This window comes from Streptomyces sp. NPDC127084 (genome assembly GCF_042724175.1).
In the GTDB taxonomy this organism is placed as follows: Bacteria; Actinomycetota; Actinomycetes; order Streptomycetales; family Streptomycetaceae; genus Streptomyces.
The window spans coordinates 1-56,755 of record NZ_JBHXFA010000009.1 but is presented as its reverse complement, the minus strand read 5'-3'; the positions used below and the strand labels follow the sequence as shown (position 1 = coordinate 56,755).

The window sequence follows — 56,755 nt, the reverse complement described above, 5'->3', positions numbered from 1 at the left end:
CGGCCGCGGGTCGAGTCCGCGAGCGCCGTCAGCACGATGCCGGCGATGATCACAGCGGGGAACATCCCGGCGTGCAGCCATCCGCGCAGTCGCGGCTTCAGGGGCTTCAGCGCCGTTGGGAGGTCGTGCTCGGATCCGGCGGATCCGGTGGTCGCGGCGGGTACTTCGGTCGCGGCTGAGGCGGCTGCTGTCATGGGCGGCATGCTACCTACGCCTCCGTAACTTCACGGAGTGGTGTGCTCCACGTGTGCGGACATTCATATGCACGGAGTGGCCATGCTCACGTGAGAGGTCCTCTGGACATATGCGCACACGGCACGGATGATCAGATGAGTGCGGTCGGCACCGGATGAGCGGCTACGAAGCATCCGGGTCGCAGCCCCCACGGGGCACCCAACTTCAGACCCCTCACTTAGGAGCAATCGTGGCGCGCGACAACGCGGCTCCCGGCACCGTCCCCACCAACCACCAGGAACTCATCGCATGGGTCGATGAGATAGCAGCGATCACGCAGCCGGACAGGGTGGTCTGGTGCGACGGGTCCGAGGCCGAGTACGACCGCCTGTGCGAGGAGCTCGTCGCCAAGGGCACCTTCCGCAAGCTGGACCCGATCAAGCGCCCCAACTCCTACTACGCCGCATCCGACCCGTCCGATGTCGCCCGTGTCGAGGACCGCACCTTCATCTGTTCCGAGAACGAGCAGGACGCGGGCCCCACGAACCACTGGAAGGCCCCCGCCGAGATGCGGGACATCTTCACCGGTGACAAGGGGATCTTCCGCGGCTCCATGAAGGGCCGGACCATGTACGTGGTCCCCTTCTGCATGGGCCCGCTCGGCTCGCCGCTCTCCGCGCCCGGCGTCGAGATCACCGACTCCGCCTACGTCGCGGTCTCCATGCGCACCATGACCCGCATGGGACAGGACGTCCTCGACCAGCTCGGCGAGGACGGCTTCTTCGTGAAGGCCGTCCACACGCTCGGCGCCCCGCTCGCCGAGGGCGAGGCCGATGTGCCGTGGCCGTGCAACAGCACCAAGTACATCTCCCACTTCCCGGAGTCCCGCGAGATCTGGTCGTACGGCTCCGGATACGGCGGCAATGCGCTGCTCGGCAAGAAGTGCTACGCCCTGCGCATCGCCTCCGTCATGGCCCGCGACGAGGGCTGGCTCGCCGAGCACATGCTCGTGCTCAAGCTGACCCCGCCGCAGGGCGAGCCCAAGTACGTCGCCGCCGCCTTCCCGTCGGCCTGCGGCAAGACCAACCTGGCCATGCTGGAGCCCACGATCTCCGGCTGGACCGTGGAGACCATCGGCGACGACATCGCCTGGATGCGGTTCGGCGAGGACGGCCGGCTCTACGCGATCAACCCCGAGGCGGGCTTCTTCGGCGTCGCGCCCGGCACCGGTGAGCACACCAACGCCAACGCCATGAAGACCCTCTGGGGCAACGCGGTCTTCACCAACGTCGCGCTCACCGACGACAACGACATCTGGTGGGAGGGCATGACGGAGGAGACTCCCGCCCACCTCACCGACTGGAAGGGCAACGACTGGACGCCCGCGTCGGACACCCCGGCCGCGCACCCGAACGCCCGCTTCACCGTCCCCGCCTCGCAGTGCCCGATCATCGCGCCCGAGTGGGAGGACCCGAAGGGCGTGCCGATCTCGGCGATCCTCTTCGGTGGCCGCCGCGCCTCCGCCGTCCCGCTGGTGACCGAGTCCTTCGACTGGCAGCACGGCGTGTTCCTCGGCGCCAACGTCGCCTCCGAGAAGACCGCCGCCGCCGAGGGCAAGGTCGGCGAGCTGCGCCGCGACCCGTTCGCGATGCTGCCGTTCTGCGGCTACAACATGGGCGACTACATGGCCCACTGGATCAAGGTCGGCCAGTCCGCCGACCAGGCGAAGCTCCCGAAGATCTACTACGTGAACTGGTTCCGCAAGAACGACGCGGGCAAGTTCGTCTGGCCCGGCTTCGGCGAGAACAGCCGCGTGCTGAAGTGGATCGTCGAGCGCCTGGAGGGCAAGGCCGACGGCGTCGAGACCCCGATCGGCATCCTCCCGACCAAGGAGTCGCTGGACACCGAGGGCCTCGAAATGCCCGAGGCGGACCTGGACTTCCTGCTCAAGGTCGACGCCGACGTCTGGCGCGAGGAAGCCGCGCTGGTGCCCGAGCACCTCAACACGTTCGGTGACCACACCCCGAAGGAGCTGTGGGACGAGTACCGCGCACTGGTCACCCGACTGGGCTGAACCCCCACTCGGAGCTGAGGCCGGGGCCCGCACCGTACAACGGCGTACGGGGCGGGCCCCGGCCTTTCTCCGTGGAGTGGCGGTGCGGTGGCTCCGGAGGTGTGGAGGCTACGGATGCCGGCGATCCGGCGATCCGGCGGTCCGGAGGCGTGCGGAGTCAGCGGTCGTCGTCGAGGGTGCCGGGGAGACGCCCGGCAGCTTGGCGATCGACGTGATGGAGCGGCCGGGGGCGTCCCACGGATGAACTGGTCCATCGGGGTGACCTTGCCCGTCCTGTGGCGCTGGATGTGGCATCCTCCGCGTCTTCCGGGTGCCGCTGGTCGTTTGGTGTGGTGTCCGTGTTTGGGTCTCGAGCCCGGAGCCACAGTGCCCGCTCCCGTTGTGCCGTCCCCACCTCCTGAACTGCTGGCCTCACGGGTACAGGACCCGTACCCCTACTTCGCATGGCTGCGCCGGTATGCGCCCGCCCACCCGGAGCGGAGGCCCGGGCGGCCTACTGTGTGGCAGGTCTCCCGCTACGAGGATGTCCGGGGCCTGCTGACCGACCGCCGTCTGAGCAAGGACCCGGGCCGGGTGCCCGGCTACGTGCCGGGGCCGACCGGACTCAACCGGCATGTGGTCCACGCCGACCCGCCGGACCACACCCGTCTGCGGACCCTGGTGAACACGGCGTTCGTCCCCCGCCGGATCGCGCAGCTCGAACCCGTCATCACGGATATCGCGAACAGGCTGCTGAACCGGACCAAGCACCACGCCCACGTGGATGTGATCGCGGACTTCGCCGCTCCCCTGACCTTCCGGATGATCTGCACGATCCTCGGAGTCCCGAGAGCACTGGACAACCAGTCGACCCGCGACACCCTCATGGCCACCATCGCACCCGCCCCGGGACTGAACGCGGCCGGGACTGAAGGCGACCTGCACGCTCTGTTGGACGTCCTGATCGCGGGCAAGCGCCACGGGGGCGAACGCAGCGCAGTGGACCTGCTGGGCGCTCTGGTGCGGGCCAGTGACGAGACGCGGGCGATGGGCGAGGTGGAACTGCGCTCCACTGCCTACCTCCTGCTTCTGGTGGGACACGACACCACCATGAACCTCATCGGGAACGGCATGCTCGCCTTGCTCCGCAACCCCGACCAGGCAGCCCGGATCACATCAGCGGGAGACCCGGGCGCTGTCGGTACCGCGGTCGAGGAGCTGCTGCGCTATGACTCCCCGGTACGGGACGCGACCTTCCGGTGTGCAGCGGAGCCGATCCGCATCCACGGGCAGCTGATCAGCGAGGGAGACATCGTCAGCCTCCTGATCGGCTCTGCCAACCGGGACGGCAACCGCTTCCCTCACGCGGACCGACTGGATGTGACCCGTACACCCAATGCCCATCTCGCCTTCGGACACGGACCCCACTTCTGCATCGGCGCAGCCCTGGCCCGCCTCGAGGGCGCCATCGCGTTCCCCCTGCTGCTCCGGCATCTGGGCTCCGCGCGGCTGGCCAAGCCGGCTGACGAGCTCGTCTGGCGGCCGACCCGGGTCATGCGCGGTCTGGCCGCACTGCCCGTCGTACGGAGCTGACCGTTCCCACGCACCGCGCCGGAACACCCTCTCGACCACTCACACCCGCAGCCGTGCCGAGCCGTGGCAGTACCGCGCAATAGGTGGCACCCGGTCCGCGCGTCTCTGCGGCACGCGGACCGGGGCCGTCAGGGGGCGCCGACCAGCTGCGCGTCGCGCAGGGCGGCGGTGTGGGCGTCCATGCGCTCGGCCGACAGGATCGCGACCACGGTGTCCGCACGCGACGCGGCGACGACCAGGGCGCGACCGGCGAGCGCGAGTGCGCGCTCGTGGAGGGCCGGGGGCTCGGCGCCGGTCGGTCCGGCATGCCGTACCGGCGGGGCGCCGCGCAGCCGGGCGACCTCGGCGGCGATGCGGTCGGCCTCGGCCGCCAACCCCAGCTCATCGGTGACGGCGAGAAGCGCGGCAAGGTGACCCGCGAGCTGGATGTCCAGCTCGTCTTCACGGCTGCGGTGCGGGAAGTCGCCGGGGTCGGAGGCGTCCGCCGTCGTGTGGACGGACTTCGAGCGGATCGGTTCGTACATGGCGGATGGCCTCCCTCGCGATATCAGGAGACCATCCTACCTTGGATCGAGTCTAAAGTTATGTCCGATCGTGAAAACGGTCCGGTTACGGGTCCGGGGGACGCGGGTTCACGGCTCGCGGTTACGCGGGTCGGGTCACGGCTGGCTGTAGCCGTCCAGGAAGGTCCCGATCCGGGTCACCGCGTCCGCGAGGTCCGTCGCGTTCGGCAGGGTCACGATCCGGAAGTGGTCGGGCTCATGCCAGTTGAACCCGGTCCCGTGCACGACCATGATCTGCTCGGCCCGCAGCAGGTCAAGCACCATCTGCCGGTCGTCCTTGATCTTGTAGACGGCAGGGTCGAGCCGCGGGAACAGATAGAGCGCCCCCTTCGGCTTGACGCAGCTCACCCCGGGGATTCCGGTCAGCAGCTCGTACGCCACATCCCGCTGCTCGAGCAGCCGGCCGCCCGGGAGTACCAGATCCTCGATCGACTGCCGCCCCTGGAGCGCGGCGGCCACCGCGTGCTGCGCCGGCATGTTGGCGCACAGCCGCATGTTGGCCAGGATCGTCAGGCCCTCGATGTACGAGGACGCGTGTGCCTTCGGGCCGCAGACCGCCAGCCAGCCGCTGCGGTAGCCGGCCACACGGTAGTTCTTGGACATCCCGTTGAAGGTCAGCACCATCAGATCGGGCGCGATGGCGGCGGTCGGGGTGTGTGTGGTGCCGTCGTAGAGGATCTTGTCGTAGATCTCGTCGGAGCAGACAACGAGCTGGTGGCGCCGGGCGATCTCGGTGAGCCCGCGCAGCATCTCGTCGTCGTAGACGGCGCCGGTCGGGTTGTTCGGATTGATGATCACGATCGCCTTGGTGCGGTCGGTGATCTTGCGCTCGATGTCCGCGAGATCCGGCATCCAGTCGGACTGCTCGTCACAGCGGTAATGCACGGCCGTGCCGCCGGAGAGTGAGACCGAAGCGGTCCACAGCGGATAGTCGGGAGCCGGGACGAGCACCTCGTCGCCGTCGTCGAGCAGGGCCTGCATCGCCATCTGGATCAGCTCGGACACACCGTTGCCGAGGTAGATGTCCTCGACGGAGAGCGGGATGCCCTTGGTCTCGTAGTGGCTCATGATCGCGCGCCGCGCGCTGAGCAGGCCCTTGGCGTCGCCGTAACCATGGGCGTCGCCCACGTTCCGCAGGATGTCCTCGAGGATTGCCGGGGGGCACTCGAAACCGAACGCCGCCGGGTTGCCGGTGTTCAGCTTGAGGATGCGGTGGCCGGCTGCCTCCAGGCGCATCGCCTCCTCGAGTACCGGGCCCCGGATCTCGTAACAGACGTTGGCGAGCTTGGTCGACTGGATCACCTGCATGACGTGAGCTTACGGCGGCCCCGCACGGGGCGCCCCGTGTTTTGGGACACGTGGTGCGGCTTCCGGAGGTTCCGGCGCAGGCGGCGCGGGGTGTGAGCCGCTCGCACTATCGCCCGTCGGGGTGAGTGTCCGCGGCTGTCAGGGGTGGTGCTCGGCAGGCCCCGGCGGTGCGACGGCGACGATACGGGCCACCGCCGCCACGACGGCGGCGCGGTAACGCTCCCGGCGGGCGCCGTGCCACGCGGTGCCGTCCGCGTCGGTGGCCGGGCCCCCGGGAGCGGCGAACCAGGACTGGGCCAGCGAGAGCACGAGGGTCAGGATGTCGGCGGGGTCGGTGCCCGAGTCGACGTACCCCGCCTCCTGCTCGGCCGCCACCGCCGCGACCTTGTGGCGGTAGGCGTCGGCGCCGGCGGCTGAGGTTCCGGGGCGCTCCAGCTGCTTCCAGGCCACGAGCCGCATCAGCTCCGGCCGGTCCGCGAGGTGGTCGAAGATCGCTCCCGCGTATCCGGGAAGGTCCGAGGCGTCGAACGGCACCGACTCGGCGCCCTGCTCCATGGCCTGCTGGAGCACGAGGTCGAAGAGCTGCTCCTTGTTGCCGAAGTAGACGTAGATCAGGCGCTTGTTCGCGCCGGCCGTCTCGGCGATGCGGTCGACCCTGGCGCCCGCGATGCCGTACTCGGCGAACTCGGCCAGGGCCGCTTCGAGCAGGCGTGCCTTGGTTGCGCTGGAATCCCGTGCCACAGGGGCAGCCTACTAGGTAACTATCCAGTTATTGACAAGCTGCATCGTTCTGCCGCAAGCTGGAACTAACGAGTTAGTTACTTGATGGTTTCACCAGTTCGCCAGTTTCGACAGAGGAGTAGAGAGTGATGGAGCAGCACACGCTGGGATCCCAGGGCCTGGTGGTCGGAGCCGAAGGGCTCGGCTGCATGGGGATGAGCGCCTTCTACGGCGCGACCGACGACACGGAGTCGCTGGCCACGATCGACCGCGCGCTCGAACTCGGCGTCACCATGCTGGACACCGCCGAGGGGTATGGCCCGTTCATCAACGAGGCGCTCGTCGGCAAGGCCGTCGCCGGTCGCCGCGAGCGAGTCGTTATCGCCACCAAGACCGGGGTCGAGTTCACCGAGGATGGCGCCCTGGTCGGGCTCAACGGCCGGCCCGACTACATCCACCGCGCCGTGGACGGCTCCCTCCGGCGCCTCGGCACTGACTACATCGACCTCTACTACCTGCACCGCGTCGACCCGAACGTGCCCATCGAGGAGAGTGTCGGCGCCATGGCCGAGCTCGTCGCGGCCGGCAAGGTCCGCTACCTGGGTGTCAGCGAGGCGGCAGCCGCGACCATCCGGCGGGCCCATGCCGTCCACCCGCTGACCGCGGTGCAGACCGAGTACTCGCTGTTCGAGCGGGGGATCGAGAGCGACGGCGTCAGGGCGGTGCTGGCGGAGCTCGGTATCGGCCTTGTCGCGTACTCGCCGCTCGGGCGGGGATTCCTGTCCGGGGCCATCACCTCACCCGAGGACTTCGCGGACGATGACTTCCGCCGTGGCGACCCGCGCTTCCAGGGCGAGAACTTCGCCCGCAACCTCGCTGTCGTCGGGGAGGTCAAGCGGCTGGCGGACGAGAAGTCCGTCACTCCGTCGCAGCTCGCGCTGGCCTGGGTGCTGGGTCAGGGCGCGGTCCCGATCCCCGGCACCAAGCGCCGTCGCTATCTGGAGGAGAACGCCGCGGCCACGGCCATCGACCTCACCCCCGACGACATCGCTGCCATCGAGGCCGTGGCGCCGCGCGGAGTCGCCTCCGGTGACCGTTACGCGCCGCACCTCATGCAGACCCTCAACGGCTGAGTCCGCGGGGCCCCGGTGCCAAGTGTCCCGGGCGGGACCGCTGGGGCGGATCCTCCGGGATGCGAGGGGTGGCCGGATGTCGAATAGCTCATCTGTTCGGTTTCTCGTTATCCTGGGGCCATGGCCGCAGTCCCTCTGCAAGGCTCGCTCTTCGACCAGACCGACGAGATCCGCCTCGGTCCGCTGCGCCATGCGGACATCCGCCGCACGGTGCTCGGCGACGGAGCCTGGCTCGACACCCTGCCGGGCTGGCTCTCCGGAGCGGACTCCTTCTTCGAGGAACTGGTCGGCGGCGTCCCCTGGCGAGCCGAGCGCTGGCGGATGTACGACCGCGAGGTCGCCGTACCGCGCCTCCTCGCGCACTACCCGGCCGGCGAGCCGCTCCCGCACCCCCTCATCGCCGAGGCCAGGGACGCCCTGTCCGCGTACTACGCGGACGAGCTCGGCGAGCCCTTCGTGTCGGCGGGGCTCTGCTACTACCGCGACGGACGCGACAGCGTCGCCTGGCACGGCGACACCAACGGCCGCGGCTCCCGCCAGGACACCATGGTCGCCATCCTCTCCGTCGGCTCCCCGCGCGACCTCGCCCTGAGATCCCGCAGCGGTCGCCACGCCCCGGTCCGCAAGGCATTGGGGCATGGCGACCTGGTCGTCATGGGCGGTTCCTGCCAGCGGACCTGGGAGCACGCGGTGCCGAAGACCGCGCGAGCGGTCGGGCCGCGGATCAGCATCCAGTTCCGGCCGCGCGGTGTGAGCTGAGCGCCACGGGGCTCCGTGGCCTCGACTCGGCCCATGGGCCGACTCTTAAGGGACTTTGAAGAACCACTTAGGGCTCTTTTCCAAACGCCCTCACCGCGTCATCCGCTGCATACGCTCCCGGAGCAACATCCGTCGAGGAGGAGCAGGGAGCAGCGGTCATATGGGCACGGGTCACGCGAAGCACGGTCGTCATTCGGCGTCGGCGTCGGGAAAGAAGTCGCGGCTGCGGATATCGGTGGCGGCAGGGGTCGCCATCGCGGTACTCGGCGGCGGTTCCGCGCTCGCCTGTATCGACAGGGGGCAGGATTCCCGCAAGCCCGTGGCGCAGTCCGGCCAGTCGAAGAAGTCGCCTACGCCGACGCCGAATTCCACCACCACGCCGCGACCCGGCACCAAGGGGAACGCGAACGGCGACGGCAGCGGCAAGGGGAACGGTCAGGGCAGACCGAGCAGTACCACCCAGCCCCGTCCGGCGAGTTCACCGAAGGCTTCGGAGCGGGGGGCGGCCGGAGGTGCGAGCCTCTCCTCGCCCGGTCGCGCGAAGGCGGCGGCACTCGTCGCGAACGGAGGCAACCGCGGCGTCCCCGATGCCACCGAGCAGGCGATCGGATATCTCGCCGTCGATTTCGACTACAAGGGCACGGACTTCCTTCCCAGCTACACTCAGTGCAGTGCCACCGTGGTCTCGCGGAACGTCATAGCCACGGCCGCGCACTGCGTCGTGAAGGCGGGCGAGCACGCCGGGAGCCGGGAGGCGTTCTTCGCCCCGGCGCTGAATTCCGGCAAGCAGCCCGAGTTCAAGGACTATTACCGCTCCTCGCGCATCTTCGTCCATCCCGAGTACGACGCGGGCAAGAGCTCCTGGGAGCGCACCGCGTACGACGTCGCCTTCGTGGTACTGGACCCGAGGAACGGACGCAGCATCGGCGACGCGGTCGGCTGGGTCCCCAGTCGTTCGGAGAACTCCCTCACCGGCAGCCGGCTGAAGATCGCCGGCTATCCGTCGGAGTCCGTGGGCCGCTACCGCCTGGACGTGTGCCAGAAGCAGACTCGCGCGCTGCCCGCCAACCGCGGCAAGGACCCCGACAGCTCGGTGATCTGGGGTGTGAGCACCTGCCCCAACCTGGGTGACGGTGCCTCGGGCGGCCCCTGGTTCGCCGACCAGGGCGGCGGTGACTGGGTCATGGTCGGGGTGAACCACGGCACGTTCAGGCACAACGGGCAGAACGCGGCAGCCGCGGCGACGCTCGGCGACGATGCCTGGCGGACCTTCCAGACCGCGAAGCGCTTCGCCGGCGACCAGGGCTGACGCGTGGGCGAACTCGCCAGAGCCCTCAGGGCAAGGACTCCGCCGGAATAGCCGCATTCCGCAGGGCTCGCCCGGCCTTATCGTGAGACGCCGGTTCGCCCTGTCAACGGGTGAGCAGTCCCCGCGCGCGGCGGACTGCTCGCCCCTGCGCTTCGCCCTTCGGAGTGACGAGCGGCAGCGACACCTGTACGCGGGCCCCGCCCATCGGCGAGCGGGCGATGCTCAGCCTCCCCCCGGCGTCCCGGACGGCCCGGTCGGCGATATTGAGCCCGAGGCCGGTGGACCCGCCCTCGCTGACGCCACGCGCCAGCGCGCTGTGCGGGTCCACGATGCCGGGCCCGCCATCGTCCACGGTGAACAGCACCGCCTGCGCCGATCGTTCGACGCGAACGGAGAGCGCGATGCCCTGGGCGGTGTGCCGGAAGACATTGCCGAGGAGGGTGTCCACGACAGTGGCCAGATCCTCCTGCGTCATCCGCACCAGCGTTGCCTCGGAGGTCATCTCGCGCGTGCAGGAGCGCTGCTGCTGCCGTGCCAGCACACCCCAGAAGTCCAGGCGCCGCCCCACGAGTTCGGCCACCGGGCAGCACACGGTGCCAGGGTCCTCGTCGGGCAGCCGGGACCCGGAGAGCGGTGTGCGCGCGGCGGAGATCATGGTGTCGACCTCCGATTCGAGCTCGGACACGGCCGCGGTCAGACGGCGCACGTCGGTCGTCCCGCCCAGGCGTTCCGCTTCGAGCCGCAGCGCCGTGAGGGGCGTACGCAGCCGGTGCGACAGATCCGCGATCAGCTCCCGTTCGACTGCGAGCAGATGCGTCACGCGGTCCGCCATTCCGTTGAAGGCGGTCCCGGCCTCCCGCAGTTCGGTGGGCCCCTGGGGTTCGACCCGCGCCATCAGATCGCCCGCACCCAGCGCGTCCGCGGCCCGGGACAGACTCCGGGCCGAACGGCTGACCCCGGCCCCGAGCCGGTCGGCGAACCACATCGCGCCGACGACCAGGCCGAGAGCCAGCGCGGACATCACCGCCCAGGAGGTGCCCACGCCTTCGCCGAGTTCTTCCTCGCTCGCGTAGGCCTCGATCACGGCGACCCCGCCTCCGGGCAGCACGACGGGATGCAGATAGACCCAGCCTCCGCTGACGTCCAGCGACGAGGTCTCCTTCAGCCGGGCGGCTCGCAGCAGATGGGCACGGGGAGCGCGGGGCGTACCGGCGAACTGCCCGTCGGGCAGCCGTACAGCCAGCCGCCGCCCCCGCGGTTCCGTCTCCGCCAACGCCTCCCGGACCTTGCCGGGCTGCGTGGTGAGCGCGAGCAGCGGCGCGAAGGCGGTGGCTTGCTGCTCGGCAGCGGAAGTCGCCCGCTCGCGGGCCTGGGAACGGACGAGCAGCCCGAGCGGGACGAGGAACGAGACCGTGATGACAACCGTCACGGCGAGCGAGACCAGGGCGAGCGCGCGCCTCATCGCGGCGTCACCAGTTTGATACCGATACCCCGCACGGTGTGCAGGTAGCGCGGCGCTGCCGGGCTCTCGCCCAGTTTGCGGCGCAGCGCCGAGAGATGGACGTCCACGGTCTGCTCGTCCACATAGGGCCGCCGCCACACATCGGTCAGGATCCGGCGGCGGGACACCACCTGGTCCGCTCTGCTGACCAGATAGGCGAGCAGGTCGAACTCCCTCCTGGTGAGCACGAGCTCGGACCCGGCGAGAAATGCGGTACGGGCCAGCGTGTCCACGAGCAGTTCCCCGGCCCGCAGCACCGCCGATGCCGCCGGTGGCGCGTCGGCCGGCGCGGACCGCCGCAACACGGCCGCGAGCCGCGCCGCGAGCTGCCCTCCGGAGAACGGTTTGACGACATAGTCGTCCGCCCCCGCGTTGAGCACCCGGATGATCTCCGCGTCATCGTCCCGAGCCGTGGCCACGAGCACCGGCACCCGCGAGATCCCGCGCAGCATCCGCAGTACGTCGGTCCCGTCAAGATCGGGCAGCCCGAGGTCGAGCACCACGGCATCGGGCGGTTCCTGCGCCGCCACCCGCAACGCCTCGAACCCGGCGGCTGCGGTACGCACCGCGTGCCCGTGCGCGGACAGCGCTTCGATGAGCGCGGTCCTGATGACGGGGTCGTCCTCGACGAGCAGCACAGAGGCCATGGGCGTGCACGTTAGCTCCTCGCGTCGCCGTTGGTGCGGGCAGCCCGCCGCGGCTGAAGTGGAGGGTGTTCGTCCGGATTTCTTGTCGATCGCGACTGCTGGACGTTGTCCTCGGGTCCGGCTACATTCGGCCACTTAGTGGCTGGTTGTAATCCCTGCCACTGCCGACACGTGAGAACGATGGTCCGGCGAGCGGTGCCGTCGGGGGCTCTGTGCACAGGCGCGGGGGGACGGGGCCCAGGGGGGAGTCGATGGTTCGCCGTGCCCCCTTGATCGCCGGGCTGATGAGTGAACCAGGAGCAACCAGGTGGTGCAGCCCGGACAGTACGCCCGGCCCGCGGTGGGCGCGGGGACAGGGGAGGCGCGGACCACCGGATCCGCGAGCGAGGACGTCGGCAGACAAGACAAGCCCACGGAGCAGTCCGAGCCCACCGACCACGCCGACAGCGTCGAGCACGTGCACCGTGTCGGCGACACCGCTCTGGTACGGATCGTCCGCTGCCGCCCGGCATCCGCGTCCGCCGTCGGCTCCGTCGACCGGGCCGCCGCCGAACTGCACGACCGTCACGGTGCCGCGCTGCTCCGGTTCGCGGCGCTGTGTGCCGCCACCCCGCATGCTTCCGACGAACTGGCCGGGGAGGCGAGCCGCAACGCCGTTCGCGATGCCTCGGCGCTGTCCGAGCCGGCCTGGCGGCCCCATCTGCTCACCACCGTGCTGTCCGTCGCCGGCTCCTGGCTGCGTTCAGGCCGCGGCGCCGACCTCGGGCCCGATCTGCGCACAGCTCTGGAGAACCCCGGCGAGGGCGGAGGGCCGGCGCTGATCCTCGAGGCGTTCACCGCTCTTCCGGCACAGACCCAGACCCTGCTGTGGCACGACACCGTGGAGGACGAGCCACTCCCGGAGATCCTTCGCTACCTCGGTGCCACCGGGGCCGACCTGCCCCCGGGCAGTCTGGAGAACGCCCGTGCCGCCTTCCGGGCAGCCTACGTGCGTGCTTACGAGGAGCAGGCCCTGGGTGACTGCCGCCACTTCAGGCGCATCGTCGTCGCGTCCGCGCGCCTCTCCGACCACCCGGTGGACGGGCACCTGAAGTCCCATCTGACACAGTGCCCGGGAGCGTGCAGCCGCGCTTACGACGATCTGCGGCGGATGCTGGGCCGTCATGACATCCTCCTCGCCGAGGGCGTCCTGGCCTGGGGCGGCGCCCGCTACATCGCGGAACGCCTGGCCGCCGGTGACCGCCGGGGCGGTACCGACGCGCTGCGTTCCGCCGCTCCCGACCGCAAGCGGCGAGCCCGCCGACTGGCGGCCGTCGGCGCACTGGTCTGCCTTGCCGTCGCCGCACCGGCCACCATTGTCGCGTTCACCGCGAGCGAGCCGGCAGATCCGCCGGTCGCCGGCGGAGCCCTCGTGCCCGGAGCGGCCGGGGGCTCGCTGCTGCCGTCCGCACCGGCTTCGAAGCCGGCCTCGCCGTCGGCGTCCCCGTCTTCGTCAGCTTCGCCGTCGGCCACGACCGGACACCCGGCACGTCCGAGCACGTCCCCGAGCCGCAAGCCGCCCAAGCCCACGCCGCCGGTGGTTTCCGGCGCCGCCGTGTCCTGGAGCTGGCGCGGAACGACCGGTGCCACCACCGCCGACACCTCCGGCAACGGCAACACCGGTGTGCTGGTCAACGGCCCGACCCCCGACAGCGGCGGGGCACTGCGCTTCGACGGGCGCAGCCAGTACGTCGAGTCGGTACGGCCCGCCGTGGACACCAACCAGAGCTTCAGCGTCGCCGCCTGGGTGAACCTCGGTTCCAAGGGGGACTTCCACACGGCGCTGAGCCAGGACGGCGACCGGATCAGTGGCTTCTTCCTCCAGTACGACCCGCGAGTGGACCGCTGGACCATGGCCATTCGCGACGACGACTCCACTCGTGCCGACAAGGACCAGGCGGAGTCGGTCACCCGGCCCGCGGTGGGTGCCTGGACGCATCTCACCGGCGTGTACGACGACGCGGAGGACGAGATCCGCCTCTATGTCAACGGCGTACTCGAGGACACCGCGAAGCACTCGGGTGACTGGGGCGCCTCCGGCAACTTCGTCGCAGGGCGCGCCAAGTGGAACGGCGGTGACGCCGACCGGTTCTCCGGGCTGATCGGTGACGTACGCGCCTTCCCGCGCGTTCTGAGCGATGCGGAGGCCGTGACCCTGGCGAAGGTCCCGCCGCGGTAGCGGACGTAGCGCCCCGTGCGGCGGGATTCCCGGACGGCCGTACAGACGCACGGCCGTCCGGACCTCCGCGTCAGGCGTCCAGCGGGCGGATCAGGCAGCGGGCGGGGCCCGTCGCGCGCAGTGTGATCTCCGCCGTGACGGGGACCTCCGTGTCGACCGCCTCCAACTCGTAGGCACGCAGGATCATCGACAGCGCGAGCACCGACTCCAGCATCGAGAAGTGCTGACCGATACATGCCCGCGGTCCGCCCCCGAACGGGAACCAGGCGTACCGCGGTCTGTCCTTCTCCCGCCCCGGCGCGAAGCGGTCGGGGTCAAAGCGCTCCGGCTCCTCCCAGTACCGCGGATGCCGGTGCGTCACCCAGGGCGCCACGATCACATCGGCCCCGGCCGGGATCTCGTACCCACCGACCTCGATCGCGGACACCGCCTGCCGCCCGATGACCGGGGCCGCCGGAAAGAGCCGCATCGCCTCCTTCAGCACCTGCGTCAGATACGGGAGTGCGTCGACGTCGTACGCCTCGGGTGTCCGGCCCGCCAGTACGCCCACGGCCTCCGCCCGCGCCCTGGCCTGGTGTTCGGGGTGCCGGGCCAGCAGATGCAGGGCGAACGCCAGTGAGGTGGCCGTGGTCTCATGCCCCGCGAGCAGGAAGATGAGCACCTGGTCGCGGATCTCGGCGGCGTCCAGGCTGCCGTCCTCGGCGCTCCGCGCCTGCGAGAGCAGGGTCAGCAGGTCGCCGCCGGTCGCCTCGTCGCCCTGCGCGCGCCGCTGCTCGATGATCCGGTCGCAGACCTCGTAGAGATCCCGCGTCGCGGACGCGGCCTCGCGGTTGCCGGGGGTGGGCCATGAGCGGGGTGGGTTGACGGGTGAATAGCCCCGGCGAAGCGTGTAGTTGCCGATCACCGGGAAGCAGCGCTCGATGACGTGCACCGCTTCCTCGACATCCGTGCCGAACAGGATGCGGGCCACCGCGCGCAGTGCGAGCCCGGTCATCTCGTCCACCACGTCGACCGTGGCGTCCGGGGCGCCCTTCCAGCGGGTGAGCAGTGCGGCGGTCTCGTCCGTGACCGCTCCGGCGTAGCCGTCGACGCGGCGCCGGGTGAACAGCGGTTGGACGAGTCGGCGCTGCCGCAGGTAGTCCTCGTCCTGGCTGGTCAGCAGTCCGTTGCCGAACGACTCCCGGACCTCCTGGTAGAAGGCGTTGTCCTTGCGGAAGCCGGCCGCGTCGGTGGCCAGCACCTGCTGGGCGCCCTCGGCGGAGAACACCCCGTACAGCTCCATCCGCAACCCGGGCGGGCCGGCGGTGAACCTGACGACGTCGCCATGTTCCTGATGTGCCCTCAGGTAGGTGGCGAGGGAGTCGCGCTTGAGGTCGAACAGTGAGCCCAGTAGGGGCACCCCGGCCGGGCCGGGGATCTTGCCGACCGCCGCCGTCATTCCGTGACGCCGTCGGGGAAGGCGGTCCAGTCAGCAGACTTGGACCACATGAGACGCTCGCTCATGGTTTCTCCGCCACTTCTCTGCTTCAGCTTCCGGTGGGGTTCGTCCGGCGGATCATGTCATGCGTCCTGACGGGCGGACGAGGCCCGTCTCAAAGGCGAATACCGCCGCCTGGGTACGGTCGCGCAGGTCCAACTTGCAGAGGATACGGCCCACATGGGTCTTTATCGTCTGCTCGGCGAGGACCAGTTGCTCGGCCATCTCCGCGTTCGACAGGCCCTGGGCGATGAGGGACAGCACCTCGGTCTCGCGCTCTGTCAGCGTCCTCACGCGCGCCTTGCCCGGGACGCGCGGCGCCGTCCGGGTGACCCGGGAGTACTCGCCTATCAGCCGCTTGGTCAGGTTGGGGGAGAGCAGGGCGTCCCCTGCCGCCACCACCCTCACAGCGTGCGCCAGTTCGTCCGCCGACGCGTCCTTCAGCAGAAACCCGGACGCGCCCGCGCGCAGTGCCTCGTACACGTACTCGTCCAGATCGAAGGTGGTCAGGACGAGGACCTTCACCGTCGAGTCGGCGGGGGCGGTGATACGCGCGGTCGCCTCGATGCCGCCGAGTCCGGGCATGCGAATGTCCATCAGGACGACGTCCGGGGCGAGTTCGGCGACCCCGGCGATGGCCTCATGACCGTCCACGGCCTGGCCGACGACCTCGATGTCCGGTTCGCCGTTGAGGAGCACGGTGAAGCCCTGGCGGACCATCATCTGGTCGTCGGCGATCAGCACGCGGATGGGGGGTGGGGGCGTCGTCATACGGGGTCCTTGGCCGGTACGGAGGCGGGAACGGCGGGCAGGACCGCCGTCACTTCCCAGCCGCCCTCGGGCGTACGGCCGGCGACGAGCTCGCCCCCCAGCATCGCGGAGCGCTCGCGCATGCCGAGGAGCCCGTGACCGGCTTCAGGCGTGCGCGGGGGAGGCGTACGGGGTGGCGTGTTGGTGACGCGGACGACCAGGCTTTCGGAGCCGTAGCCGAGCGACACCCGCACAGACGCGCCGGGTGCGTGCCTCATCGCGTTGCTCAACGCCTCCTGGACGATACGGAACGCCGACAGCTCGACACCCGGCGACAAGGCCCGCCGTCTGCCGGTGGTCTCCGTCGAGACCGTGAGACCGGCACCGCGCACATTGGCGACCAGCTCGTCCAGCCGGGACAGAGTGGGCTGCGGGGCGTGCCGTACACCGTCCGCCGCAGCGTCCTCGGAGCGCAGCACGCCGAGCACCCGGCGGAGTTCTGTGAGCGCCTCCACCGCGTTCTCGCGGATGCCCGCAAGGTTCTCCTTGAGTGCGTCCGGGGGGTTCTCGATCAGCCGCGGGGCGACCTGCGCCTGGATGGAGATCACCGACATATGGTGGGCGACCACGTCGTGCAACTCACGGGCAATGCGGCTCTGCTCCTCCAGGAGGGTGCGCCGAGCGCGTTCCCCGGCGGTGAGGACCTGCTGCTCGGCGAGCCGCTCCCGGGCGACCCGGTTCGTACGCCGCGAAGAGCCGACGACCACGGCGACGCCGAAGAGGACCGTGCTCCACACGGTGTCGCCGCCCTCGTACTCCGGCGGTGCGAAGAAGATGAGGTAGAGGCCCGGCAGCACCGAGGCCGCCAGTGCCGTCACGGCGGCGAGGGGGCGGACCCGCAGGGAGAGGAACAGCAGCACGAAGGTGTGCAGCATGACCCCGCCCGGGGTCCAGGGCCACAGATCGCCGATCCTGGGGTGCCATCGCAGCTGCGCGAGCAGGAAGAACGCGAACGTCGACAACCACCAGGCCGGTGCCGGGCGGAACACGGCCAGTACGGTCGCCGCCGACTGGAGCACGGCCAGCAGGATTATGGGCGGGGGGATCGGTCCGGGCAACGAGTCGTCGATGCTGTCCATGTTGTACATCAGCAGCATCACGGCGAGCAGCACGATGTGGACGTGGGGCAGCCAGCCCAGCCACCCCGTGCGGGGCAGCGGGTCGCGGGCCGCCGTCCACAGGTCTTCGCGCACGGCGCGCGCCGCCGCCCTCAACGCGGTCGGTATCGGCCGTCTGTTCCCGCTTCTCACGTCTCCCTCGCTCACAAGTCGCATACTAGAGACGGCTCTTCACGAGGTGGCGGGTGGTCTGCTGTTCGTGCACTTCCCGGGAGCCGACTCGGTCCTCCCGTTTCCGCAGACGCCGCCGCCCCTTGCCCTGCCCCTGCTCGTACGAACGGAATGCCCCCCAGCACGCCAGCAGTGCCAGCGCGAACACCGGCAGCCAGGCGAGGCGCGCGAACACCCAGCCCGCTCCGTCCGGGACGGTGTGCAGCCCCGGCAGCGGGTCGCCGGGGAGCAGAGCGCTGGCGGTGACCGCCATCATCGCGGTCTGGTGCCACAGGAAGACGGTCATCGCGGACAGGTTCACCAGCGCCACGGCGGCCCAAGCGCCGGGGCGGCGCAGTACCCGGCGCAAGGGGTCGAGCAGCAGCAGGGCGGCGCCGCACTGGGCGAGGCCGAAGCTGACGGCGGCGAGGGTGGGCGGGTTCAGGTTGGAGACCTCCGCGCCCGGGACGCCGACCATGGAGGCCGGGTAGCCCGCCACCGCGACCAGTAGCGCGGTGGTGGCGGCGCCGCCGAGCAGCAGCGTCCAGCGGATCGCGGGGCGCGGCAGCCCGTCCCGGGCCCAGAGCGCGCCCAGGCAGTACGGGACGGCCCAGCCCGCCGCCACGTTGATCCAGCCGGTCCGCTCATCCGCCGACAGCGGCCCGAAGCGGAACAGGTCCACATGCAGGACGACGGCGATCGGCCACAGCGGGTTGAGGCGCGCCAGCAGCGGTGTGGCCGCCGTCAGGGCAGCGAACACCAGCAGGAACCAGAGCGGCGACAGCACCAGCTTGAGGAGCGCGCGTACCGTATCCACACCCACGCCGGACACCAGCAGGGCGCCCGCCACCACGGCCCACACCACCAGCACGGCGGCCACCGGCCGGAACAGCCGGACCATCCGGGCGCCGAGCCACTGCCGGTAGCCCACGCCGCGAGCGCGCGCCGAGACGTAACCCGACGCGCCGACCTTGCCGCCCACCAGGAAGAAGACGGCGAGCGTCTGGAACAGCCAGGAGACGGGTGTGAGCTCGGGCAGGTACGACAGCGGGCTGTTGGCCCGCACCGTGCCGCTGTCGGCGACCAGCGCGGTCACCAGCCAGTGCCCGAGCACCACGCCGAGGATGGCGAGGGCCCGCAGCGCGTCGACGGCGCGGTCGCGGTCGGGGGGCGTGGCGGCTTCGATCCGCCGGATCAGCTCACGCACGGCTGTTCTCCTCGGCCGCCTCGGACTGGGTCTGAGAGGGGGCGCGCCCGGAGACGATCCGGGCGATGTTCGTCAGCGCCACGGAACCGGGCTTCAGGTAGTCGCTGTGTCCGGCCTCCCCGGCCGCGAACACCCGGGCGCCGAACTCCTCGGACACCGGGTCGTTGCTTCCCAGGCCCAGGTCAGCGAACGGCAGCCGCAGGCTGACGTTGGGCACGCACGCGATCCAGTCGCCGGATCCGCGGCCCGCCCAGACCGTTGCCTTGGTGCGCAGCGACGCGGCGCCGTCCACGCCTGCCCCGGGGCTGCCGTAGAGCACGATGTCCGATACGTCCGCCATGGCGGCGGCCGGAGTCCCGGATGCGGCGACGCCGCAGACCACCGAGCCGTACGAGTGGCAGAGCAGCGAGACCCGGGCCTTCGGCCTGAGGGTTTCGAGGCCCGAGAGGAAGGACGCGAGCCGCGGGGCGGCGTCCTCGGCGCGGCCCGGGGTCAGCACCTCAGGGCCCACCGTGGCCGGTGTCCGGTAACCGAGCCAGGCGACCACGGCCGCCCGCTCGCCCAGTTCCTCGCGCAGTTCCTCGTGCAGGCTCACCGCGCCCGCCCGGAAGCGCTGGTAGGTGTCGAGGTTGGTGTCCGAGCCGGGTACGAGCACGGCGATCCGCTCGGCGGAGGCGAGGTCCCCGAAGACCTCGGCCGTACGCCCGCCGTCGCGTCCGTCGAAGGCGAGGAACTGCCGCTCCGGGGCTGCCAGCGCGCGCAGTGCGGTGGCCCGCCGCCGGTCGCCGTGCTCGGCGGCCGTGCGCTCGGCGGCCCGGATGCCTTCGCGGTTGGCGGCGTAGCGCTCGGCGAGCCCCGCGGGCGTGGCCGCCCCACGTATCGGGGCGAGTACGGGCGGAACGGGCGCGGGGACGGCGGACGGCCGGGCCGCTCCCGACAGCGGCACCGCCACCGAGGCCATCACGAGCGCGGCCAGAAGGGTGCGGCTGAACCGGCGCCTGCGCGGGCGATTTGCCATGGTGGAAGTGCTCCTCTTGTACCGGATGTGTGGCTGGGTCCGGGGGAGAAGCTATGGATCACACGGTCTGGTTCGCGTCACACCAGGGAGCCCACCTGCGGGGTAGCTCCCAGGTATGACAGGTGTGACGGCCGGGGACGGTGGCGGTAGCCTCGTGGCTCCGTGGCTCCGTGCCGCCGGCCGTCGCGGAACGGCCGACGGCGACGGATGGCGAGCCGGCTGGGAAGACCGGGCGGGGAAGAGTGGGGAAGAGCTGACTGCTCATGTGGATGCGGACCGCTGCCGGCGCGCGCCGGCTGGGCGTGGCCGGGTCGCTCGCGATGGCCGTGGGCGGGCTGGGCGCCGGAAGTCTGCCCGCGTACGACCCCTGGGGGCTGTGGCAGCAGCGGGGTTCCCTGACGGCCGTCGCGCTCGTCTGCGCCTTGCTCGCGTACGCCGGTCTCACACTGCTGCTCGTGGCCTGGTGGGCGGACTGGCGGCGGGCGGCCGAAGAGCGTCCGTCCGGTGGTGACCGGGTGCGCGAGACCCTCGTGACCCTGGCCTGCTGGACCGCGCCGCTACTGCTCGCGCCCCCGCTCTACAGCGCCGATGTCTACAGCTATATCGCCCAGGGCGCGATGGTCCTGGAAGGCCACGACGTGTACGCGCGCGGCCCTTCGGTTCTCGGCCCCGACTCGCTCGGCGCGGACGCGGCGGCGAGCGTCGGCGGGAACTGGACCGACACACCGGCTCCCTACGGGCCTGTCTTCCTGCTGCTGGCGAAGTGCGTGGTCTGGGTCACCGGTGGGGCCGTGGTGCCGGCCGTGTTCGGGATGCGGCTGGCGGCCGTCGCCGCGCTGGCACTGATCGTATGGTCGGTGCGGCGGCTGGCCGTGGAGTGCGGTGCGGACGAGAGCCGGGCGCTGTGGCTCGCGGCGCTCAATCCGCTGCTGCTGATGCATGTCGTCGGCGGAATGCACAACGACGGGCTGATGATCGGTCTGATGCTGGCCGGAATCGTCTGCGCACTGCGCGGCCGGTGGCTGCTGGGCAGCGCGGTCGTCGGTCTCGCGATGATGGTCAAGTCCCCGGCTGCCATCGCCCTGCTCTTCATCGCCGTGATCGTCGTACGAGGTGGGCGCGGTACCGCCGTCACCCGGGTGGCCAAGGCCGTGCTCGGCCCGGTGGCGGTCGCCGCTCTGGTCGCCGTGGGAACAACCCTGCTCGCAGGCACCGGCTTCGGCTGGCTGCGCACCCAGAGCGTTGCCGCGTCCGTGCACACCCCGCTCTCGCTTACCAGTGACATCGGCCTGGCGATCGGCCACCTGGCCCGACTGGCCGCCGGTACGGACCCGATGGCGGTCAAGAGCGCGACCCAGGCCCTCGGCCTTGCCGCCGCCCTCGCCGTGATCGCCTGCCTGGCAGTGCGCTCCCTGCGCGGCCGACTGCATCCCGTGCCCGGTCTGGGCCTGTCCCTGCTCGTCCTGGTCGCGCTGTCGCCGATGGTGCAGCCCTGGTACCTGCTCTGGGGCACGGCGGCGGTGGCGGCGAGCGGTCTGGCGGCGGCGGGGAGCGGCGCCCGGCTCATCGGCGTACTGGTCGTGCTCTCCACCGCCCTGGTGTACGAGACCCAGCCCTCCGGCCACACCCCCGCGTACGGTTTCGTGCTGGGCGCCCTCGCGGCCGTGCTCGCGGTGGCGGCCCTGCGGCGGCGCGGGGCGGGAAGCCGGGCATCGGTCGCCGCCGGGAAGCCCGTACCGCCCCTGGCCCTGCCGCTGCCCCGGCCCCGTGCCGGACAGGACCAGCCCACCGACTCCCAAGTCATGGCTTGGAGAGCGCCAAGTCAATTCAAGGATTGACTGGGATGTTCGTTCCGTTCGAAGATCAACGCAGGGCCCAAGGGCGGCAACCCGTCCTCCATCCCGCCGAGGTCCGGACCGGAGCGGGAGCAGGGGGACGGGTGCCGACCCGCTCCTCCGTCCCGTTGGCCCGTTCTCTTGTTCCCCCTGTTCCCTGAGGGTCAGGCGCCGACGGACCCGTCGATCCCCTCCCGCAGGAAGTCCGCGTGGCCGTTGTGCCGTGCGTACTCGTGGATCAGATGCAGCATCACCAGCCGCAGCGACACCTCCTTGCCCCACCGGACCTGGTATCCGGTCACATCGAGCGACTCCGCCTCGCGCTCGATGCGGCGCGCGTGCTCGACCTCCGCCTCCCAGGCGGCGAAGGTCTCTGCGCGCGTCGCGGTCGTCGCGTCGTACGCGACCTGGTAGTCACCCTCGGGTGACCAGACGAGCGGCACGTCCTCGCCCGCGATCACCTTGCGGAACCAGGTGCGTTCGACCTCCGCCATATGCCGGACGAGTCCGAGCAGTGAAAGCGCCGACGGCGGCATGGACCGGCGTCGCAGCTCCTCGTCGGAGAGCCCTTCGCACTTCATCGCGAGCGTCGCGCGGTGGAATTCGAGGTAGCCGCGCAGGCTCTCGCGTTCGCTGCCGAGCAGCGGCGGACCGGGGCGGGTGTCTTCTGCCATGGGCGGCACTGTAGGCCGGGGCCGGTCAGAAGAACGTACGGACGTAGTCCACGACCGTCCCGTCCGCCTCAACCAGCGGAATCAGCTGCCATTTGTCGAACGACGTACACGGGTGCGACAGACCCATCCCCACCCAGTCCCCGACCTCCAGATCCGCCGCCGATCCCTCCTCCGTACGCAGCCAGGTGTGCTGGTCGGACAGCCCGGTGACGGTGATGCCGTCGGCCGGGCGCGTCTCTCCGGTGCGGGCGTCGCGTACCACCTGGGCATCGGGCAGATCCAGGTCGTAGGCGGCGTCGCGCTTGCCCGCGTTGGTGAACGCCTGCCGCTCGGTCGGCCGGGACACCACCTGGGACCACAGGCGGAACGCCGGCTCCAGGGAACCCTCGGCCGGGACTCGGTTGAACGGGGTGAGGCGCTGGTAGTGGCCCGAGTCGTGGGAGACGTACGCCCCCGAGCGCAGTAGCTTCAGCACCGGCCGGGACAGCTCCGGGAGCTGCTCGAATACCTCCGCCACCGTGTCGAACCAGGCGCTGCCGCCCGCGCTGACGATGATCTGCTCCGCGTCGCCGAAGTGGCCGTCCTTGTCGAGCAGGGCGGCGAGCGAGACCAGCCGGCCCAGCCAGTCGCGTACCCGCTCGGGGGTCGCGTCCAGGACCTCGCCCTCGTATCCGGCGACGCCCACCAGGCGCAGGGTGCGGGTGGCCGTGACGGCCTCGGCGATGGCCGTGCAGTCGGCTTCGGTACGGGCGCCGGTGCGGGCGCCGTCGCCGGCGGCCAGTTCGACCACCACGTCCAGCGGGCGACGGCCGTCGCCGGCGGCGCTGAGGGCCTGGTCCATCAGCTCGACGCCGCGCACCGAGTCCACGTAGCAGACCAGCTCGAAGTCCGGGTCGCGGTCGAGCTCGGCGGCGAACCAGCGCAGCGCCACCTCGTCCACCAGCTCGTTCGCGAGGAAGATCCGCTGGACGCCGTACGCCCGGTAGACCCGTGCCTGGTGCGGGACGGCGGCCGTGATGCCCCACGCGCCCCGCTCCAGCTGGCGCTCGAAGAGCTGCGGCGCCATGGAGGTCTTGCCGTGCGGGGCGAAGGCGAGGCAGTGGCGCTCGGCGTAGGTCTCCAGGAGAGCGAGGTTGTGTTCCAGTGACTCCGCGGACAGCGCGAGCACGGGGGTGGTGAAGCCCCCGTCGAACAGATTGCGGCGCTGGGCGGCCAGCTCGCCGACGGTCAGCCCTTCGGCGTCCGGGGGCAGCCCCTTGAACCGGTGGTCGACACGCTCGTCCGCGAGCCGGGCGAGGGGGCGGCTGGTCATGGGGGCCTCCTGGTGGTGCGGTTGCCGCCCAGTATCCGCGTTCACCCGGAGGTACGGGCACGCGGGGCGCCCAGGCGTCGGCTGCCGCAGCCGCAGCCGACGCCGCCGTAGCGGCGACGGCCCGGGCGCCCCACTCACTGCTGCCGCACCGGCGTCAGCCGGTGCAGTACTGCTGCTCCTTGCCGATCGACCGGTACATGCAGTCCGCGTTCTCCAGGAGCTGGAGCACCGCGTCGCGGTTGCGGCTGGTCTCGCGCTCGATCACCTCGTCGGCCGGGTAGAAGCCGCCGCCGAAGATGCTGGTCGGGTACATCTCGAAGGTGTAGCCGAAGATCTTCTGGTTGCCCCACAGCCAGTCGTCGATGGACCCGTCCGTGATGTACAGGTCGCTCGACTGCTCGGGCGTGTAGCCGTTGCTCGCGGCCATCTTCTGGCCGACGGTGGCGAAGGCGTTGCGGTCGTCCTGGGTCATGCCGGTGGCGGTGTCGGCCGTGGTGTAGCCGAACGGCCAGAGCACCAGCTCACTGTAGGTGTGGAAGTCGATGCCCGCCTTGATCTGCTGCTTCCCGCCGACGACCCGGGAGCGTACGAAGTCGGCGACGACCTTCACCTCGGGGGCGGACTCGGCGGACTTGCCGCGGTAGGTCTCGGAGCTGGTGGAGCCGGACGAACCGCCGCAGCAGCCCCACTTGTAGTTCCAGTTGCGGTTCATGTCCGTACCCACGTATGACGAACCGGTGTTCGGCTGCCGGTTCTTGCGCCAGCTGCGGTAGCGGCCGGTGGCGATGTCGTACTCGCCGCCGTCCGGGTTGAGGTCGGGCACGATCCAGAGCTCGCGGCTGTTGACGGCGTTGGTGATCCGGGAGTCGGTCCCGTAGTCCTCGCCGAGCTCGCGCAGCAGGTAGAGCGCCATTTCGACGGTCAGGTGCTCACGGGCGTGCTGGTGGTGGGTGAACAGGACCTCGGGTTCGTTCTCGTCGGTGCCGACGTTGTCGCTGACCTTGACGGCGATGATGTCGCGACCTTCGTAGGACTTACCGATCACCTTCTTGCTCATGATGCTCGGGTAGGCGGCGATGCGCTGGTTGATCTCCGCGTTCATCTCGGCGTAGTTGTGGTACTTCGAGTCGGATGACGGGAAGTCGAACGCCTTGGCCGTCGCGCCCTCGACGGTGCGTACGGGCGGGCCGGGCAGGAGTTCGAGCTTATGGCCGATGGCGCGCAGCCGCTTCGCCTGGGCGGCGTTGGCGCTGACGACGAGGGAGTGGTCGTCGGCCTCGTCGATCGACACGCCGGTGGCGGCGATCGCGGTGCGCTCGGCGACGGTGGACGGGCCGTGGATCTCGTACTGCCTGGTCTGCTCCTCCTGGAGGGCCACGGGTGTGATGCGGTCCCGGTCGGGGGAGGGGGTGGGAGCGGCGGTCGCGGTGAGTGGCGCGGCCACGGCGAGCGCGAGCAGGGTCGCGAAGGCCGTGGTCCGTGTGGCGGACCTTCTGCCACTGCCGCGGATACGAAGTCGCATGCTGGCTCCTGGGTAGGGAGTGTGGGGGTTGCTCTGCGACGTGCGGGTATGACGGGCACATGGTGGGGGTATGGCATGCCCCGGTCAAGGGGATGCACGGTCAATCGGCCATTCGGCCCACAAGTTGGGAAGGCGGGACCTCGACCATGACAGGCACCCAGGACACCGAGGGCACCGAGGGCACCGAGGCGGAAGGCGCACGGCCACCGGCGGCCCGGACCCGGACCCGCAAGGCGAGCTGGAAGCATATCGGCCCAGGCATCGTTGTCGCGGCAACCGGCGTCGGAGCCGGTGACCTTGTGGCGACCCTGATCGCGGGCAGCAAGTTCGGCTACACCCTGCTGTGGGCCGCGATCGCCGGCTGCCTCGTCAAGATCTCGCTCGCCGAGGCCACCGGCCGCTGGCACCTGGCCACCGGCCGGACCATCCTCGACGGCTGGCGCAGCCTCGGCGCCTGGACATCGGTCTACTTCGGCCTCTACGTCATTGTGTGGGGCTTCATCTACGGCGCCGCGGCCATGTCATCCACGGCCCTCCCGCTTGCCGCGCTCTTCCCTGACACGCCCGGCGGACTCAAGACCTTCGCCATCGCCGCCGGCCTCATCGGCCTCGCCCTGGTCTGGTTCAACCGCTACGCACGCTTCGAGAAGCTGATGACCGTACTCATCGGCATCAAGTTCCTCATCGTCGTGTACGTCGCGGTGCGCGTCGCCCCGGACGTGCCGGCCGCCCTCGCCGGTCTCGTCCCCGTACTGCCCGACGGCTCCTTCTTCTACACGCTCGGCCTGATCGGTGGAGTCGGCGGCACGATCACCATGGCCGCGTACGGCTACTGGATCAACTCCAAGGGCTGGACCGACGCGTCCTGGATGAAGATGATGCGGCTCGACAACCGCGTCGCCTACCTCACCACCGGCGTGTTCGTCGTCGCCATGCTCATCATCGGCGCCGAACTGCTGCACGCCTCCCACCTCGCGCTGGAGGGCGGCGGTGACAAGGGGCTGCTCGGACTCAGCGACATCCTGGAAGAGCGGTTCGGGGTCTTCACCGCCAAGCTCTTCCTCGTCGGCTTCTGCGCCACGTCCTTCTCGGCGCTGGTCGGGGTCTGGCACGGGGTGAGCCTGCTCTTCGCCGACTTCACCGAGCGGCTGCTGCGGACCCGTCAGGGCATCGAGGAGAACGCGGTCGAGGAGGTCGCCAAGGGCCGCCGCGAACGCTCCTGGCCCTTCCGGGCGTACATGCTGTGGCTGACCTTCCCGCCGATGGGCCTGCTCTGGCTGGACGAGCCGTTCGGGCTGGTGGTCGCGTACGGCGTGCTCGGGGCGCTGTTCATGCCCTTCCTGGCGCTGACCCTGCTGTGGCTGCTCAACTCGGTGCGCACACCGCTGGAATGGCGCAACGGGTGGGTGAGCAACGGCATGTTGCTGGTGGCCGGCCTGTTGTTCGTCGTGCTGTGCGTGCAGCAGCTGCGCGAACTGCCCTGGTAGGTATGACCGTCGCCCTGTCGCACCGACCTGCCGATCGCCACGTTTGCCCTGCCGTCAAATGTGGCACGCATGCCCCGTTCAGCCTTTCGAGTTCAATCCCGCGACTGGAACCGGCCGGAAGGGGGAGCGCGGTCGCTGGATGCCCTGTCTGTCCGGCTTTGCTGCCGAGTGTGGGTCCGAATGCCACGTGGGTTCCTCATGTTGGGTTTTCGGGCCAGGAAGACGCAGATAAGGTGCTGATGCAGCCGTACCGGGCAGGAACGATCTGCGGTCGCCGGGTCCCGGAGACCGGGAGACCGGAGTGGACGGGGACTGAGAGTGCCGACTGTCATCGCGTCGACCAGTGCGGACCTGGTGCTGCCGCCCACCGACCAGCAGACGCCGACCGCCGCCGTCATCCAGGCACCCGAAGCCCAGCCCCTGGAGACCGCGCTCGCCGATATGCACGTGCTCGTGGAACAGCACGGCTACGTGGTCGTCGTGTACCCCGCGTCCGTGCCGACCGCCCACGAGCAGCGGATGTTCGCGATCCGGGCCATGCTGGAAAGCGACCGGATCGCCCTGCTCCGATCGGATCTGCCACCTCTCGGCGTGGCGGTCCTGGTGCGCCAGTTACGCCAGCTTTCGGTCTGCGACTTCAGCGCCGGCGTCATCGCGTCCGCGGCGCGGCTGCTCGCCCACTACGTCTACGCGGGCGCCGTGCTGAACTCCGTCACCCGGCTCGACCGGGTGCCGGTGGACCTCAGGTCCCACGCCAAGTCCTGGGTACCCGGCTCCCAGTTCGCCGTACTCGCCGGGCCGAACCCGCAGTTGCACCGGATCGGGCCGAGTGCCGGGATCCTGAGCGGCCCTGACTTCGCCACTCAAATGCTCGTGGCGGGTGGTCAGGCGTCCACCGACTGGGTGACCGGCACGCTCGCCCCCGCCTGGCAGGTCCACACAGTCCACGAGGCGGCCCTGCCCGCGGACTCCCCCCGCTGGTGGGGCACACCGAAGTTGGCGGAATTCGCCGCGTTCCTGCCCGATATCTCCGTGCTCTACCAGCTGGTCGCGTCCGTACGGCGAGCCAGGTGCCACTGGTGCTCCCTGGAACTCATCGGCGACCGCTGCGGCTTCTGCTCCGCACCCCTGCCCCTGCCCGATCCCGAGGCCGATCCAGGGCAAGGGGCCGGGCCCGGGAGCCGCCTCCCGGTGATGAGACCGACCTGACCCACACACCGCACCAGCGCGTCGTACCGCGCCCCCGTACCGCCCCTGCCCGCTCTGGCCCACGTATGCGAACGAGGTTGTCCGGCCCATGAACTCACGCCAGCGCCGCGGCGTCATACTCCTGCTGCTGTCGCTCCTGTGCGCCTTCGGTGCCTTCGCCGGCGTGCTCTCCGTGATCAGCGACGTGAACGCGAAGGTCGGACCCGAGGTGTCGGCTTACGAGATCACATCGGATGTGCCGCCCTACACCGCGCTCAGACCAGGACAGTTCGAGAAGGTCACCATGCCCGAACGCTGGCTGTCGGAGAACGCGGTGACCGACCTGTCCCAGATCAGCGGGAAGATCGCGGTCACCCGGCTGAAAAAGGGGTCGCTGCTCCAGAGCGACATGATCGTGGACCGTCCCGCCCTCCAGCCCGGTGAGCAGGAGATCGCCATCATGATCGACGCGGCGACCGGGGTGGCGGGCAAGATCAAGCCGGACTCGCGCGTCAACATCTACGCCACGTTCGCGGGCGAACGGGACGGTGCCACGGCCGGGGCAGCCCGGTCAGCAGCCCAGGTAGACCAGTCGGTGGTCATCGTCTCCAACGCCAGGGTCGTGGACGTGGGCCGGCTCACCGCGCTCGAACCGGACCGCGACAACAGGGGCAACCAGGCCACCGAGGCCGTACCGATCACCTTCGCGCTCAGCACCCTGGACGCCCAGCGTGTCGCGTACGCCGAGTCCTTCGCCAAGCACGTACGCCTGGCACTGATCGGTCAGGGCGGCGAGACCGCGATCAGCCCCGCCGACCGTACGTACACGCTGGACAAGGACAAGTGAGGTCGGGATGACCACCAGGATCCTCCCCGCCATCGGCGACCCCGAAGCGGCACGGTCCGTCACGACGCTGCTGAGCCGGCTGCCCGACGCCGAACCCTGCGCTCCGGTCGCCGACTCGACGCAGCTCGTCGACACACTGGCGCGACTCGCCGGTGAGTCGCTCGACGAACTGCCCGAGGTCGTGCTGGTACACGAACGCATCGGGCCCGTACCGGCACTGGAACTGGTGCGCGAGGTCGCCCTGCGCTTCCCCGCCGTCGGCGTCGTACTCATGACCTCCGACGCGAGCCCCGGCCTGTTCTCCGCCGCGATGGAGTCGGGAGCCAGAGGCCTTGCCGTGCTGCCGCTCAGCGTCGAGGAGCTGGCCCACCGGGTCCAGACCGCGGCCCAGTGGTCCGCCGGCGTACGGCGGCATCTGGGTACGGGCGGCGAAGAGCTCCCGGGACCCGCGGGCACCGTGGTCACCGTCACCGGAGCCAAGGGCGGTGTCGGCACGACCGTCACCGCGGTCCAGCTCGCCCTGGCCGCCCGCGCCTCCGGCCGTACGGTCGCGCTGGCCGACATGGACGTGCAGACCGGCGATGTCGCCTCGTACCTCGATGTGCAGTTCCGCCGCTCGATCGCCGACCTGGCAGCGGTCTCGGACATATCCCCGAGGGTGCTGTCCGACGCGGTGTTCAGCCATCCGACCGGACTCGCCCTGCTGCTGGCCCCCGGTGACGGCGAACGCGGAGAAGAGGTCACCGACCGGGCCGCCCGGCAGATCGTGCGGGCCCTGCGGTCCCGCTACGAGGTCGTCGTCATCGACTGCGGAAGCCAGATGCACGGCGCGAACGCCGTGGCCGTCGAAATGGCCGATACCGCACTGCTGGTCACCACCCCGGACGTGGTGGCGGTGCGCGGCGCCAAGCGGGTCGTACGGCTCTGGGACCGGCTCCAGATCCGCAAGGCGGAGGAGACGATCACCGTGGTCAACCGCCACACCCGCGGTACGGAGATACAGCCGCCGCTCATCCAGAAGATCACGGGCACCAGGGTGGCGGGCACGGCGATCCCCGCGAACTTCAAGGAGCTCCAGGGGGCGGTGGACTCCGGGCGTATGCATGAACTCGACGCCAAGAGCACCGTGAAGCAGGCGCTGTGGGGCCTGGCCGGTGAACTGGGTCTGGTGAAGCTCCCCGACGGGGGCGGACGGAGCGGTAGGTTCCGAGGCGACCGGAGCGACCGGGGCTCGATCGGAGGCCGCCGCAGACGTGGCGACTCCCGGGAGTGGGAGGGGGCACGCTGACCGATGGTGGGCTTAGGCAGGCAGTGGCCGAGGTCTGACCGGTCCCGGGGCCGGTTCGGGGACCGCGGCCAGACGGCGATCGAGTTCCTGGGTGTCACACCGCTGATCATCCTGCTGCTGGTGGTGCTCTGGCAGTGCGCCCTGATCGGCTACACGTACAGCCTGGCCGGGAACGCGGCCGACCAGGCGGCACGGGCGGGCGCGGTGTCCGAGGGCGGTGCCGGGCAGCAGGCATGCCAGGAGGCGGCGAAGGAGGACCTACCCGCCGCCTGGGCCGCGAACATGGACGAGACGGCGTGCGCCGCCGGAACAGGCCTCTTCACGGCGACCGTGGTGTTCGACGTACCCGCACTCGTGCCGGGCGTACTCGATTTCCCGATGCGGGTGACTGGCAAGGCGTCCGCAGTGAGGGAGCACTGACATGTACCGGAGCCGGACCGGAGCCAGGCCCAAGCCCAAGCCCGAGGCCAGACCCGAGGCCATGACCAAGTCCGAGGCCAGGCCCAAGCCCGAGGCCAGGCCCAAGCCCAGGAAGCGGGCGGCGCGGCGGGAAAGCGGCCAGGTCGCCATCGAGTACCTCGGCTTCCTCCCGCTGCTGCTGCTCGTCGGCCTGCTCGCCATCCAGCTCGGCATCGCTGCCTACACAGCGAACCAGTCAGGCACCGCGGCACGGGCCGCCGCCCGTGCCGCGAGCGTGGACGACCCGGAGATCAGCCCGGACCAGGCAGCCGCAGGCGCCGTCAGCGGCTGGCTCGCCGAGAACATGACCCTGCAGCCGGGCGGCGGAGACGACGAGGTCACGTACACCGTGCGGATCAAGGTCCCGTCGCTCCTGCCGGGCGTGGACTGGGGCACGGCCGAGCGCAGCTCCACCATGCCCCGGGACTGAGGAGGGAGTCACGCATATGAGCCTGCGCGCACGCATCGCCGCCCCCGAGGAGAACGGCGGGGGCCACGAGGACGGCCGCCTGGTCGCCACCTATCGCACAAAGCTGCTCGAAGAGATCGACCTCGCGGAGATGTCGTCGCTTCCCGCCGCCGACCGGCGGGCCAGGCTCGAACGCGTACTCGGCCACATCATCAGCCGCGAAGGCCCGGTCCTCTCCACGTCCGAACGCGCGCAGCTGATCCGCCGGGTGGTGGACGAGGCCCTCGGACTCGGCATCCTGGAGCCCCTCCTGGAGGACGCCTCCATCACCGAGATCATGGTGAACGGCCCTGACCAGATCTTCGTGGAGCGCGACGGCAAGGTGACGCAGCTCCCGCTGCGCTTCGCCTCCCACGAGCAGCTGATGCAGACGATCGAACGCATCGTCTCCACCGTCAACCGCCGCGTGGACGAGGCAAACCCCATGGTCGACGCCCGCCTGCCCAGCGGGGAGCGCGTCAATGTGATCATTCCGCCGCTGTCCCTGACCGGAGCCACCCTCACCATCCGGCGCTTCCCGCAGACCTTCACCCTCCAGGAACTGATCGGCCTCGGCTCGATCGACGAGCACCTGCTGTACCTGCTGTCCGGACTCGTCCAGGCGAAGTTCAACATCATCGTCTCCGGGGCCACCGGCACCGGAAAGACCACACTGCTCAACGCTCTCTCCGGGCTGATCCCCGACCACGAGCGCATCATCACCATCGAGGACTCAGCCGAACTCCAGCTCCAGCAGTCCCATGTGATCCGGCTGGAGTCCCGCCCGGCGAACGTCGAGGGCAAGGGCCAGGTCACCATCCGCGACCTGGTACGCAACTCGCTCCGGATGCGCCCGGACCGGATCGTGGTCGGCGAGGTACGCGGCGGCGAGTCACTCGACATGCTCCAGGCAATGTCGACCGGCCACAACGGCTCGCTGGCCACCGTCCACGCCAACAGCGCCGAGGACGCGCTGATGCGGCTGAAGACCCTCGCGTCGATGTCCGAGGTCAAGGTCCCCTTCGAGGCGCTGCACGACCAGATCACCAGCGCGGTCGACGTGCTCGTACAGCTCACCAGGTACGCGGACGGCACCCGCAGGGTCACCGAGATCGCCTACCTCGACTCCCATGGACGCGACGCCGACCCCTTCGGCCGCGACCCCACCGCGCCGCTCGGGCGGGACGCCTACGGGCGCGGCGTCTACCGCATCGTCACCGTCGCCCGGTTCGAGGCCGAGCCCATGGGCGCCGACGGCCGGATTCAAGGCCGGTTCCGCCACCACCCGCTGCCAAGGCGCCTCGCCGAGCGCCTCTACATGTCCAACCAGCCCATTCCGCAAGCCTTCGGTGTCGCCGCGTTCCCCAACCAACTCGCCACCCGAGAGGCCCTGTAGGTACCCGACGATGGACAACCTCGTACTGCTCACGATCGGCGTCACCCTGCTGTGCTGCGTGCTCGCGGTCACGGGCGTCCAGACGTACGCCAAGGGGAAGGCGGAACGTGCGGCACTGGTCGACCGGCTTTCGTTCGCCGGTCAGATCGAGGCGGCGACGCCGGGCAGACCGCGCCGCTTCCGGGGCGTGGACCGCAGACTGCGCGGAACGGCTCTCGGACGGAAGCTCGAATTCAAGCTCGCCGCCACCGGACTCGACCTCACACCGGGCGAGTTCTTCGTCTACGCCATCGCCGCACTGGCCGGGCTGTGGCTGATCGCCGCGTCCGTGCTGGCCGCGTTCTTCGGCCCGGTGGCCGCCCTGATCGGCCTCTGGGGCACCAACACCTTTCTCAACTGGCAGCGCACCAAGCGCACCGAGCGCTTCATCAACCAGCTCCCCGAGCTCTCCCGCATCCTCGCCAACGCCACCGAAGCCGGACTCGCACTGCGTACCGCGATCTCCATGGCCGCCGAGGAGTTGCAGGATCCGGCGGGCAAGGAACTGGACCGCGTCGCCCAGCGGCTCGCGGTGGGAGAACCCCTGGAGGACGCCCTGAGCGAACTGACCGAGAGACTGCCCTCACGCGAACTGGTGGTCCTGGTCACCACCCTCGTCCTCTCCAACCGCGCCGGCGGCACGGTCGTCAGCTCACTGCGCAACCTCACCGAGACGCTGGAAGAACGCAAGGAGACCCGGCGCGAGATCCGGACACAGCTTTCCCAGGTGACCGTGACCGCCTACGCGGTTCCGGTGTTCGGACTGGGGGCTCTGCTCCTGATGAATCTGGTGATGCCCGGTGCGCTGGACCGGATGACGGGGGCGACCATCGGCCAGGGTGCCGTGGTCGTCTCGCTGGCGCTGTACGCGATCGGATTCGTTGTGATCCGCCGCCTGTCCCGTATCGACGTGTGACGTCCGAACGCTGAAGGGATCATCGGACATGGGGATGCCGTACATCGGGCTGGTGCTCGCCACCGTCCTCGCCCTCGGTGTCTACGGGACCATCCACGGCATCCGGATGTACCGCGCCGACGCCAAGCTCCCCGGGGACCTCGCGGTGGCCCTGGAGATCGGCGCGAGCCGTACCGGCGCGGTGGGATCCGGAATCGACCGCCTGGGGATGCGCTGGGCCCCACTGGTGCTGAGGATGATGGGCCCCAAGGCGGTCAACCGGAAACGCCGCCAGATCGACCTCGCCGGCAACCCCGGCGGCCTCACCATAGACCGGTACGCGGCGCGGCGGGCCGTCTACGGCGCGCTCGGCTTCTTCGGAGCGTTCACGACGATCATCCGCGGCGAGATCCTGCTCACGGTGCTGCTGATCGCCTTCGGACTGTTCTGGATCGAGGTCGGCATCTGGTCCGCGGTCCGCGTCCGCAAGGACCACATCGAGCGGACGCTGCCGGACTTCCTCGATGTGCTGGCCGTGGTCGTCTCCGCCGGTCTGGGCTTCCGGCAGGCGCTGGAGCGGGTGGCCGAGAAGTACGAGGGGCCATGGGCGGACGAACTGTCCATCACCCTGCGCCAGATGGACATGGGCGTCAGCAGGCGACAGGCGTTCGAGGAACTGCGCAGGCGCAATGACTCGGAGCAGGTGGGGATGTTCGTGACGGCGCTCCAGCAGGGCGAGGAACTGGGTGCCCCGATCGTGGACACCCTCATCCAGATCGCCAACGACATGCGGCGCGCCGACGCCCAGAACGCCCGCCGGAAGGCCGCGAAGGCGGTACCGAAGGCCACCTTCGCGGTGACCTCGTTCCTGCTGCCGGGCACGTTGATCCTGCTGACGGTCGGGTTCGTGTACGGCGCGGACGTCGACTTCAGCTTCCTGACGGGCGAGTGAGCGGGAACCGATGGCACACCACCACCCCGAACGCCGCCCCGAAACGCAGCGGGATCCGCTGCCGGAGGCGCTGCCTGGGGAGCCGGAATCCCCGCCCGCGGAGCCTGGATGGCTGCCCCCGCCGGGCATCCAGGTCAACGCGCTCCAGGCACTGTGCCGCCAGGTCTTCGGCTTCCGGCTCGCGATGATCGCCCTCGCCACCCCGTTCGCCATCGAGGGCGCCGCCCCCGGGTTACCCCAATGGCTGATCGGCGCGGCCATCGTGGTCACGTTCATGGGCTCGTACGTCCTCTTCCGGGACTGGGAGCGTTTCGGCCCGCACTTCCTCCGCCACCCCTGGCTGCTGGCCGTCGACGCGGTCTTCGGGGCATTGCTGCTGATCACAGGGACGCCCGAGTCCACACTCGCCTATGTCACGGTGTGCACCCCGCTGCTCGCGGGACTGGTGTACGGATGGCGGGGCGCCGCGGTCTTCGCCGCACTCCAGACGGTGATCATCTTTCTGGTCTACGGTGGCAACAGGCATCTGGAGGCCGACAGCGCCACCACTCTGCTCCTCCCCGGGTTCTGCGTGATCGCCGGAGCGGTCGGGGTCACCCTGCGGAACCTGCTGCTGCGTGTCGGCGCGGCAAGCCAGGCGCTGACCGAGACCCGCGCCCGACTCGCGGCCAACGAGGCGGTGGAGGAGGAGCGTTCACGGCTCGCGCGCGAGATGCACGACTCGTTCGCCAAGACGCTGCATGGTCTGGCACTCGCCGCCGACGCGCTGACGAGGTCGGCGGACCGTACGGACCCTCGCACCATCAGACAGCAGGCCGACCTGGTCGCGCACGCCGCACGGCGCGCTGCGGCAGAGTCCCGCGAACTGCTGTCCGACCTGCGCCGCGAGCCCAGGGACCAGGGCCAGGAGCCGGGAGGGGTGGACATCGGCGCCGAACTGTCCGCACGCACAGCCCACTACACCCATCGCGGCGGCGCGCGCATCACCCTCCACCGCCTCGGCACCGCCCCGTTGCCCCTGGTCCCCCGGGCAATCGCCCGACAGCTCCTCACGGTGGTCTCGGAGGCGCTGGAAAACGCCCACCGGCATGCGGAGCCCACCCGCATCGACGTGTCGGCCGGCGTGGAGGGCGGGTTCCTACGCGTCAGCGTGTACGACGACGGCCCTGGGCTGCCCCCGGGCATCACCCTCGACCAACTCAAACGCCACGGCCACTACGGCCTCGTCGGCATGGTGGAACGCGCCGCGTCCATCGGCGCCCGGCTCCGCATCGGCCGTGGCCAGGCGGCCCGCGGCACCGAAGTGCGCCTGGAACTGCCCCTGTCGGCCATCGCACCCAGCCGCACCCCCCGGAAGGAGGCCGCCGAATGCCGGACGTCTTCTCAGCCCACCCTGCACAGAACCCCCTTCGCGTCGTGGTCGCCGACGACAACCCGGTCGTGAGGGCGGGCCTCGGCGCCCTGCTCTCCGACCGTAACGACGTCGCCGTCGTCGCCGAGGCGGCGAACGGCCGCGAAGCCTGCGAAGTCACCCTCCAGCACCGCCCGGACGTCGTACTGCTGGATGTGCGCATGCCGGGCGTGGACGGCATCTCCGCCCTGCCGCATCTGGTCAAGCTCGCCCCGGTGATGATGCTGACGTACAGCCGGGAGACCGAGATCGTCCACGAGGCCCTGAGACTCGGCGCCGACGGCTACCTTGTCCACGGCGAGTTCACCGCCGACCAACTGGTCCAGGCAGTACGCGACATCAAGAACGGCCAGGCCCACTTCACCACCAGCGCGGCCAACGCCTTGCTCCAGCACGTGCGGCAACCCGCGCAGCCACGCCGGGGTCTTTCGCAACTGCAACCCTTTGTGGCACATTCTTATGAGGCAGAAGGACTTGGTTCTTCTGCGAACAGGTCGGAGTTCGGGCTGAGTTCGCGGGAGGTGGAGGTCATGGACCTGATTGCGTCCGGGATGAGCAACCAGCAGATCGCCGCCGCCTGCTTCATCAGCGAGAAGACCGTCAAGAACCACATCAACCGCATCTTCGCCAAGCTCCACACCACCACCCGCAGCAACGCCATCGCCCACTGGCTCGGCACCGCACCGGCTACGGGCTGCGGTGATGGTTGCGGTAGTGATCGTGGCCAGATGGAAGGCGAACGGCCATGACCGGGCGAACACCCCGAAGACAGATCATGGTTTGGGCCCGGGAATGGGTCCCAGGGCCCTGTTCGGAGCAGTCTGCTCAGGCGTACGTTCCCCAGGAGACTTACGCGTCGGTCGATAGGTCATCGGCCGGACCCGAAGGGGATCACGATGTCGAACACCATGCTGAAGGCCGCGGCTCATATGCAGGTTCGGGTGAGTGGCTGGGCGAACACGGCCGTTGTGAAGATCCGAAGGCGTTACGGGAGCGCGGATCGCGGTCAGACGGCGTTCGAGTACTTGGGGATCATTCTGGTGGTCGTGGCGATCATTGGTGGGATGGTGGCCACGGGGATCGGTGCGGCGATCACTACGCGAATCACCGGGCTGGTGAACAGTATTACTGCTGGCTCCGGCGAGTGACTCTGACTCGCGTCAGCGAAAGCGATCGAGGGCAGGCCTTCCCCATCTACATCATGATGGTGGCAGGCCTGCTCTTTCTCGCTCTCGCATTCTTTGCGGTCGGCAAGGCTTCAGCGACCCGCAACGGGGCCCAAGGTGCAGCAGACGCTGCGGCACTCGCCGCAGCCCTGGAGGCTAGGCGCGAGATGGGTCCGGACTTTCTTGCAGCGCTCATGGTGCCACATGGACTGGAAGAATTCTTCAGCAGTGCCAGGTCTACTGGGAAATCTTGCGTAGAGGCTCAGCGTTTTGCTGATAAGAACCGCGCTGACTTGGTATCAAACGGACTTGATGGACCATGTGCATGGAGTGGCGGGGTATTTCAGGACGAGGTCACCGTCAATGTGAGAACCCGCTACACGGTGGGGGAATCCGTGCTCCCTGGAACCTCCGAGCGCCACGCTACGGCCAGTGCGACTGCTCGTGTTGAGTTCCTGTGCTCCTGGGAGCTGGTAGCCAACCGAGTTGGGTCGGGCAAAGGAAGTGGGGAGGCGAGTGCTTCGAAGGACGAGCCGAACCTGATCGAGTTCACCTGCGAGGATCGTGACAAGTTCACCGTTGATCCGTTGAACCCAGAGCCTTGGGGTGAGTTGGCCGAGGCGTTCTTCGCGATTCATTTGATCGACTGACGGACATCGAGTGATGAGTAAAGGAAGTAGATCCATGAGCATTCGGCGCACCGGGGCGACCCAGAGGCTGGTTGCGACGGTCTGGATGGCGGCGGTGCTCACCCTCACATTGTCCGCCTGCGGGGGTGATCAAGGTAAAGAGTCGGACGAGGGGGCGCCGTCGGCGCCGAGTCCCTCTGAGCGGGTGGACGCGAAGGGTGATGCTGTCTCGGGGGAGGGCGTGGATCGGAGTGTGAAAATCGCCGAAATGAAGGGGCGAGGGGGCTTGGTACTCGTCATTAACGAGATCAAGCGTGACTCCGGCGGTTTCGTTACGGTGAACGGCGAGATTCGGAATACCGGCGATGGGATCCGCGATACAGGTGGCTGGGCTGGTGCGGAGAGCGCCGTGGTCGCAGCCAACCCCAACTCGGTAGCGGGTGCCACGCTCGTTGATAGAGTCGGGAAGAAGCGCTACTACATCCTGCGCGACACGGACGGCCGTTGCCTTTGTACGACAGGTATTCTTCCGATCAACGCGGGAAAGGTTGCCCCGGTCTTCATGCAGTTCCCGGCTCCGCCCGGCGGTACGGTTGAGGTTGACTTCACGCTACCCACCTTCGCGTCTGCGACCCTCAAGATGGACGGGTGAGGGCATGGTTAATGGTGCGCGGCCCAATGCGAGAGGGCAGGTGAGAAGGATCGCTGTGGCAGTAGCGTTGCTTGCAGCGGCCGGGGCAATTGATGTGCCAAACGCACTCGCGGATGAAGGCCCCAGTGTTCCGCCTGGAACCGAGGCATCGGCCGCGGCGCCTGTCGAGGTCAATCCCGAAGACACCGACCTGAAGATGGCCGACGGTGCGACCTTGGGCGAATCAAGGGTGCTCGACATCGTCCAGGTCGTCGAGGAGCAAGGCGGCGAGGAACGTCGCGAAGACACCAACGCCACAGTCAAGTTCGCCCTCCAGGCCGAGGTGCTCTTCGCCAAGGACAGCTCCGCCCTCGGCCCCGCCGCCAACGCCCGTATCGTGGCGATCGCCGCCGAGATCAGGAAGCAGAACGCGGCCAAGGTCCGCGTGTTCGGGTTCACGGACAACCTCGGTACCTCCGCGCACGGGGACGTGCTGTCCAAGCAGCGGGCCAATGCGGTGCATGGGGTGCTGAGCAGGGAGCTCGGGGGTGGTGGCACCACCTTCGAGATCCGCGGGTACGGCGAGCAGTACCCGATCGCGGACAACGGCACCGAGGAAGGCCGCAAGAAGAACCGCCGGGTCGAGGTGTCCTTCCCGCGCGGTGAGGGAGGCTCCTAGAGCGGTGGCGGCAGGCGGGGTGCCCGGCGGGGTGCGGGAGCGCACGCGTACATAATCGACCGCATGTCCCAGCACCCCCGTCCCCTGCTCGCCCGTCTGCGCAGTGCCCCCGTCGTCCCCGCCCTGCTCGGGTACGCGGCCGTCCGGCTGACTGGCATGGTGGTCCTCGCCATCGCCGCGGCGGCCACCGGCAAGGACGGGCTGCACCGGCTCAAGGGGCGCTGGGATGCGGTCTGGTATGTCCGGATCGCGGAGAACGGCTATGGGTACGAGGTGACGCTGCCCGACCACAGCGTGCACTCCGATCTCGCGTTCTTTCCGCTGCTGCCCGCACTGGAGCGGGGCGTCTCCGAGGCCCTGCCGTTCCTCGACGCCGCGACCGCGGGGCTGGTGATCGCCTGGGTCGCCGCGTTCGGCGCGGCGTGGGGGATCTACGCCGTCGGGGCGCAGGTCGCGGGGCAGCGGGCCGGGGTGCTGCTGGCCATGCTGTGGGGTGTGTATCCGACCGCGTTCGTGCAGTCGATGGCGTACACGGAGACCCTGTTCACCGCCTTCGCCGCCTGGTCGCTGTACGCGCTGCTGAACGGCCGCTGGATCACCGCCGGCGCGCTGTGCGCGCTCGCCGGGCTGACCCGGCCGTCGGCCGCCGCGCTCGTCGCGGCAATCGGGATCACCGCGCTGGTACGCCTGGTACGCGACGGCCTCGGGGCGCTGACCTGGCGAATGGCGGCAGGCGTGGTGCTGGCGCCGCTGGGGTGGCTCGGCTACGTGGTCTTCGTGGCCGTACGCGAGGGCAGCCCGACGGCGTACTTCGAGGTGCAGGCGGCCTGGGGCAACAACATCGACGGCGGTGTGGCGCTCGCCCGGTTCGTGGGGCAGCAGCTCACGGGGGCGGCGCCGCTCGCCGGGGTCGGTCTCATCGCCGCGCTCGGGCTGCTCGGCTGGGTGGTGTGGCTCTGCCTGAAGCAGCGGCAGCCGCTGCCCGTGCTGGTCTACGGCATCGGGATCGTGGTGATCTCGCTGATCGGCGCCGCCTACTTCGGCTCCCGGCCGCGCCTGATCATGCCCGCGTTCCCACTGCTGCTGCCCCCGGCCGCCGCACTGGCCAGGGTCCGGCCGCGCTGGTCCATGACCGTGCTGGGGGCGCTCGCGGTGGCCTCCGGTGTGTACGGGGCCTTCACGCTCCTCGGCTCGGGGCCGCCGTGATGCCGAGTCGGACGCCCGGCCGCACACCCCAGCGCTCCATCTCCCCCGCCTCCGCCTCCAGCACATGCCGGGCGCGCGGCCTGGGCAGTCCCAGCCGGCCCGGTCTCATCGTGCGGACCGCGAGCACCCGCAACCGCCTGTCCAGGTACGCCACATCGATGGTGAACCGCATCCGGAACGTGTGCACGCTGTTGGCCGGGGTCAGCAGGATCGCCCCGTCGACACCGTCCCGGCCCAGCAGTCCGCGGGTCCGCGCCCGATATGAGGCCGCGATCACCAGGTCCACGGGGGCGGCCAGGCCCGGGATCGTCAACTCGCCTTGCCCGTCACGCCGGATGCCGATGTCGTCGCCCATGGGTGTCGACCGTACCCGGAGGTCCTAGGCTCGGGTCGTGGACATCGGGTACGTCGTCGTGATCGCCGCCGCCACGCTCTGGGGGGCCGGGTCAGGGGCCCTGCTGCCCCGCGCCGCGTACCGGTTGTCGGTCGAGCCGGGGGAGGCCTGGCGGGACGCCTGCCCGTCCGGCCATCCGATCACCGGGTTCGCGGGCGGCTGGCTCGGCGCGGCCCGCTGCGACGTCGGCCGCTGCGACGTCGGCCGCTGCGACGTCGGCCACCGTGAGGTCGGCCACCCCAAGGCCGACCACGGCGAGAACCACCGCCGCGGGGCCGCGGCGTACCGCGGCTCCGCGCTCATCCCCGCGCTCACCGCCGCCGGCTGCGCCGGGCTCGCCGCCGCGGCCGGGGTGCGGCCCGAAACCGCAGTATGGGTGCTGCTCGCACCCGTCGCCGTGCTGCTCGCGCTCGTCGACAGCCGCGTGCACCGGCTGCCGGACCTGCTGACCCTGCCGCTGGCGGCGGCCGCCGCCGTGCTGCTGGGCGGCGCGGCGCTGGTGCCGGGTGCCGCCGGGTCCTGGACGGCAGCGCTGCTCGGCGGACTCGTGCTCGGCGGGGCGTACTTCACGCTCTTCCTGATCAACCCCAGAGGCATGGGCTTCGGCGACGTGAAGCTCGCGGTCTCGCTGGGGATCGCCCTCGGCTGGTACGGCTGGGAGGTGCTGTTCGCCGGGGCCTTCGCGGGGTTCCTGCTCGGGGCGGTGTACGGCTTCGGGCTGGTGCTGCTGCGCCGGGCGAGCCGTGGATCGGCGATCCCGTTCGGGCCGTTCATGATCGGAGGGACCTTGATCGGTCTCCTCATGGGGGCGGCGCTGGCTGCGTAGGCGTCGCCACTCCAGCCTCTAGCATGCGGGCGTATGCGGACATTCTTCGCCAATACCGAGATCGTGCCTGCCCATGCGCAGACGATCGAAGCCCGTGCCGTGCGCCCGCCACACCGGCCGGGCCGTGCGGCGGAGGCCTTCGTGTGCTGGGGATGGGCGGCGGCGCTGTTCCTCCTCTATACGACCGTCGCCGTACGCCGCCATCTACTCCTCCGCACCACGGGCTATGACCTGGGCATCTTCGAGCAGGCCGTACGTGGCTACGCCCAACTCCGGGCCCCCTTCGCCCCGCTGCGCGGCGAAGGGTTCAATCTGCTCGGCGACCACTTTCACCCGCTGATCGCCGCGCTGGCCCCGCTGTACCGGGTCTGGCCCTCCCCGCTCTGTCTGCTTGTCGCGCAGTCCGCACTGCTTGCCGTCGCCGTCGTCCCGCTCACCCGCTGGGCGGACCGTGCCCTCGGTCGGCGCGCCGCGCACGTCGTCGCCTTCGCGTACGGAATGAGCTGGGGCATCGCGTCGGCCGCGGCCTTCGACTTCCACGAGGTGGCGCTCGCCGTGCCGTTGCTCTCCTTCGCCCTGGAGGCACTCGGGCGCCGGCGCTGGCGGCAGGCGGTTGCCTGGTCCGTACCGCTGCTGCTGGTGAAGGAGGACCTCGGGCTGACCCTCGCCGCGGTCGGCGGGTACATCGCCTGGAAGGGGCCGCGGAGGTTCGGGATCCTGACCGCGGCCGTCGGGCTGATCGGTAGCGCGATCGAGATCAAGCTGCTGCTCCCGGCGTTCAACCCGGGCGGTGGCTACGCGCACGGGGCCAACCTCGCCGAGGCGCACGGCTCGCTGCTCGCCACGATCGCGTTCGCCCCGCTGGACGTGCTGCGCCCCGACGTCAAGGCCATGACCCTTGTGCTGGTCTTCGCGCCGAGCGCGCTCGTCGCCCTGCGCTCGCCGGTCTCACTGATCGCCGTGCCGACGCTGGGCTGGCGAATGCTCTCGGACAACGTCTTCCACTGGGGCACAGCCTTCCATTACAGCGCCGTGCTGATGCCCGTCGTGTTCGCGGGTCTCATCGACGCCCTCACCCGCTACCGGGAAGCCGCTCCGAACCAACCGCTCGCGTCGCGCCACCTCCGTGCCTCGCTTCTGACGGTCATCGCCGTGACGCTGGTGATGCTGCCGTCCTTCCCTCTCGCCCAGCTGGCGCAGCGCGCCACCTGGCGCACCACTGCCCATATCGAGGCCGCGCAGGCGCTGCTGCGGCGCATCCCGCACGGGGCAACGGTCGCCGCGTCGAACCGTCTGGCGCCCCAGCTCACTTCGCGCTGCGAGGTGGTGATCTTCCCGACCTGGCCGGTCGAGGGGCACCTCTACGAGTACGAGCAGCAGCGGCTGCCCCGTCCCACGGCGGAGTGGATCATCCATGACCGCAGGGCCCCGGAGGCCTGGCCCTACAAGACGGGCCACTGGCCCTACCCGATCGAGCAGCAGCTCGCGGAGCTGGAGGCGGCGAAGCGCGAGCACGGCTACGTGGTCGTGGCCGAACGGGACGGGGTCACGCTGCTGCGCCGCCGCGTATGACCGCTCCCCGGGTCGGCGCGTGACGCGGCCCTCTCGGCAACCGGGCCCTCTCGTCAACCGGGCACCCGGTCCCCGGGCCCTCTCGTCAACCGGACGCCCGGTCCCCAGGGTCCCCCGTCGGGAGTAGTCGCCGTCACGGCCCTGCTCTGCTGACCGGCCGTGCCGCGAGCCGCCGCCACCGGCTGCTTTCCCCCGTATCCCCGCGCATTCCCGCGGATTCCCCCCGGCTTCCGCGCCGTGCTTCCCTCTGCGCACCGCAGCCCACTGCCTTCGGAGAGTAATTGTGCTGCGCCGTTGCACGCGCCGAACCTCACGAAGGGTTATGGTGGAAACCCCCCCTCGGGCCGGTCCGTATCCCCCCCACGGACCGGCCCGTTTTCTTTCCCCCTCAGGCCTCGTCAGTTCCGAGCGGCCCAGATGTTCGTCCCCGCGGTGTCCACCGCGAAGGTGTCGATCTCCGCCAGCTCGCTCTCGGACAGCGGTGGCGCGGACAGCGCGGCGACGTTTTCCTCAAGCTGGTGCACACTGCTCGCGCCGATCAGCGCGGAGGTCATCCGGGGGTCGCGCAGTACCCACGACAGCGCCAGCTGGGCCAGGGACTGGCCGCGCCGCTGCGCGATCCCGTTCAGTCCGTGGAGCCTGCGGAGCACGTCGTCGGAGAGCAGCCCGGGATCGAGCGACTTGCCCTGCGAGGCGCGCGAGCCCTCCGGGATGCCGGTCAGGTACTTGCCGGTGAGCAGGCCCTGGGCGAGTGGCGCGAAGGAGATGCAGCCCATACCGGCGCCCTCGAGGGTGTCGAGCAGGTTGTCGTCCTCGATCCAGCGGTTGATCATCGAGTACGAGGGCTGGTGGATCAGGGCGGGGACGCCCATCTCCTTGAGCAGCCTGGCGGCCTCGGCGGTCTGCTCAGCGCTGTAGGACGACACGCCGACGTACAGCGCCTTGCCCTGCTGGACGGCGGACGCCAGCGCGCCCATCGTCTCCTCCAGCGGGGTGTGCGGGTCGAAGCGGTGCGAGTAGAAGATGTCGACGTAGTCGAGCCCCATCCGGCGCAGCGAGGCGTCGAGCGACGACAGCAGGTACTTGCGCGAACCCCACTCGCCGTAGGGGCCGGGGTGCATCAGATAACCGGCCTTGGTCGACACGAGCAGCTCGTCCCGGTACGCGGCGAAGTCCTGGGCGAAGAGCTTGCCGAAGTTCAGCTCGGCGGAGCCGGGCGGGGGACCGTAGTTGTTGGCCAGGTCGAAGTGGGTCACGCCCAGGTCGAAGGCGCGGCGCAGGATCGCGCGCTGTGATTCGAGCGCGCGGTCGTCGCCGAAGTTGTGCCACAGGCCGAGGGAGACCGCGGGGAGCTTGAGCCCGCTGTGGCCGCTGCGGCGGTACTCCATGGAGTCGTAGCGGCTCTCGGCGGCCCGGTAGGAGGAGCGGGAGTAGGGCGAGTAGGGGGAAACGTTCACGCTTCTCTGCTTATCACGGACTTGTGACAGGCCGGGTTGGGCCGCTGTGGACGGTGCCAAGTAACCTGGCCGCATCGGGGGCAGCCGCAGCACGCGAGAGGTGTGCCGCGCGGCGGGCCGAGAGCCACGAGGATGGTGCGTGCCGGCCCGGACGGAACCGAGAGGGTGTGGACTGAGTGAACCTGCGCGACCTGGTGTACGGGCTCTACGAGCGCCGTGTGGAGGGCCGCCTCGACCACGCCCAGGTGCCCAAGCACATCGGCGTCATCCTGGACGGCAACCGTCGCTGGGCCAAGGCATCCGGTGGCACGACGGAACAGGGCCACAAAGCGGGCGCTGACAAGATCCACGAGATGCTCGGCTGGTGTGCCGAGACCGATGTCGAGGTCGTCACCCTGTGGATGCTGTCCACGGACAACCTGGACCGCCCCGAGGAGGAGCTGGTCCCGCTGCTCGGCATCATCGAGAACGCGGTGCGCGGTCTCGCGGCGGACGGCCGCTGGCGGGTCCACCACGCCGGCACCATGGACCTGCTGCCCGCCCGTACCCAGGCGGTGCTCAAGGAAGCCCAGCAGTCGACCGCCCGTAACAAGGGGATACTCGTCAACGTCGCCGTCGGCTACGGCGGACGCCAGGAGATCGCCGACGCGGTCCGCTCGCTGCTGACCGAGCACGCGGCCAAGGGCACGACGTTCGAGGAGCTCGCGGAGATCGTGGACACGGATCTCATCGCCTCCCACCTTTACACCCGCGGTCAGCCCGACCCCGATCTGGTCATCCGCACCAGCGGCGAACAGCGGCTCTCGGGGTTCATGCTCTGGCAGAGCGCTCATTCCGAGTACTACTTCTGCGAAGTGTTCTGGCCCGCTTTCCGCAAGGTCGACTTCCTGCGCGCGCTGCGCGACTACGCGGCCCGCCACCGTCGCTACGGCTCCTGACCGGCCACGCCTCGCACACCCGGCCACGGCCGGGCCGCCACCACGGTGCCTCACCGGCGTACGAGGATGCCGCACCAGTGCGCCGGCGCCGCGTTGAGCAACGGGGCCGAGACCGGCGACGCGCACCGGACGCCCCCGTGGAGGGCCCCGGGCGCACCTCCGGACGGATGAACCCACCTCACCCATAACGGTCGTTATGCCGGATTCCGTCAGGGTTGTCCGCTCTCGCACCAGTCACTCGTGCGGCGGCGGTGACTTCACACCGCTCGTCTTTCCCGGGCGGCGCGCGGTGCGGCCCTGCCCGGCGGCGGACTCCGGACGGGCGCCTCCTCGGACATGCCCTGTTCGCCGGCGTGCGTCGACGTTTCACCGATGTTCACCGACGTTCATCGACGCGTCGTCATATGCCATTGCATGGCCGTGCTCGTTCGAGGGAATATCCCTTCCAGGTCGACATCCGGACACCGGCCGGATGCCGTTCTGCTGCGGGTGGTGCCGAGCCGCCCGCCCGGGAGGCCCTTTGCGCCAGGACGACCGTGCGTTCAGCACGGAAGGAACGGAGGGCCGGTGCCCGGCCCGTGCATCGCGGCCGGACACCGGTCCTGTCACCCCGCCTCCGGCGGGGAGACCTCCAACCCGCGACGTCGTCGCACCCCGATCTCAGCCGAGGGGGTACGTCCTTCCGTGGTGAACAGCACTAAGCGCCGCATGCCCGACAGGCGCACATACGTTCTCGACACCAGCGTCCTGCTGGCCGACCCGCACGCCATGGCCCGATTCGACGAGCACGAGGTCGTGCTCCCGATCGTCGTGGTCACCGAGCTGGAGGCCAAAAGGCACCATCCGGAGCTCGGATACTTCGCCCGGCAGGCACTGCGCCTGCTGGACGACTACCGGATCCGGCACGGCAGACTGGACGCCCCCATTCCCATGGGCGACCTGGGAGGCACCCTCCGAGTGGAGCTCAACCACTCAGATCCCGGTGTGCTCCCTGCGGGCTACCGACTGGGAGACAACGACTCCCGGATCCTCGCGGTGGCACGCAACCTCCAGGCGGAGGGTTACGACGTCACCGTCGTCTCCAAGGATCTGCCGCTGCGGATCAAGGCCTCGTCCGTCGGACTGCTCGCGGAGGAGTACCGGGCCGAACTCGCCATCACGGACTCCGGCTGGACCGGAATGTCCGAACTGGCACTTTCGGCCGAACAGGTGGACCTCCTCTATGAAGAGGAGGCCCTCTACCTCCCCGAGGCCTCCGAGCTGCCCGTCCACACCGGACTGGTGCTTCAGTCCGAGCGCGGCAAGGCGCTCGGACGCGTCACGGCCGAGGGGAACGTCCGCCTGGTGCGGGGCGACCGGGAGGCCTTCGGCATCCGCGGGCGCAGCGCCGAGCAGCGGGTCGCCCTCGATCTGCTGCTCGACCCGGAGGTCGGGATCGTCTCGATGGGCGGCCGGGCCGGCACCGGGAAGTCCGCGCTCGCCCTGTGCGCCGGCCTGGAGGCGGTGCTCGAGCGCAGACAGCACCAGAAGGTGATGGTCTTCCGTCCCCTGTACGCGGTCGGCGGGCAGGACCTCGGCTATCTGCCGGGCACCGAAGCCGAGAAGATGAGCCCGTGGGCGCAGGCGGTCTTCGACACGCTTTCGGCGGTCGCCGGACGCGACGTCATCGAGGAGGTACTCGGGCGCGGCATGCTGGAAGTGCTGCCGCTCACCCATATCCGTGGGCGGTCGCTGCACGACGCGTTCGTCATCGTCGATGAGGCCCAGTCGCTCGAACGGAACGTACTGCTGACCGTTCTGTCCAGGATCGGGGCGAATTCCCGGGTTGTCCTCACGCATGATGTGGCACAGCGGGACAATCTGCGCGTCGGCCGCTACGACGGAGTCGTCGCCGTGGTGGAGAAGTTGAAGGGGCATCCGCTGTTCGCCCATGTGACGCTCACGCGTTCGGAGCGCTCGCAGATCGCCGCCCTGGTGACCGAAATGCTTGAGGATGGAGTGGCTTGATGCCTTCTGGCGCGGACTGACAGAAACTGATTGGTTCTGTCCTGGTTGTCCGTCAAAGAAGTTGGCGCCGCCCGGTGAAGCGAAGGAGCTTAGCCGGGCGGCGCCGTGCTGCGCTGCCGTTTCCGTAGAACCCCAGGGGCAAACGAGGTGTGACCTATCCCACGTAACGAGGAATTGCCTTGCGCCCTCGCCTTCCGGCAGAGTCTTGCTTCCGTCAGGCCCCGCATACGGCACACCTGCATCCTCAGGGATGTGGAACCACATAACTCAACAGCCTTCGCCGTATGTCGCCCGAGCACCACGCGGCACTCCCCGCAGGGGAGTTGCCCACCGGGCCCGCGCCCCCCGTGACCTAGCAAGTAGGGGTGCCAGTGCCAGGGGCACGATTGCGTCCGCGAGGTCACCTGTGCGGGCGCTGCTGGAAGGAAACCGTGTGAGCCGGATTTCGGTCCGGGGATTCGCGGTGGCATCCGCCACTGCGGTCACCACTGTCGGCGCCGTCGTTGGCGTGGCCTCGGGTACCCCGCAGGCCGCGGACAACGACTTCGAGGCCTCTGCCGCGGACGCGACGCTGCTCGCGGACATCCCCGTAGGCGAGCAGGCCCAGGTGCAGGTCGCGTCCCTGTCGCAGCAGGCCGACGCCCAGGCCGCCGCCGCGGACGCCGCTGCGAAGAAGTCGGTGGAGGAAGCGGCCCGTATCCAGGCTGCCAAGGACGCCGAGGCCAAGAAGAAGGCCGCTGACGAGAAGGCCGAGCGCGAGGCCGAGGCGAAGGCAGCCGAGCGCGCGAGCCGTTCCGACGTCCGCGCCCCCTCCAGCTTCCCGCAGCAGTCCTCGTACAGCGTTTCCGAAGTCCAGGCGATCGCCCGCCAGATGATCCCGGGCGACCAGTTCCAGTGCTTCAGCAACATCGTGGACCACGAGTCCAGCTGGAACTACCGCGCCGACAACCCCACCTCGGACGCCTACGGTCTGGTCCAGGCCAACCCGGGCTCCAAGATGGCCTCGGTCGCATCCGACTGGCAGACCAACCCGGCCACCCAGATCAAGTGGGGCCTCAACTACATGAACGACCGCTACGGCAGCCCCTGCGGCGCCTGGTCGTTCTGGCAGGCCAACAACTGGTACTAGGCCTGCGGCAGTAGTTCTCCGCGCCCCGGAACCCCCCGCCGTACTACGGCGGGGGGTTCCGTGCGTGTACGGTCGTGGCGGACCCCGGGGGAGAGGGAAGCGACATGTCGAGAATGCCAGGGTGGCTGCGCCGGGTCGGCGCCGGTCTCAACCGCTGGGGAGAACGGCTGGAGGCCCGACGGGCCGCGGTCGTCCGTGACGACGACGGCCTCACCGTCAACGGCGAGACGGCCGACGCCGGTACCGGCGGTGGTTCGAGCGCGGGTATGCGCGCTGGTGCGGGTGGCGACCCCGGTGACCCCGCGGGCAACGGCGCCGGCGACAGCGGCGGCCCTGCCGCCGACCGGTCGGTCGTGCCCGCGGACCATGTGCCCGCGCCTCCTGCGTACGCGCCGGCCATCGCCGCCAGGCCCGACCCCGTGTCCGCCATCCCCTGGGGCATGCGGGTCGCGGCCGAAGCGGGCTGGCGGCTGCTGGTGCTGGCGGGCACGGTCTATGTGCTGATGCGGGTGATCAGCGCCGTTCAACTGGTGGTGCTGGCCTTTGTCGCCGCCCTGCTGATCACCGCGCTGCTCCAGCCCACCGTGACCCGCCTCCGAGGGCTGGGCCTGCCGCGCGGGCTCGCCACGGCCGTGACCGCCATTCTCGGCTTCGTCATCATGGGCCTGGTCGGCTGGTTTGTGGTGTGGCAGGTGCTGGACAACCTGGACAACCTCGCCGACCGGGTCAAGGACGGTATCGAGGAGCTCAAACTCTGGCTGCTCAACAGCCCGTTCCATGTCACCGAGCAGCAGATCAACGATATCGCCCAGAACCTCCAGGACACCATCGGCACCAACACCCAGGAGATCACCTCCGCCGGGCTCCAGGGCGTGGGCGTGATGGTCGAGATCCTCACCGGGATGCTGCTGGCGATGTTCTCCACGCTCTTCCTGCTCTACGACGGGAAGCGCATCTGGCAGTGGACCCTGAAGCTGGTGCCCGCCCAGGCGCGGCCCGGTGTGGCCGGAGCGGGCCCGAGGGCCTGGCGGACGCTGACCGCCTATGTGCGCGGCACGGTGGTGGTCGCCCTGATCGACGCGATCTTCATCGGTCTCGGCATCTACTTCCTCGATGTGCCGCTGGCCGTGCCACTCGCGGTGTTCATCTTCCTGTTCTCGTTCATCCCGCTGGTGGGTGCGGTCGTGTCAGGCGCGCTCGCGGTCATCGTGGCGCTGGTCACCCAGGGCGTGTTCACCGCGCTGATGGTGCTTCTGGTGGTGCTGGCCGTGCAGCAGATCGAGGGCCATGTGCTCCAGCCGTTCATCCTCGGACGGGCGGTGCGGGTCCATCCGCTCGCGGTCGTGCTCGCTGTCGCCGCCGGTGGTCTGACGGCCGGCATCGGGGGAGCGGTGGTGGCGGTACCGCTGGTGGCGGTGGCCAACACGGTGGTGGGCTATCTGCGGGCGTACGGCCAGGCACACCCCGTACGCCAGGGCCCGGGGCCGCACGGCGCGACGGCGATCGAGATGGCGCCTACTCCGCCGCCGGTGTCTCCGTCGGCGCAGCCGCCGACTCCTCCGCCCGGGGATCAGAAGTAGGCGTCCGCGGCCTGCGCTTGCCCGCTTCGAGCAGCTCGCTGACATCCAGGGTGACCTTGGCGCCGATGGAGTCGGGCAGGGCGACCGGCTGCCCCCGGGCGTACAGCGCCGCGGTGGCCGGGGTGCTGCTCCGACAGCTCGTTGGCTGCTTCGAGCAGGGTCGGCGGCTCGTCGTCGCAAGGCATGGGCCCGACTGCTGCGGCAGACATCGCGCCTCCTGTGGGCTTGGCGTCGAGGCCATCATCGTAGGCCGGTGGGCCGCTCCGGGCCGCAAGTCAGGCAATACGCCCGACCAGGTGAACGACCGGCGTATGGGTGACCGACCCGTCTGCTCGCCCCGTGCACGGCGGAGCGCCCCCGCCCGGCTCGGGAGAACGAGCCGGGCGAGGGCGCCCGGTGTGGTGGTGCGTGTGGGACTCAGCCGCCCATGACGGCTTCGGCCTCCAGCGTCGTTCCGACAGCCTGGATCACCGAGGCGATCTTGAAGGCCTCCTGGATGACGTCGCGCTCGACGCCCGCCTTGCGGAGCACCTGCTCGTGCGAGTCGAGGCACAGGCCGCAGCCGTTGATCGCGGAGACGGCCAGCGACCACAGCTCGAAGTCGACCTTCTCGACACCCGGGTTGCCGATGACGTTCATCCGCAGACCGGCGCGCATCGTCCCGTACTCGGAGTCCGACAGCAGGTGCCGGGTCCGGTAGAAGACGTTGTTCATCGCCATGATCGCCGCGGCCGACTTGGCGGCCGTGTACGCCTCGGCGGACAGGTTGGCCTTTGCCTCCGGCTCCAGCTCGCGCAGCACGATCGGCGATCGCGAGGCGATCGCGCAGGCCAGCACCGTGCCCCAGAGCTGCTGCTGCGGCAGTTCGCTGTTGCCGATGACCGAGCCGAGGTTCAGTTTGAGGTCCTTGGCGTAGTCCGGCAGAGCGGACTTCAGCTCATCGAGAGCCATGCTCACTCACCGGCCAGCAGCTTGACCGCGTCCAGGGTGTCCTCGCCCTTGGTCCAGTTGCACGGGCAGAGCTCGTCGGTCTGGAGGGCGTCGAGGACCCGCAGGACCTCCTTGGGGTTACGGCCGACGGAACCGGCGGTCACCATCGTGAACTGGATCTCGTTGTTCTGGTCGACGATGAACACGGCACGCTGCGCGAAGCCGTCCTCACCCTCGATGCCGAGGTCGCGCATCAGCTCGTGCTTGGAGTCGGCCAGCATCGGGAAGGGCAGGTCACGCAGGTCGGCGTGGTCCTTGCGCCAGGCGTGGTGGACGAACTCGGAGTCGCCGGAGAAGCCGAGCACCTGGGCGTCGCGGTCGGCGAACTCGTCGTTCAGCTTGCCGAAGGCGGCGATCTCGGTGGGGCAGACGAAGGTGAAGTCCTTGGGCCACGCGAAGACCACCTTCCACTTGCCCTCGTAGGACTTGTGGGTGATCTGCTCGAACTCCTTGCCGCTCTCCAGCGAGACGCAGGCGGTCAGTTCGAAGGTGGGGAACTGGTCACCGACAGTGAGCACGCGCTCTCCTTGCGATGGGAGGCCCTTGTGGGGGCTCCGTGGGGTTGGACGGAGTCCCACCCTGTCACGGTGTGATCAATAGGGGGAAATCGAAGATGCCGACCGCATTGATAGCCGCGTCCGATAGGCGGGCCTCGGTGACCGGTGGCCGAGCACCGCGTTGATCGGGGCAGTGGCTAGACTTACCCGCTGCGATCGGAAGCGCCTATCAGTGGCGCTTGTCATGGTGAGTGCTTGTCAGTGGTGGGTGGCGCGGTGGCGGTAAGCCTGGTGAACGGGGCGGGTCGGGGCAAGCAGCCCAGCCTGGCGCAGCTTCGAGCCTTCGCCGCCGTGGCCGAGCACCTGCACTTCAGGGACGCCGCTGCCGCGATCGGGATGAGCCAGCCCGCGCTGTCCGGTGCCGTGTCCGCGCTGGAGGAGACGCTCGGCGTCCGGCTGCTGGAGCGTACGACCCGGAAGGTGCTGCTGTCGTCGGCCGGTGAGCGGCTCGCGGTGCGCACCAGGGCGGTGCTCGCCACGGTGGGTGAGCTGATGGAGGAGGCCGAAGCCGCACGGGCACCGTTCACCGGCGTGCTGCGGCTGGGAGTGATACCGACGGTCGCGCCGTATCTGCTGCCCGCGGTGCTGCGACTGGTACGCGAGCGCTATCCGGCGCTCGACCTCCAGGTGCACGAGGAGCAGACCTCCGCCCTGCTGGAGGGACTCGGCGCCGGACGCCTCGATCTGCTGCTGCTCGCCGTGCCGCTCGGGGCGGCGGGGGTGGCCGAGATCCCGCTGTTCGACGAGGACTTCGTGCTGGTCACCCCGCAGGAGCACTGGCTCGGCGGGCGCGAGGACATTCCGCGCGAGGCCCTGCGTGAGCTGCCGCTGCTGCTGCTCGACGAGGGGCACTGCCTGCGCGACCAGGCCCTCGACATCTGCCGCGAGGCGGGACGCGGCGCGGACAGCGCCCCCGTCACCACCACCGCGGCGGGGCTGTCCACGCTGGTCCAGCTGGTCGCGGGCGGCCTCGGCGTGACGCTGCTGCCGCGTACCGCGCTCCAGGTGGAGACCGGCCGCAACGACCGGCTGGCCACCGGGTATTTCGCCGAGCCCGCGCCCACCCGCAGGATCGCCCTGGCGATGCGCTCGGGAGCGGCCCGCCAGGGGGAGTTCGAGGAGTTCGCGGTGGCGCTCCGGGAGGCACTGGCGGACCTCCCGGTGCGGGTCGTACCCGACGCTGACTGAGCCGGAGAGCCCCTGGCCTACTCCGTACGCAGCCCCTCCGGCAGGATGCGCATCAGCCGCAGATGCTCCGAGCGCTGGGTGTAGAGCAGTTCGGCGGCGCTGCGGCCGGTGAGCAGCGCGAGGACGACCTTGGTGTACAGGGCCGACTGGAGGTACGGCTCCGGCTTCTCGGGGCTCGCGAGCCACTGGCCGACATCGGTGATGCCCGCCTCGGTGATCGCGTATCGCTTGCGCTCGGGGCCGCCGCCGGCCTCGATGCCGTCGACCTCGAACCGGCGCTTCCTGGCCTCGGTAGGCGGTGTCCTGCCCGGATGCTCCAGGAGGTCGGGCCCGGTCGGCTCGGAATCCGCTGGAAATCGGGCAGGCCGGGAATCAGGTCGGCTCGGAATCGGGACGGGGCTTCGGGGGCCGCCCCCGAGGGGGGATCGGCCGGACCCCGCCCGGCAGCCGACCCGCCTCCGACAGTGCCCGCCGCAGCAGGAACTCGATCTGCGCGTTGGCGCTGCGCAGTTCGTCGGAGGCCCAGCGGGCCAGCGCCTCGTACACCACCGGGTCGAGCCGCAGCAGCACCTGCTTGCGCTCGGGCCTGCCGCGCTCGGATCCGCCGCGCCTGGCCCTCCCGGGCTCAGGGTTGCCGCGTGCGGGTCCACCGGGCTCCGGCTTGTCGCGCTCCGGTCCGCCGCGCTCCGGCTTCTCGCGGTCCGTCCCGTCGCGCCCCGGCCTGGGGTCAGTCACTGGTACAGGGTGCCCGTGTTGAGGACCGGCTGTGCGGCGCGGTCGCCGCAGAGCACCACCATCAGGTTCGACACCATGGCCGCCTTCCGCTCCTCGTCCAGTTCCACGAAGCCCTGTTCGCCGATCCGCGCCAGTGCCGCCTCCACCATGCCGACCGCACCGTCCACGATCTGCCGGCGTGCGGCGACCACGGCACCGGCCTGCTGGCGCTGGAGCATCGCGGAGGCGATCTCGGGCGCGTACGCGAGGTGTGTGAAGCGGGACTCGATGATGCGTACCCCCGCCGCCTCCACCCGTGCGTGCAGTTCGACCGCGAGCTTCTCGGTGATCTCCTCGGCGTTGCCGCGCAGCGAAAGCCCGTCCTCGTCGTGGGCGTCGTACGGGTACTCGATGGCGATATGCCGTACGGCCGCCTCGGTCTGGGTGGAGACGAACTCCAGGAAGTCGTCCACCTCGAACAGTGCCTGCGCGGTGTCCTCGACCTTCCAGACCACCACGGCGGCGAGCTCGATCGGGTTGCCGTAGGCGTCGTTGACCTTGAGGACCGCGGTCTCGTGGTTGCGGACCCGGGTCGAGATCCTCTCCCTGGAGGTCAGCGGGTTCACCCAGCGCAGCCCGTCGGTGCGGATGGTGCCGCGGTAGCGTCCGAAGAGCTGCACCACCCGGGCCTCGCCGGGCGCCACCATGTTCAGCCCGGACATGGCGAGGAAGGCCGCAGCGACGACGAGCACGCCGAGCACGACGAGTGCCGCCTTCGCGCCGCCATCGGCGCTCGCTGCGCCGGTGAAGATCAGCCCGACACCGATTCCGAGGCCCACGAGTCCGAGCAGCAGAGCGAGTCCGCCGCCGATGCTGTGCGCTGTGAACTCCCGCACCTGCGGCTCTGGCATCTCAGGTGCGTCCGCGGGCAAAGATGTGCTGGTCGCGGGCATGTCCGTCCCCCATTCCCCCGGTCGCGGCGCGTCCGGTCTCGCTAGCAATGTGATTACACATTATCGGATTCAGCAACCTCACGCGCCAGTTGTGAGTCGGTTCCATTGAGGCGGGTGCTGATTCTCACGTCCGGAAAAGACCGGATGACGTGGTCTTTGTCATGGGGAGCGGTGCTAGCTTTCTGAGCTGATTTTCTCGACGACCTTGACGACCTTGACGACCTTCACGAGTCGGACGAGTGAGACGAACCGGACCAGCCGGACCAGCCGAACGAGCCGAACGGGCTTGACGACAAGGAAGAGCGGAGCAACGGGGCGATGGGCCGAGCGGAAGCACGACGGGCCCGGCAGCGCGGGGCGCGCCGGGCCACGAACAAGGGGGCCGTGAAGAAGGGCGGCATACGCCGCTTCTTCACCTGGAGGAAGTTGCTCGGGACGTTCCTCGGCCTCTGCCTTGCCCTGATCGCGGCGTGCTTCGTCGTCTACTGGCTGGTCCCGGTGCCCAAGCCGAACGAAGAGGCCGAACTCCAGAGCAACATCTACAAGTACAGCGACGGCAAGGTCCTCGCCCGGACCGGCCAGGTCAACCGCGAGATCATCCCCCTGGCCAACCTCAGCCCCGAAGTGCAGCGGACCTTCGTCGCAGCCGAGAACAAGTCCTTCTACGACGACTCCGGCATCGACCTGAAGGGCATCGCCCGCGGTGTGGTCAACACCGTCACCGGCAAGGGCAAGCAGGGCGGTTCGACCATCACCCAGCAGTACGTCAAGAACTACTACCTCACCCAGGACCAGACGGTCACCCGCAAGCTCAAGGAACTGGTGATCGCCGTCAAGGTGGACCAGGAGAGCAGCAAGGAAGAGATCCTCGCCGGGTACATCAACACCAGCTACTACGGGCGCAACGCGTACGGCATCCAGGCCGCCGCCCAGGCGTACTTCCGGGTCGACGCCAAGAAGCTGAACGTCGAGCAGGCCGCCTATCTCGCGGCGCTGCTCCAGGCACCCAGCCAGTTCGACTGGGCGGTCGCGACCCCGAGGGGCAAGGAGGCGGTCCAGAACCGCTGGAACTACGTCCTGAACAACATGGTCGAGATGGACTGGCTCGACGCGTCCAAACGGGCCGCAGCGAAGTTCCCCGAGATCAAGGAACCCAAGCCCGCGCCCGGGATGGAGGGCCAGACCGGCTATCTCGTCGCCGCGGCCAAGGCCGAGCTGGAGAAGCGGTACCAGGTCACCCCGGAGCAGATCGAGAAGGGCGGCTGGACGATCACGCTCAACATCGACCAGAAGAAGCAGGAAGCCCTCAAGAAGGCCGTCGAGAAGCAGCTTGAGTCCAAGCTCGACCGTGAGGGTGACAAGCGCGACGCGACCGTGCAGGCGGGAGCGACCTCCGTAGACCCGAAGAACGGCCATGTCGTGGCGATGTACGGCGGAATCGGCGCCACCCAGCACTGGGTCTCCAACGCCACCCGCCGCGACTACCAGCCCGCGTCGACCTTCAAGCCCGTGGTGCTCGCCTCCGCGCTGGAGAACGGGGCCGAGACCCAGGACGGCGAGAAGATCACGCTGCAGACCCGCTACGACGGCACCAGCAAGCGGCCCGTCGAGGGCAGTGACGTGCCGTTCGCCCCCGAGAACGAGGACGACGAGGACTACGGTCCCATCTCGGTCCAGAAGGCCACGAACAACTCGGTGAACTCGGTCTACGCCCAGATGATCGTGGACGTCGGCCCGTCGGAGGCCAAGAAGACCGCGCTCGCCCTGGGGATGCAGGACGGCGACGGATGGCCCGAGCAGCCCGCGATGTCCCTCGGCACGATGGGTGCCTCCACCTGGGACATGGCGGGGGTCTACGCCGGCTTCACCAGCCACGGCAAGCAGATCACACCGTCGATCGTGAAGTCCGCGAAGAACAAGGAACTGCCGGAGGGCGAGATCCACGTCAAGGACGGGGTCGGGGACCGGGTACTGAGCCAGGAGGCGGCCGACAGTGTGACGAAGGCGATGATCGGGGTCGTCAAGAACGGTTCGGGTCGCAACGCGCAGGGCGACTACGCGGCGGCGGGCAAGACCGGTACCTCCGAGAACAACAAGTCGGCGTGGTTCGTGGGCTACACACCCGAACTCGTCACCGCCGTCGGGCTCTTCGGCGAGAAGCCGGACGGCACCGGGCAGGTCACGCTGACCGACACCATCAACGAAGGCCGCGCCAACGGTGGTGGCGTGCCTGCCCAGATCTGGCAGAAGTACACGACCGACGCTCTCGGCGGCGGCTCCGACGAGCAGTTCGACCTCGACGTCCCTGATCTGGTCGAAGACGAGCCCGAGCCGTCCGGCTCGCCGAGCGACAAGGACAAGGAAGAAGACAAGGACAAGAACAAGGACAGGGACAAGGACAAGGGCGACAAGCCCCGCGACGACGACCGTCCGGGCGACGACCCCAGCCGCCCGGCTGACGACGGCGGCTCCGACAACGGCGGTACCGATACGGGTTCCGACAACGGCGGTACCGACAGCGGCTCCGACAACGGCGGTACCGATACGGGCTCCGACAACGGCGGTACCGACACCGGCTCCGACAACGGCGGTACCGATACGGGTAGCGACAACGGCGGTACCGACAGC

General features: G+C 69.8%; 51 protein-coding genes and 1 pseudogene (1 of these 52 cut by a window edge). 31 read left to right on the top strand and 21 right to left on the bottom strand.

All coding sequences use genetic code 11. The features are described from left to right. Nucleotides 1-194 carry the 5' end (the start) of a hemolysin III family protein gene (locus ACFWI9_RS04175; protein ID WP_387158947.1) on the bottom strand. Its footprint begins 532 nt before the window's first position, so the window shows 194 of its 726 coding nt (coding positions 1-194); its start codon is at nt 192-194; the stop codon falls past the left edge of the window. Nucleotides 195-424: 230 nt separating this feature from the next. Here ACFWI9_RS04175 and ACFWI9_RS04170 point away from each other — a divergent pair, with 230 nt between their 5' ends. Then, complete coding sequence (locus ACFWI9_RS04170) at nt 425-2,248, top strand: phosphoenolpyruvate carboxykinase (GTP) (protein WP_387158946.1); 1,824 nt, start codon at nt 425-427, stop codon at nt 2,246-2,248. Nucleotides 2,249-2,614: 366 nt separating this feature from the next. Then, nucleotides 2,615-3,820 carry a cytochrome P450 gene (locus ACFWI9_RS04165; RefSeq protein WP_387158945.1) on the top strand — a complete coding sequence of 402 codons (1,206 nt, stop codon included), beginning with the start codon at nt 2,615-2,617 and terminating at the stop codon, nt 3,818-3,820. A gap of 128 nt (nt 3,821-3,948) precedes the next feature. On the opposite strand, the gene ACFWI9_RS04160 is transcribed toward ACFWI9_RS04165, so the two are convergent. The 3 genes from ACFWI9_RS04160 to ACFWI9_RS04150 form a co-directional block, all read right to left on the bottom strand. Continuing rightward, nucleotides 3,949-4,344, bottom strand: coding sequence for a hypothetical protein (locus ACFWI9_RS04160; protein WP_387158944.1), 396 nt, complete (start codon nt 4,342-4,344; stop codon nt 3,949-3,951). 135 nt (nt 4,345-4,479) lie between these two features. Then, the gene (locus ACFWI9_RS04155) at nt 4,480-5,691 is read right to left on the bottom strand and encodes a pyridoxal phosphate-dependent aminotransferase (protein ID WP_387158943.1); all 1,212 of its coding nucleotides are present in this window, start codon (nt 5,689-5,691) and stop codon (nt 4,480-4,482) included. A gap of 138 nt (nt 5,692-5,829) precedes the next feature. Next, a complete protein-coding gene (locus ACFWI9_RS04150; protein ID WP_387158942.1) occupies nt 5,830-6,432 on the bottom strand; it encodes a TetR family transcriptional regulator in 603 nt (200 codons plus the stop codon). Between the two features lie 128 nt (nt 6,433-6,560). Here ACFWI9_RS04150 and ACFWI9_RS04145 point away from each other — a divergent pair, with 128 nt between their 5' ends. From ACFWI9_RS04145 to ACFWI9_RS04135, 3 genes are all read left to right on the top strand, one after another. After that, nucleotides 6,561-7,544 carry an aldo/keto reductase gene (locus ACFWI9_RS04145; protein ID WP_387158941.1) on the top strand — a complete coding sequence of 328 codons (984 nt, stop codon included), beginning with the start codon at nt 6,561-6,563 and terminating at the stop codon, nt 7,542-7,544. A gap of 120 nt (nt 7,545-7,664) precedes the next feature. Beyond that, entirely contained in the window at nt 7,665-8,303 is a 639-nt protein-coding gene (locus tag ACFWI9_RS04140; RefSeq protein ID WP_387158940.1) for an alpha-ketoglutarate-dependent dioxygenase AlkB, read from the top strand. A 160-nt stretch (nt 8,304-8,463) separates the two neighbouring features. Next, nucleotides 8,464-9,612 carry a trypsin-like serine peptidase gene (locus ACFWI9_RS04135; protein ID WP_387158939.1) on the top strand — a complete coding sequence of 383 codons (1,149 nt, stop codon included), beginning with the start codon at nt 8,464-8,466 and terminating at the stop codon, nt 9,610-9,612. 103 nt (nt 9,613-9,715) lie between these two features. Here the strand turns inward: ACFWI9_RS04135 and ACFWI9_RS04130 are convergent, their stop codons facing one another. Then, the gene (locus ACFWI9_RS04130) at nt 9,716-11,074 is read right to left on the bottom strand and encodes an ATP-binding protein (RefSeq protein ID WP_387158938.1); all 1,359 of its coding nucleotides are present in this window, start codon (nt 11,072-11,074) and stop codon (nt 9,716-9,718) included. Next, nucleotides 11,071-11,760 (bottom strand): response regulator transcription factor, encoded by a 690-nt coding sequence (locus ACFWI9_RS04125; RefSeq protein ID WP_387158937.1) that lies wholly within the window; start codon nt 11,758-11,760, stop codon nt 11,071-11,073. The genes ACFWI9_RS04130 and ACFWI9_RS04125 overlap by 4 nt, the downstream gene beginning before the upstream one ends. Nucleotides 11,761-12,067: 307 nt before the next feature. Between ACFWI9_RS04125 and ACFWI9_RS04120 the strand changes: the two genes are divergently transcribed. Continuing rightward, complete coding sequence (locus ACFWI9_RS04120) at nt 12,068-13,978, top strand: LamG-like jellyroll fold domain-containing protein (RefSeq protein ID WP_387158936.1); 1,911 nt, start codon at nt 12,068-12,070, stop codon at nt 13,976-13,978. Between the two features lie 70 nt (nt 13,979-14,048). On the opposite strand, the gene ACFWI9_RS04115 is transcribed toward ACFWI9_RS04120, so the two are convergent. The 5 genes from ACFWI9_RS04115 to ACFWI9_RS04095 all read right to left on the bottom strand — a co-directional run bounded on the left by ACFWI9_RS04115 (nt 14,049) and on the right by ACFWI9_RS04095 (nt 19,758). Further along, the gene (locus ACFWI9_RS04115) at nt 14,049-15,416 is read right to left on the bottom strand and encodes a cytochrome P450 (RefSeq protein ID WP_387158935.1); all 1,368 of its coding nucleotides are present in this window, start codon (nt 15,414-15,416) and stop codon (nt 14,049-14,051) included. A gap of 117 nt (nt 15,417-15,533) precedes the next feature. Next, nucleotides 15,534-16,226 (bottom strand): response regulator, encoded by a 693-nt coding sequence (locus ACFWI9_RS04110; protein ID WP_387158934.1) that lies wholly within the window; start codon nt 16,224-16,226, stop codon nt 15,534-15,536. Then, complete coding sequence (locus ACFWI9_RS04105; RefSeq protein ID WP_387158933.1) at nt 16,223-17,539, bottom strand: sensor histidine kinase; 1,317 nt, start codon at nt 17,537-17,539, stop codon at nt 16,223-16,225. The genes ACFWI9_RS04110 and ACFWI9_RS04105 overlap by 4 nt, the downstream gene beginning before the upstream one ends. A gap of 1 nt (nt 17,540) precedes the next feature. Then, nucleotides 17,541-18,740 (bottom strand): acyltransferase, encoded by a 1,200-nt coding sequence (locus ACFWI9_RS04100; protein ID WP_387158932.1) that lies wholly within the window; start codon nt 18,738-18,740, stop codon nt 17,541-17,543. After that, a complete protein-coding gene (locus ACFWI9_RS04095) occupies nt 18,733-19,758 on the bottom strand; it encodes an alpha/beta hydrolase (protein ID WP_387158931.1) in 1,026 nt (341 codons plus the stop codon). The genes ACFWI9_RS04100 and ACFWI9_RS04095 overlap by 8 nt, the downstream gene beginning before the upstream one ends. A gap of 263 nt (nt 19,759-20,021) precedes the next feature. On the opposite strand from ACFWI9_RS04095, the gene mptB reads away from it, so the two are divergent. Beyond that, nucleotides 20,022-21,596 (top strand): polyprenol phosphomannose-dependent alpha 1,6 mannosyltransferase MptB, encoded by a 1,575-nt coding sequence (gene mptB, locus ACFWI9_RS04090; protein WP_387158930.1) that lies wholly within the window; start codon nt 20,022-20,024, stop codon nt 21,594-21,596. Between the two features lie 161 nt (nt 21,597-21,757). On the opposite strand, the gene ACFWI9_RS04085 is transcribed toward mptB, so the two are convergent. The 3 genes from ACFWI9_RS04085 to ACFWI9_RS04075 form a co-directional block, all read right to left on the bottom strand. Then, nucleotides 21,758-22,267, bottom strand: a complete 510-nt coding sequence (locus tag ACFWI9_RS04085) for a DinB family protein (RefSeq protein ID WP_387158929.1) — start codon at nt 22,265-22,267, stop codon at nt 21,758-21,760. A 25-nt stretch (nt 22,268-22,292) separates the two neighbouring features. Next, on the bottom strand, nt 22,293-23,579 hold the full coding sequence (locus tag ACFWI9_RS04080) for an alanine racemase (RefSeq protein WP_387158928.1): 1,287 nt from the start codon (nt 23,577-23,579) through the stop codon (nt 22,293-22,295). A gap of 154 nt (nt 23,580-23,733) precedes the next feature. Next, nucleotides 23,734-25,101, bottom strand: a complete 1,368-nt coding sequence (locus tag ACFWI9_RS04075) for a M14 family metallopeptidase (RefSeq protein WP_387158927.1) — start codon at nt 25,099-25,101, stop codon at nt 23,734-23,736. Nucleotides 25,102-25,247: 146 nt separating this feature from the next. Here ACFWI9_RS04075 and ACFWI9_RS04070 point away from each other — a divergent pair, with 146 nt between their 5' ends. From ACFWI9_RS04070 to ACFWI9_RS03995, 16 genes are all read left to right on the top strand, one after another. Next, the gene (locus ACFWI9_RS04070; RefSeq protein ID WP_387158926.1) at nt 25,248-26,588 is read left to right on the top strand and encodes an Nramp family divalent metal transporter; all 1,341 of its coding nucleotides are present in this window, start codon (nt 25,248-25,250) and stop codon (nt 26,586-26,588) included. A gap of 318 nt (nt 26,589-26,906) precedes the next feature. After that, nucleotides 26,907-27,797 (top strand): hypothetical protein, encoded by an 891-nt coding sequence (locus ACFWI9_RS04065; protein WP_387158925.1) that lies wholly within the window; start codon nt 26,907-26,909, stop codon nt 27,795-27,797. A gap of 88 nt (nt 27,798-27,885) precedes the next feature. Next, entirely contained in the window at nt 27,886-28,623 is a 738-nt protein-coding gene (cpaB, locus tag ACFWI9_RS04060) for a Flp pilus assembly protein CpaB (RefSeq protein WP_387158924.1), read from the top strand. A gap of 7 nt (nt 28,624-28,630) precedes the next feature. After that, nucleotides 28,631-29,911: a CpaE family protein gene (locus ACFWI9_RS04055; protein WP_387158923.1), complete on the top strand. Its 1,281-nt coding sequence runs from the start codon at nt 28,631-28,633 to the stop codon at nt 29,909-29,911. Between the two features lie 3 nt (nt 29,912-29,914). Then, complete coding sequence (locus ACFWI9_RS04050) at nt 29,915-30,331, top strand: TadE/TadG family type IV pilus assembly protein (protein ID WP_387158922.1); 417 nt, start codon at nt 29,915-29,917, stop codon at nt 30,329-30,331. 1 nt (nt 30,332) lies between these two features. Beyond that, on the top strand, nt 30,333-30,800 hold the full coding sequence (locus tag ACFWI9_RS04045; protein ID WP_387158921.1) for a TadE/TadG family type IV pilus assembly protein: 468 nt from the start codon (nt 30,333-30,335) through the stop codon (nt 30,798-30,800). A gap of 16 nt (nt 30,801-30,816) precedes the next feature. Further along, nucleotides 30,817-32,214, top strand: coding sequence for a CpaF family protein (locus ACFWI9_RS04040; RefSeq protein ID WP_387158920.1), 1,398 nt, complete (start codon nt 30,817-30,819; stop codon nt 32,212-32,214). A gap of 10 nt (nt 32,215-32,224) precedes the next feature. Continuing rightward, nucleotides 32,225-33,169, top strand: a complete 945-nt coding sequence (locus ACFWI9_RS04035) for a type II secretion system F family protein (RefSeq protein ID WP_387158919.1) — start codon at nt 32,225-32,227, stop codon at nt 33,167-33,169. A 43-nt stretch (nt 33,170-33,212) separates the two neighbouring features. After that, on the top strand, nt 33,213-34,100 hold the full coding sequence (locus tag ACFWI9_RS04030) for a DUF5936 domain-containing protein (RefSeq protein ID WP_387158962.1): 888 nt from the start codon (nt 33,213-33,215) through the stop codon (nt 34,098-34,100). A 10-nt stretch (nt 34,101-34,110) separates the two neighbouring features. Further along, complete coding sequence (locus tag ACFWI9_RS04025; RefSeq protein ID WP_387158918.1) at nt 34,111-35,544, top strand: sensor histidine kinase; 1,434 nt, start codon at nt 34,111-34,113, stop codon at nt 35,542-35,544. Further along, complete coding sequence (locus tag ACFWI9_RS04020; RefSeq protein ID WP_387158917.1) at nt 35,469-36,260, top strand: response regulator; 792 nt, start codon at nt 35,469-35,471, stop codon at nt 36,258-36,260. The genes ACFWI9_RS04025 and ACFWI9_RS04020 overlap by 76 nt, the downstream gene beginning before the upstream one ends. A gap of 147 nt (nt 36,261-36,407) precedes the next feature. Further along, nucleotides 36,408-36,659, top strand: coding sequence for a hypothetical protein (locus ACFWI9_RS04015; RefSeq protein WP_387158916.1), 252 nt, complete (start codon nt 36,408-36,410; stop codon nt 36,657-36,659). Further along, nucleotides 36,656-37,327, top strand: a complete 672-nt coding sequence (locus ACFWI9_RS04010) for a pilus assembly protein TadG-related protein (protein ID WP_387158915.1) — start codon at nt 36,656-36,658, stop codon at nt 37,325-37,327. Before ACFWI9_RS04015 ends, ACFWI9_RS04010 begins: the two co-directional genes overlap by 4 nt. A 34-nt stretch (nt 37,328-37,361) precedes the next feature. Next, the gene (locus ACFWI9_RS04005; protein ID WP_387158914.1) at nt 37,362-37,958 is read left to right on the top strand and encodes a hypothetical protein; all 597 of its coding nucleotides are present in this window, start codon (nt 37,362-37,364) and stop codon (nt 37,956-37,958) included. Between the two features lie 4 nt (nt 37,959-37,962). Continuing rightward, on the top strand, nt 37,963-38,616 hold the full coding sequence (locus ACFWI9_RS04000) for an OmpA family protein (protein WP_387158913.1): 654 nt from the start codon (nt 37,963-37,965) through the stop codon (nt 38,614-38,616). A gap of 63 nt (nt 38,617-38,679) precedes the next feature. Next, nucleotides 38,680-39,822: a mannosyltransferase family protein gene (locus ACFWI9_RS03995; protein ID WP_387158912.1), complete on the top strand. Its 1,143-nt coding sequence runs from the start codon at nt 38,680-38,682 to the stop codon at nt 39,820-39,822. Here the strand turns inward: ACFWI9_RS03995 and ACFWI9_RS03990 are convergent. Continuing rightward, nucleotides 39,794-40,177 (bottom strand): DUF192 domain-containing protein, encoded by a 384-nt coding sequence (locus tag ACFWI9_RS03990; RefSeq protein WP_387158911.1) that lies wholly within the window; start codon nt 40,175-40,177, stop codon nt 39,794-39,796. The genes ACFWI9_RS03995 and ACFWI9_RS03990 overlap by 29 nt on opposite strands. A gap of 37 nt (nt 40,178-40,214) precedes the next feature. Here ACFWI9_RS03990 and ACFWI9_RS03985 point away from each other — a divergent pair, with 37 nt between their 5' ends. Both ACFWI9_RS03985 and ACFWI9_RS03980 read left to right on the top strand, forming a co-directional pair. Continuing rightward, on the top strand, nt 40,215-41,042 hold the full coding sequence (locus ACFWI9_RS03985; RefSeq protein WP_387158910.1) for a prepilin peptidase: 828 nt from the start codon (nt 40,215-40,217) through the stop codon (nt 41,040-41,042). 33 nt (nt 41,043-41,075) lie between these two features. Then, nucleotides 41,076-42,614 (top strand): DUF2079 domain-containing protein, encoded by a 1,539-nt coding sequence (locus tag ACFWI9_RS03980; protein ID WP_387158909.1) that lies wholly within the window; start codon nt 41,076-41,078, stop codon nt 42,612-42,614. Between the two features lie 398 nt (nt 42,615-43,012). Here ACFWI9_RS03980 and mgrA read toward each other — a convergent pair whose 3' ends face one another. Beyond that, entirely contained in the window at nt 43,013-44,071 is a 1,059-nt protein-coding gene (mgrA, locus tag ACFWI9_RS03975; RefSeq protein ID WP_387158908.1) for an L-glyceraldehyde 3-phosphate reductase, read from the bottom strand. 176 nt (nt 44,072-44,247) lie between these two features. Here mgrA and ACFWI9_RS03970 point away from each other — a divergent pair, with 176 nt between their 5' ends. From ACFWI9_RS03970 to ACFWI9_RS03955, 4 genes are all read left to right on the top strand, one after another. Next, nucleotides 44,248-45,009 carry an isoprenyl transferase gene (locus ACFWI9_RS03970; protein WP_387158907.1) on the top strand — a complete coding sequence of 254 codons (762 nt, stop codon included), beginning with the start codon at nt 44,248-44,250 and terminating at the stop codon, nt 45,007-45,009. Nucleotides 45,010-45,693: 684 nt separating this feature from the next. Further along, on the top strand, nt 45,694-47,016 hold the full coding sequence (locus ACFWI9_RS03965) for a PhoH family protein (protein WP_387158906.1): 1,323 nt from the start codon (nt 45,694-45,696) through the stop codon (nt 47,014-47,016). Between the two features lie 433 nt (nt 47,017-47,449). Further along, nucleotides 47,450-48,145, top strand: a complete 696-nt coding sequence (locus ACFWI9_RS03960) for a transglycosylase SLT domain-containing protein (RefSeq protein ID WP_387158905.1) — start codon at nt 47,450-47,452, stop codon at nt 48,143-48,145. Between the two features lie 104 nt (nt 48,146-48,249). Then, on the top strand, nt 48,250-49,725 hold the full coding sequence (locus ACFWI9_RS03955; protein WP_387158904.1) for an AI-2E family transporter: 1,476 nt from the start codon (nt 48,250-48,252) through the stop codon (nt 49,723-49,725). Between the two features lie 417 nt (nt 49,726-50,142). Here the strand turns inward: ACFWI9_RS03955 and ACFWI9_RS03950 are convergent, their stop codons facing one another. Together ACFWI9_RS03950 and ACFWI9_RS03945 are read right to left on the bottom strand one after the other, a co-directional pair. Further along, nucleotides 50,143-50,676: an alkyl hydroperoxide reductase gene (locus ACFWI9_RS03950; protein WP_387158903.1), complete on the bottom strand. Its 534-nt coding sequence runs from the start codon at nt 50,674-50,676 to the stop codon at nt 50,143-50,145. A gap of 2 nt (nt 50,677-50,678) precedes the next feature. Beyond that, complete coding sequence (locus ACFWI9_RS03945; RefSeq protein ID WP_387158902.1) at nt 50,679-51,233, bottom strand: peroxiredoxin; 555 nt, start codon at nt 51,231-51,233, stop codon at nt 50,679-50,681. A 240-nt stretch (nt 51,234-51,473) separates the two neighbouring features. Between ACFWI9_RS03945 and ACFWI9_RS03940 the strand changes: the two genes are divergently transcribed. Beyond that, entirely contained in the window at nt 51,474-52,460 is a 987-nt protein-coding gene (locus ACFWI9_RS03940) for a hydrogen peroxide-inducible genes activator (RefSeq protein ID WP_387158961.1), read from the top strand. Between the two features lie 26 nt (nt 52,461-52,486). Here the strand turns inward: ACFWI9_RS03940 and ACFWI9_RS03935 are convergent. The 3 genes and pseudogenes from ACFWI9_RS03935 to ACFWI9_RS03925 form a co-directional block, all read right to left on the bottom strand. Beyond that, a pseudogene (locus tag ACFWI9_RS03935) lies at nt 52,487-52,810 on the bottom strand (PadR family transcriptional regulator); the annotation flags it as partial. Between the two features lie 22 nt (nt 52,811-52,832). Continuing rightward, on the bottom strand, nt 52,833-53,195 hold the full coding sequence (locus tag ACFWI9_RS03930) for an AT hook motif protein (protein ID WP_387158901.1): 363 nt from the start codon (nt 53,193-53,195) through the stop codon (nt 52,833-52,835). Beyond that, nucleotides 53,192-54,127 carry an SPFH domain-containing protein gene (locus ACFWI9_RS03925; RefSeq protein ID WP_387158900.1) on the bottom strand — a complete coding sequence of 312 codons (936 nt, stop codon included), beginning with the start codon at nt 54,125-54,127 and terminating at the stop codon, nt 53,192-53,194. The genes ACFWI9_RS03930 and ACFWI9_RS03925 overlap by 4 nt, the downstream gene beginning before the upstream one ends. A gap of 318 nt (nt 54,128-54,445) precedes the next feature. Between ACFWI9_RS03925 and ACFWI9_RS03920 the strand changes: the two genes are divergently transcribed. Continuing rightward, nucleotides 54,446-56,755: transglycosylase domain-containing protein (locus ACFWI9_RS03920; RefSeq protein WP_387158899.1), on the top strand; the 2,310-nt coding region annotated here is incomplete at its 3' end.

Excerpts from the sequence above, each read along its gene's own strand:
- ACFWI9_RS03950 (WP_387158903.1), bottom strand. The coding sequence starts at position 50,676 with ATGGCTCTCGATGAGCTGAAGTCCGCTCTGCCGGACTACGCCAAGGAC.
- ACFWI9_RS04140 (WP_387158940.1), top strand. The coding sequence starts at position 7,665 with ATGGCCGCAGTCCCTCTGCAAGGCTCGCTCTTCGACCAGACCGACGAG.
- ACFWI9_RS04005 (WP_387158914.1), top strand. The coding sequence starts at position 37,362 with ATGAGCATTCGGCGCACCGGGGCGACCCAGAGGCTGGTTGCGACGGTC.
- ACFWI9_RS04050 (WP_387158922.1), top strand. The coding sequence starts at position 29,915 with ATGGTGGGCTTAGGCAGGCAGTGGCCGAGGTCTGACCGGTCCCGGGGC.
- ACFWI9_RS04055 (WP_387158923.1), top strand. The coding sequence starts at position 28,631 with ATGACCACCAGGATCCTCCCCGCCATCGGCGACCCCGAAGCGGCACGG.
- ACFWI9_RS04115 (WP_387158935.1), bottom strand. The coding sequence starts at position 15,416 with ATGACGGCGGCGGTCGGCAAGATCCCCGGCCCGGCCGGGGTGCCCCTA.
- ACFWI9_RS04070 (WP_387158926.1), top strand. The coding sequence starts at position 25,248 with ATGACAGGCACCCAGGACACCGAGGGCACCGAGGGCACCGAGGCGGAA.
- ACFWI9_RS04000 (WP_387158913.1), top strand. The coding sequence starts at position 37,963 with ATGGTTAATGGTGCGCGGCCCAATGCGAGAGGGCAGGTGAGAAGGATC.
- ACFWI9_RS04020 (WP_387158917.1), top strand. The coding sequence starts at position 35,469 with ATGCCGGACGTCTTCTCAGCCCACCCTGCACAGAACCCCCTTCGCGTC.
- ACFWI9_RS04130 (WP_387158938.1), bottom strand. The coding sequence starts at position 11,074 with ATGAGGCGCGCGCTCGCCCTGGTCTCGCTCGCCGTGACGGTTGTCATC.
- ACFWI9_RS04045 (WP_387158921.1), top strand. The coding sequence starts at position 30,333 with ATGTACCGGAGCCGGACCGGAGCCAGGCCCAAGCCCAAGCCCGAGGCC.
- ACFWI9_RS03955 (WP_387158904.1), top strand. The coding sequence starts at position 48,250 with ATGTCGAGAATGCCAGGGTGGCTGCGCCGGGTCGGCGCCGGTCTCAAC.
- ACFWI9_RS04035 (WP_387158919.1), top strand. The coding sequence starts at position 32,225 with ATGGACAACCTCGTACTGCTCACGATCGGCGTCACCCTGCTGTGCTGC.
- ACFWI9_RS04095 (WP_387158931.1), bottom strand. The coding sequence starts at position 19,758 with ATGGCAAATCGCCCGCGCAGGCGCCGGTTCAGCCGCACCCTTCTGGCC.
- mptB (WP_387158930.1), top strand. The coding sequence starts at position 20,022 with ATGTGGATGCGGACCGCTGCCGGCGCGCGCCGGCTGGGCGTGGCCGGG.
- ACFWI9_RS04155 (WP_387158943.1), bottom strand. The coding sequence starts at position 5,691 with ATGCAGGTGATCCAGTCGACCAAGCTCGCCAACGTCTGTTACGAGATC.
- ACFWI9_RS03925 (WP_387158900.1), bottom strand. The coding sequence starts at position 54,127 with ATGCCCGCGACCAGCACATCTTTGCCCGCGGACGCACCTGAGATGCCA.
- ACFWI9_RS04015 (WP_387158916.1), top strand. The coding sequence starts at position 36,408 with ATGTCGAACACCATGCTGAAGGCCGCGGCTCATATGCAGGTTCGGGTG.
- ACFWI9_RS04125 (WP_387158937.1), bottom strand. The coding sequence starts at position 11,760 with ATGGCCTCTGTGCTGCTCGTCGAGGACGACCCCGTCATCAGGACCGCG.
- ACFWI9_RS04085 (WP_387158929.1), bottom strand. The coding sequence starts at position 22,267 with ATGGCAGAAGACACCCGCCCCGGTCCGCCGCTGCTCGGCAGCGAACGC.
- ACFWI9_RS04105 (WP_387158933.1), bottom strand. The coding sequence starts at position 17,539 with ATGCGACTTGTGAGCGAGGGAGACGTGAGAAGCGGGAACAGACGGCCG.
- ACFWI9_RS04080 (WP_387158928.1), bottom strand. The coding sequence starts at position 23,579 with ATGACCAGCCGCCCCCTCGCCCGGCTCGCGGACGAGCGTGTCGACCAC.
- ACFWI9_RS04025 (WP_387158918.1), top strand. The coding sequence starts at position 34,111 with ATGGCACACCACCACCCCGAACGCCGCCCCGAAACGCAGCGGGATCCG.
- ACFWI9_RS04075 (WP_387158927.1), bottom strand. The coding sequence starts at position 25,101 with ATGCGACTTCGTATCCGCGGCAGTGGCAGAAGGTCCGCCACACGGACC.
- ACFWI9_RS04040 (WP_387158920.1), top strand. The coding sequence starts at position 30,817 with ATGAGCCTGCGCGCACGCATCGCCGCCCCCGAGGAGAACGGCGGGGGC.
- ACFWI9_RS03990 (WP_387158911.1), bottom strand. The coding sequence starts at position 40,177 with ATGGGCGACGACATCGGCATCCGGCGTGACGGGCAAGGCGAGTTGACG.
- cpaB (WP_387158924.1), top strand. The coding sequence starts at position 27,886 with ATGAACTCACGCCAGCGCCGCGGCGTCATACTCCTGCTGCTGTCGCTC.
- ACFWI9_RS03995 (WP_387158912.1), top strand. The coding sequence starts at position 38,680 with ATGTCCCAGCACCCCCGTCCCCTGCTCGCCCGTCTGCGCAGTGCCCCC.
- ACFWI9_RS04160 (WP_387158944.1), bottom strand. The coding sequence starts at position 4,344 with ATGTACGAACCGATCCGCTCGAAGTCCGTCCACACGACGGCGGACGCC.
- ACFWI9_RS04110 (WP_387158934.1), bottom strand. The coding sequence starts at position 16,226 with ATGACGACGCCCCCACCCCCCATCCGCGTGCTGATCGCCGACGACCAG.
- ACFWI9_RS03980 (WP_387158909.1), top strand. The coding sequence starts at position 41,076 with ATGCGGACATTCTTCGCCAATACCGAGATCGTGCCTGCCCATGCGCAG.
- ACFWI9_RS04135 (WP_387158939.1), top strand. The coding sequence starts at position 8,464 with ATGGGCACGGGTCACGCGAAGCACGGTCGTCATTCGGCGTCGGCGTCG.
- ACFWI9_RS04145 (WP_387158941.1), top strand. The coding sequence starts at position 6,561 with ATGGAGCAGCACACGCTGGGATCCCAGGGCCTGGTGGTCGGAGCCGAA.